Annotated in this window: 50 protein-coding genes, 4 tRNA genes and 1 rRNA gene (1 of these 55 only partly in view); 7 read left to right on the top strand and 48 right to left on the bottom strand. The window is 40.8% G+C overall.

The window, feature by feature from the left end; translation table 11 throughout:
• From P9Q65_RS01985 to glgA, 4 genes are all read right to left on the bottom strand, one after another.
• Nucleotides 1-125 (bottom strand): 23S ribosomal RNA (locus tag P9Q65_RS01985); the annotation flags it as partial.
• A 437-nt stretch (nucleotides 126-562) separates the two neighbouring features.
• Nucleotides 563-1,264, bottom strand: coding sequence for a CvpA family protein (locus P9Q65_RS01980; protein WP_304507413.1), 702 nt, complete (start codon nucleotides 1,262-1,264; stop codon nucleotides 563-565).
• 40 nt (nucleotides 1,265-1,304) lie between these two features.
• Nucleotides 1,305-2,687, bottom strand: coding sequence for a DUF5711 family protein (locus tag P9Q65_RS01975; protein WP_304507412.1), 1,383 nt, complete (start codon nucleotides 2,685-2,687; stop codon nucleotides 1,305-1,307).
• 258 nt (nucleotides 2,688-2,945) lie between these two features.
• Nucleotides 2,946-4,400 carry a glycogen synthase GlgA gene (gene glgA, locus P9Q65_RS01970; protein WP_304507411.1) on the bottom strand — a complete coding sequence of 485 codons (1,455 nt, stop codon included), beginning with the start codon at nucleotides 4,398-4,400 and terminating at the stop codon, nucleotides 2,946-2,948.
• A gap of 163 nt (nucleotides 4,401-4,563) precedes the next feature.
• Between glgA and pepF the strand changes: the two genes are divergently transcribed.
• A complete protein-coding gene (gene pepF, locus P9Q65_RS01965; RefSeq protein ID WP_304507410.1) occupies nucleotides 4,564-6,360 on the top strand; it encodes an oligoendopeptidase F in 1,797 nt (598 codons plus the stop codon).
• A 46-nt stretch (nucleotides 6,361-6,406) separates the two neighbouring features.
• Here the strand turns inward: pepF and P9Q65_RS01960 are convergent, their stop codons facing one another.
• Nucleotides 6,407-7,030 (bottom strand): undecaprenyl diphosphate synthase family protein, encoded by a 624-nt coding sequence (locus P9Q65_RS01960; RefSeq protein ID WP_304507409.1) that lies wholly within the window; start codon nucleotides 7,028-7,030, stop codon nucleotides 6,407-6,409.
• 370 nt (nucleotides 7,031-7,400) lie between these two features.
• Between P9Q65_RS01960 and P9Q65_RS01955 the strand changes: the two genes are divergently transcribed.
• The gene (locus P9Q65_RS01955) at nucleotides 7,401-7,970 is read left to right on the top strand and encodes a hypothetical protein (RefSeq protein ID WP_304507407.1); all 570 of its coding nucleotides are present in this window, start codon (nucleotides 7,401-7,403) and stop codon (nucleotides 7,968-7,970) included.
• Between the two features lie 238 nt (nucleotides 7,971-8,208).
• On the opposite strand, the gene P9Q65_RS13360 is transcribed toward P9Q65_RS01955, so the two are convergent.
• From P9Q65_RS13360 to P9Q65_RS01905, 11 genes are all read right to left on the bottom strand, one after another.
• Nucleotides 8,209-8,355 carry a 3'-5' exonuclease gene (locus tag P9Q65_RS13360; protein ID WP_442870828.1) on the bottom strand — a complete coding sequence of 49 codons (147 nt, stop codon included), beginning with the start codon at nucleotides 8,353-8,355 and terminating at the stop codon, nucleotides 8,209-8,211.
• Nucleotide 8,356: 1 nt separating this feature from the next.
• Nucleotides 8,357-9,115, bottom strand: coding sequence for a hypothetical protein (locus P9Q65_RS01950; RefSeq protein WP_304507405.1), 759 nt, complete (start codon nucleotides 9,113-9,115; stop codon nucleotides 8,357-8,359).
• On the bottom strand, nucleotides 9,102-11,321 hold the full coding sequence (locus P9Q65_RS01945; protein ID WP_304507404.1) for a hypothetical protein: 2,220 nt from the start codon (nucleotides 11,319-11,321) through the stop codon (nucleotides 9,102-9,104). Before P9Q65_RS01945 ends, P9Q65_RS01950 begins: the two co-directional genes overlap by 14 nt.
• Nucleotides 11,318-12,178, bottom strand: coding sequence for an ABC transporter ATP-binding protein (locus P9Q65_RS01940; RefSeq protein ID WP_330695130.1), 861 nt, complete (start codon nucleotides 12,176-12,178; stop codon nucleotides 11,318-11,320). The genes P9Q65_RS01945 and P9Q65_RS01940 overlap by 4 nt, the downstream gene beginning before the upstream one ends.
• A gap of 412 nt (nucleotides 12,179-12,590) precedes the next feature.
• On the bottom strand, nucleotides 12,591-14,033 hold the full coding sequence (locus P9Q65_RS01935; protein WP_304507402.1) for a sensor histidine kinase: 1,443 nt from the start codon (nucleotides 14,031-14,033) through the stop codon (nucleotides 12,591-12,593).
• Complete coding sequence (locus tag P9Q65_RS01930) at nucleotides 14,030-14,695, bottom strand: response regulator transcription factor (protein ID WP_304507401.1); 666 nt, start codon at nucleotides 14,693-14,695, stop codon at nucleotides 14,030-14,032. The genes P9Q65_RS01935 and P9Q65_RS01930 overlap by 4 nt, the downstream gene beginning before the upstream one ends.
• A gap of 81 nt (nucleotides 14,696-14,776) precedes the next feature.
• Nucleotides 14,777-14,956, bottom strand: coding sequence for a DNA-binding protein (locus P9Q65_RS01925; RefSeq protein WP_304507399.1), 180 nt, complete (start codon nucleotides 14,954-14,956; stop codon nucleotides 14,777-14,779).
• A 370-nt stretch (nucleotides 14,957-15,326) separates the two neighbouring features.
• A complete protein-coding gene (locus tag P9Q65_RS01920) occupies nucleotides 15,327-16,067 on the bottom strand; it encodes a carboxymuconolactone decarboxylase family protein (RefSeq protein WP_304507398.1) in 741 nt (246 codons plus the stop codon).
• A gap of 2 nt (nucleotides 16,068-16,069) precedes the next feature.
• A complete protein-coding gene (locus P9Q65_RS01915) occupies nucleotides 16,070-16,552 on the bottom strand; it encodes a flavodoxin (RefSeq protein ID WP_304507397.1) in 483 nt (160 codons plus the stop codon).
• Between the two features lies 1 nt (nucleotide 16,553).
• Nucleotides 16,554-17,282, bottom strand: coding sequence for a RibD family protein (locus P9Q65_RS01910; RefSeq protein WP_304507396.1), 729 nt, complete (start codon nucleotides 17,280-17,282; stop codon nucleotides 16,554-16,556).
• A gap of 12 nt (nucleotides 17,283-17,294) precedes the next feature.
• The gene (locus P9Q65_RS01905; protein ID WP_304507394.1) at nucleotides 17,295-18,467 is read right to left on the bottom strand and encodes an iron-containing alcohol dehydrogenase; all 1,173 of its coding nucleotides are present in this window, start codon (nucleotides 18,465-18,467) and stop codon (nucleotides 17,295-17,297) included.
• Nucleotides 18,468-18,589: 122 nt separating this feature from the next.
• Here P9Q65_RS01905 and P9Q65_RS01900 point away from each other — a divergent pair, with 122 nt between their 5' ends.
• The gene (locus P9Q65_RS01900; RefSeq protein ID WP_304507393.1) at nucleotides 18,590-19,024 is read left to right on the top strand and encodes a MerR family transcriptional regulator; all 435 of its coding nucleotides are present in this window, start codon (nucleotides 18,590-18,592) and stop codon (nucleotides 19,022-19,024) included.
• Between the two features lie 219 nt (nucleotides 19,025-19,243).
• Here the strand turns inward: P9Q65_RS01900 and P9Q65_RS01895 are convergent, their stop codons facing one another.
• From P9Q65_RS01895 to P9Q65_RS01870, 6 genes are all read right to left on the bottom strand, one after another.
• A complete protein-coding gene (locus P9Q65_RS01895; RefSeq protein ID WP_304507392.1) occupies nucleotides 19,244-20,101 on the bottom strand; it encodes a class I SAM-dependent methyltransferase in 858 nt (285 codons plus the stop codon).
• A gap of 350 nt (nucleotides 20,102-20,451) precedes the next feature.
• Nucleotides 20,452-20,664 (bottom strand): hypothetical protein, encoded by a 213-nt coding sequence (locus P9Q65_RS01890; protein ID WP_304507390.1) that lies wholly within the window; start codon nucleotides 20,662-20,664, stop codon nucleotides 20,452-20,454.
• Between the two features lie 36 nt (nucleotides 20,665-20,700).
• Entirely contained in the window at nucleotides 20,701-21,993 is a 1,293-nt protein-coding gene (locus tag P9Q65_RS01885) for a M56 family metallopeptidase (protein WP_304507389.1), read from the bottom strand.
• A 9-nt stretch (nucleotides 21,994-22,002) separates the two neighbouring features.
• Nucleotides 22,003-22,362, bottom strand: coding sequence for a BlaI/MecI/CopY family transcriptional regulator (locus P9Q65_RS01880; protein WP_304507387.1), 360 nt, complete (start codon nucleotides 22,360-22,362; stop codon nucleotides 22,003-22,005).
• Between the two features lie 518 nt (nucleotides 22,363-22,880).
• On the bottom strand, nucleotides 22,881-23,837 hold the full coding sequence (locus tag P9Q65_RS01875) for a nucleoside hydrolase (RefSeq protein ID WP_304507386.1): 957 nt from the start codon (nucleotides 23,835-23,837) through the stop codon (nucleotides 22,881-22,883).
• Nucleotides 23,834-24,469, bottom strand: coding sequence for a class I SAM-dependent methyltransferase (locus tag P9Q65_RS01870; RefSeq protein WP_304507385.1), 636 nt, complete (start codon nucleotides 24,467-24,469; stop codon nucleotides 23,834-23,836). The genes P9Q65_RS01875 and P9Q65_RS01870 overlap by 4 nt, the downstream gene beginning before the upstream one ends.
• An 86-nt stretch (nucleotides 24,470-24,555) precedes the next feature.
• Between P9Q65_RS01870 and yeiL the strand changes: the two genes are divergently transcribed.
• A complete protein-coding gene (yeiL, locus tag P9Q65_RS01865; RefSeq protein ID WP_304507383.1) occupies nucleotides 24,556-25,221 on the top strand; it encodes a transcriptional regulator YeiL in 666 nt (221 codons plus the stop codon).
• Between the two features lie 94 nt (nucleotides 25,222-25,315).
• Here yeiL and P9Q65_RS01860 read toward each other — a convergent pair whose 3' ends face one another.
• Both P9Q65_RS01860 and P9Q65_RS01855 read right to left on the bottom strand, forming a co-directional pair.
• The gene (locus tag P9Q65_RS01860; protein ID WP_304507382.1) at nucleotides 25,316-25,735 is read right to left on the bottom strand and encodes a nuclear transport factor 2 family protein; all 420 of its coding nucleotides are present in this window, start codon (nucleotides 25,733-25,735) and stop codon (nucleotides 25,316-25,318) included.
• Nucleotides 25,736-26,015: 280 nt separating this feature from the next.
• Nucleotides 26,016-26,144, bottom strand: coding sequence for a hypothetical protein (locus tag P9Q65_RS01855; protein WP_304507381.1), 129 nt, complete (start codon nucleotides 26,142-26,144; stop codon nucleotides 26,016-26,018).
• A gap of 478 nt (nucleotides 26,145-26,622) precedes the next feature.
• Between P9Q65_RS01855 and P9Q65_RS01850 the strand changes: the two genes are divergently transcribed.
• Nucleotides 26,623-27,618, top strand: coding sequence for a DUF6017 domain-containing protein (locus P9Q65_RS01850; protein WP_330695128.1), 996 nt, complete (start codon nucleotides 26,623-26,625; stop codon nucleotides 27,616-27,618).
• Between the two features lie 19 nt (nucleotides 27,619-27,637).
• On the opposite strand, the gene P9Q65_RS01845 is transcribed toward P9Q65_RS01850, so the two are convergent.
• The 11 genes from P9Q65_RS01845 to rph all read right to left on the bottom strand — a co-directional run bounded on the left by P9Q65_RS01845 (nucleotide 27,638) and on the right by rph (nucleotide 32,659).
• On the bottom strand, nucleotides 27,638-27,787 hold the full coding sequence (locus P9Q65_RS01845; RefSeq protein WP_304507417.1) for a hypothetical protein: 150 nt from the start codon (nucleotides 27,785-27,787) through the stop codon (nucleotides 27,638-27,640).
• Nucleotides 27,784-28,692, bottom strand: a complete 909-nt coding sequence (locus tag P9Q65_RS01840; RefSeq protein ID WP_304507380.1) for a DNA adenine methylase — start codon at nucleotides 28,690-28,692, stop codon at nucleotides 27,784-27,786. Before P9Q65_RS01840 ends, P9Q65_RS01845 begins: the two co-directional genes overlap by 4 nt.
• A gap of 64 nt (nucleotides 28,693-28,756) precedes the next feature.
• Nucleotides 28,757-29,347 (bottom strand): hypothetical protein, encoded by a 591-nt coding sequence (locus tag P9Q65_RS01835; RefSeq protein ID WP_304507379.1) that lies wholly within the window; start codon nucleotides 29,345-29,347, stop codon nucleotides 28,757-28,759.
• 2 nt (nucleotides 29,348-29,349) lie between these two features.
• Nucleotides 29,350-29,865: a hypothetical protein gene (locus P9Q65_RS01830; RefSeq protein ID WP_304507377.1), complete on the bottom strand. Its 516-nt coding sequence runs from the start codon at nucleotides 29,863-29,865 to the stop codon at nucleotides 29,350-29,352.
• Between the two features lie 284 nt (nucleotides 29,866-30,149).
• Nucleotides 30,150-30,231 (bottom strand) — tRNA-Leu (locus tag P9Q65_RS01825).
• Nucleotides 30,232-30,322: 91 nt separating this feature from the next.
• Nucleotides 30,323-30,396: transfer RNA gene (locus tag P9Q65_RS01820), tRNA-Arg, on the bottom strand.
• Nucleotides 30,397-30,407: 11 nt separating this feature from the next.
• Nucleotides 30,408-30,478: transfer RNA gene (locus P9Q65_RS01815), tRNA-Gly, on the bottom strand.
• 6 nt (nucleotides 30,479-30,484) lie between these two features.
• Nucleotides 30,485-30,558 (bottom strand) — tRNA-Arg (locus tag P9Q65_RS01810).
• A 230-nt stretch (nucleotides 30,559-30,788) separates the two neighbouring features.
• A complete protein-coding gene (locus tag P9Q65_RS01805) occupies nucleotides 30,789-31,313 on the bottom strand; it encodes a metallophosphoesterase (RefSeq protein ID WP_304507376.1) in 525 nt (174 codons plus the stop codon).
• A complete protein-coding gene (locus P9Q65_RS01800) occupies nucleotides 31,310-31,909 on the bottom strand; it encodes an XTP/dITP diphosphatase (protein ID WP_304507375.1) in 600 nt (199 codons plus the stop codon). Before P9Q65_RS01800 ends, P9Q65_RS01805 begins: the two co-directional genes overlap by 4 nt.
• An 18-nt stretch (nucleotides 31,910-31,927) precedes the next feature.
• Entirely contained in the window at nucleotides 31,928-32,659 is a 732-nt protein-coding gene (gene rph / locus P9Q65_RS01795; RefSeq protein WP_304507374.1) for a ribonuclease PH, read from the bottom strand.
• Between the two features lie 215 nt (nucleotides 32,660-32,874).
• Between rph and P9Q65_RS01790 the strand changes: the two genes are divergently transcribed.
• The gene (locus tag P9Q65_RS01790; protein WP_304507373.1) at nucleotides 32,875-33,327 is read left to right on the top strand and encodes a putative ABC transporter permease; all 453 of its coding nucleotides are present in this window, start codon (nucleotides 32,875-32,877) and stop codon (nucleotides 33,325-33,327) included.
• Nucleotides 33,328-33,476: 149 nt separating this feature from the next.
• Here the strand turns inward: P9Q65_RS01790 and P9Q65_RS01785 are convergent, their stop codons facing one another.
• The 7 genes from P9Q65_RS01785 to P9Q65_RS01755 form a co-directional block, all read right to left on the bottom strand.
• Nucleotides 33,477-35,585 carry an N-acetylmuramoyl-L-alanine amidase family protein gene (locus P9Q65_RS01785; RefSeq protein ID WP_304507371.1) on the bottom strand — a complete coding sequence of 703 codons (2,109 nt, stop codon included), beginning with the start codon at nucleotides 35,583-35,585 and terminating at the stop codon, nucleotides 33,477-33,479.
• Nucleotides 35,586-35,762: 177 nt separating this feature from the next.
• Entirely contained in the window at nucleotides 35,763-38,165 is a 2,403-nt protein-coding gene (locus P9Q65_RS01780) for a Lon protease family protein (RefSeq protein WP_304507370.1), read from the bottom strand.
• A 74-nt stretch (nucleotides 38,166-38,239) separates the two neighbouring features.
• Nucleotides 38,240-38,719: a ribosomal protein S18-alanine N-acetyltransferase gene (gene rimI, locus P9Q65_RS01775; protein ID WP_304507369.1), complete on the bottom strand. Its 480-nt coding sequence runs from the start codon at nucleotides 38,717-38,719 to the stop codon at nucleotides 38,240-38,242.
• Entirely contained in the window at nucleotides 38,712-39,428 is a 717-nt protein-coding gene (gene tsaB, locus P9Q65_RS01770) for a tRNA (adenosine(37)-N6)-threonylcarbamoyltransferase complex dimerization subunit type 1 TsaB (protein ID WP_304507368.1), read from the bottom strand. Before tsaB ends, rimI begins: the two co-directional genes overlap by 8 nt.
• A complete protein-coding gene (tsaE, locus tag P9Q65_RS01765; RefSeq protein WP_304507367.1) occupies nucleotides 39,425-39,862 on the bottom strand; it encodes a tRNA (adenosine(37)-N6)-threonylcarbamoyltransferase complex ATPase subunit type 1 TsaE in 438 nt (145 codons plus the stop codon). The genes tsaB and tsaE overlap by 4 nt, the downstream gene beginning before the upstream one ends.
• 17 nt (nucleotides 39,863-39,879) lie before the next feature.
• The gene (locus P9Q65_RS01760; protein ID WP_304507366.1) at nucleotides 39,880-41,910 is read right to left on the bottom strand and encodes a hypothetical protein; all 2,031 of its coding nucleotides are present in this window, start codon (nucleotides 41,908-41,910) and stop codon (nucleotides 39,880-39,882) included.
• Nucleotides 41,911-41,937: 27 nt separating this feature from the next.
• On the bottom strand, nucleotides 41,938-42,198 hold the full coding sequence (locus tag P9Q65_RS01755; protein ID WP_304507365.1) for a hypothetical protein: 261 nt from the start codon (nucleotides 42,196-42,198) through the stop codon (nucleotides 41,938-41,940).
• Nucleotides 42,199-42,520: 322 nt separating this feature from the next.
• On the opposite strand from P9Q65_RS01755, the gene P9Q65_RS01750 reads away from it, so the two are divergent.
• A complete protein-coding gene (locus tag P9Q65_RS01750) occupies nucleotides 42,521-43,525 on the top strand; it encodes a M23 family metallopeptidase (RefSeq protein ID WP_304507364.1) in 1,005 nt (334 codons plus the stop codon).
• Nucleotides 43,526-43,556: 31 nt separating this feature from the next.
• Here P9Q65_RS01750 and P9Q65_RS01745 read toward each other — a convergent pair whose 3' ends face one another.
• From P9Q65_RS01745 to nrdR, 6 genes are all read right to left on the bottom strand, one after another.
• Nucleotides 43,557-44,471 (bottom strand): DMT family transporter, encoded by a 915-nt coding sequence (locus P9Q65_RS01745; protein ID WP_304507363.1) that lies wholly within the window; start codon nucleotides 44,469-44,471, stop codon nucleotides 43,557-43,559.
• 19 nt (nucleotides 44,472-44,490) lie between these two features.
• Complete coding sequence (addA, locus tag P9Q65_RS01740) at nucleotides 44,491-48,159, bottom strand: helicase-exonuclease AddAB subunit AddA (protein WP_304507362.1); 3,669 nt, start codon at nucleotides 48,157-48,159, stop codon at nucleotides 44,491-44,493.
• Nucleotides 48,160-48,179: 20 nt separating this feature from the next.
• Nucleotides 48,180-48,764, bottom strand: coding sequence for a hypothetical protein (locus P9Q65_RS01735; RefSeq protein ID WP_304507361.1), 585 nt, complete (start codon nucleotides 48,762-48,764; stop codon nucleotides 48,180-48,182).
• A gap of 341 nt (nucleotides 48,765-49,105) precedes the next feature.
• Complete coding sequence (locus tag P9Q65_RS01730; protein WP_304507360.1) at nucleotides 49,106-49,321, bottom strand: chorion class high-cysteine HCB protein 13; 216 nt, start codon at nucleotides 49,319-49,321, stop codon at nucleotides 49,106-49,108.
• 139 nt (nucleotides 49,322-49,460) lie between these two features.
• Nucleotides 49,461-49,730 carry a hypothetical protein gene (locus P9Q65_RS01725; RefSeq protein ID WP_304507359.1) on the bottom strand — a complete coding sequence of 90 codons (270 nt, stop codon included), beginning with the start codon at nucleotides 49,728-49,730 and terminating at the stop codon, nucleotides 49,461-49,463.
• Between the two features lie 94 nt (nucleotides 49,731-49,824).
• Nucleotides 49,825-50,057, bottom strand: the final stretch of a protein-coding gene (gene nrdR / locus P9Q65_RS01720; protein WP_304507358.1) for a transcriptional regulator NrdR. Its footprint extends 235 nt past the window's final position; 233 of the gene's 468 nt are visible here — the last part of the coding sequence; its start codon lies beyond the right edge, outside the window; it ends in the stop codon at nucleotides 49,825-49,827.

Raw genomic sequence — 50,057 nt, 5'->3', positions numbered from 1 at the left:
TTCCCCATTCAGAAATCTCCGGATCGATGGCTATTTGCGCCTCCCCGAAGCTTATCGCAGCTTATCACGTCTTTCATCGGCTCCTAGTGCCAAGGCATTCTCCTTGTGCTCTTTCTTGCTTGACCAGTTCGTTAGATTTTTGTTTTGATGTACTAAGTACTGCAACCTAACATTTCGTAGAAATGTCAGAGCAATGCGATATCAAAACAAAAATCGGTTTTCATTACGAAGTAATGAAAAAACTTCCTTAATTGCTTTGACTCTCTTTTTCATCAAATCAATCATCTTAGCTTGTTCTTTGGAATGTTTCGTAGTAGCGATACTACGGTTTTTGTTAGCATCGTCTGCTAACTTTTACTACATTTATTTCTAAAGAAAATTTATTTTTTCTCGATTGACTCTATTTTTTCTTGTATTCAGTTTTCAAGGTACAGTATAACTTCTTATTTTTACGGCCTTTTTGCGACCGCCTAAACATACTATCATGTATAAACTTCTTTGTCAACAATTTTTTTCGTTTTTTTTCGCATGGTATCTAAAACCGTTAAAAGCGCTGGTTTTATCAAGCAAAAATTGTAAGAATTAAATACATCAAAATATTATTTTCATATAAAAATAATGCAACAACAGATTGGTTAAGTGCAGAAAACATCGGCTGCAGCTTTACATTACACTGTAAATAAGTCATTACAATGGCAATAAGCCAAACCCAAAAAACTCCTTTTGTCCCACCAACCAGCAAGCCACAAAAGCGATTGAAAAAATTCAGTATCGGAAGTTTACTAACAAGATTTAATGCTTTTAATACAACTTTTGCAACAATTAAAACAACGATAAAAACAAGAATTACGCTAACAACATTTATGCATACATTAGCCAAAAATCCAGCAATATAGTCCTTTAAGCCGTCTACATTCAATAAGTTATAGATCACAGGATTATTATTTTCCAATAGTGCATTCTTCATAAAATCCGGCAATTGTATGTTTTGAATAATCTCTGTTTGGGAATGCATCGCCGCATTATTCACCAGCGTATCTAACTGCATGGATTTCCCAATAGAACTGGCTAAAGATCCAAACATTGGTGTTTGCCGCAATAGCTTTCCCGCAACAGGTGTAAGAAATTTTACAGCTACCAACGCTGCCACCATGGGCAAAAAACTCAGTGCCTCCAATATAAATCCCTTACGGTACCCGTTAGCCGCACAAAATATAATCCAAAGTATTACCGCTCCATCCAAAATCAATGGCATTTGTTCCATAATTCACACCTTCTTCTTTCATAAAAAATCACCCTTGCTGTTATTCCGCCTCGTTTGTTTGGGTCTGCGGCTCATCTAAATCTGAAATTTGCCGTTCCGCCTCGGAGGGAGCCTCGTTATCTGTTGTCGTATCCCCCGTTTCAGCCATACCGCCCACAACCTCATGCTCTGTTTCCGTTTCCTCTGAAACTATAGTTCTTGCTGTGCGGTCTCCTTTCATTTCCGTAATCATGGCTTCATTTTTTGTTACAAGCATAACCTGCTCCAACCGTTCCATAGGCAAAATATCTCGTACATTAGAAGTTGCCCGATAACTCCAGTCCAACTTTCCATTATGCCTTAATCCGAAATACAATTTATCCACGCCAATAACAACACCCTGTTCTGATACCTGTAAATAATCTACATCGCCGTCGCCTTGGTAAGAAGCACTTTCCTTTCCACTGCTATCTATCCAGCAAATGGCGCCTTTTTCTCGACCATCCTTGTTTGCAATTGCGTCCCCCAATGCAAGAACTACATAGCTTTTATTTGATAAAGAGACTTGCAGCACCCTGTTTTCCAGAGGATAATTCCAAGTTTCCTGCCCTGCGGAAGAGATTCCGTACACAAAACTATCGGAAACAGCAGCAACCACTCCACTCTGCATATAACCAACAACGGGAATAATTTCACCACTTTTTTCAACCGCGGCAAACATGCTGTCTGTATAGTTCTCGCTGTCATCGGGATTTATGTAAAAAAACAAGACGCGCCCAATGGGTTCCACATCCGAAGTATCTAAATAACTTACCACAAAAGCTTTGTTATCATCTGAAACATCTGAGGATAGGGGAAATACCCCATCACTTTCCTCCACACGCCCTTTTAACAATGTTCCGCCTGCATTATATATCTGGATAGAATATGCATTATCCCCCTTGGAAATGACAGATAAATATCCGTTGGAGTTTAAAGCAAACTGCATCAGTTCTCCCTCTGTTTGCACCGAATACAGCATTCCATTTTCACCATAAACCCGAATCGTTTTTCCGCTCATGTCCCCTACCGCCACATAGTTTCCTTCTGAAACCATTTGAGGAATGGTCATATTAAACGTATCATTCCACTTACGATCACCCATTTCATTAAAATATTTCACACCATCCTTTGTGCAAAGTAAAAAGCTTTTTCCGAAAATTTGAAATGTAGTACGACTGCTCTCATCTATAGACATTTTTTTGCTGGTTTTCATAGTACTCTCCGGTTCCTCCTCTGAAGAATTCTTCTGAAATACATTGGAAAAGTACCCCTGAAGCTTCCCTGTCCCATGAAAAGTATCTATGTAAACATATCCTGCCGCCCCACCAACCAAAGTCAGCACGATCAGCAACATAATTAGTCCTTTGTCTTTTCCTTTCCGTTCCTTTTGGCTCTTTCCCATAGGCTGCTCCTTCCCATTGAACAATTTATATCATAAATTTCATCTTACTATATTTCACACTCTTTTTCAATTTTTGACTATAAAAACATGGCTCCTTTTCCGTCTTTTTCAGACAAAACATAAAAATTTATTTTTTCATATAATATAATCCGCTTTTTTACGCTTGTAAAGCATATAAAAAAGCCTCGCAAAAAGAAATCCACATTAAACATAAATTGTTTAACTTTTAATTCTTTCTACCAAGGCTTTGCTCTTGCCTTATTCTTTTGGTGTTGCTTCATCTTTCAGCATTTCATAAAGCTTAATATATTTTGAAGCCGAATTTGCCCACGAATAGTTGCTGTTCATGGCATTTCTTACAACATGGCTCCATTCTTCTTTCCCCTTGTTATAAACTTGAAGGGCCTGATCCAATGCCCAAAGAATACCGCCTCCATCATAGGATTCAAATAAGAAGCCGTTGCCTTCTTTTGTCTCGGGCTGATATTGAGAAATGGTATCCGCCAAACCTCCCGTTTTTCTTACAATAGGCACCGTACCGTAACGCAGACTGAACATCTGCCCTAAGCCGCAGGGTTCAAATCTGGAAGGCATCAAAAACATATCCGCTCCGGCATAAATCTGCTGTGCCAAAGTTTCATCAAAAAAAATGTTTAAGCTGGCTCTTCCCGGATACCGATTTGCCATTTCTCTGAAAAAATATTCAAACCTTGTTTCCCCTGTTCCAAGCAAAACAAACTGTACATCTCTTTGCATCATTTCATGAAAAACATGGGACAAAATATCAAGACCCTTCTGGTCAGCCAAACGAGTAATCATAGAAATAATGGGGATATCCCTTCGTTCAAGCCCCAAACGTTCTTGAAGCGCCCTTTTGTTTTCCTTTTTTCTTTCCAAATGGTTCTCATCATAATTACAAACAATGCAATTATCCGTTTCTGGATTGTTCGCCTTATAATCAATTCCATTGATGATTCCGCTCAAAACATCCTTGCGGCTGCGCAGAACCCCATCCATACCATAGCCGTATTCCCATGTTTGAATTTCTTTGGCATAGGTTTCACTTACCGTAGAAATCCTGTCAGCATAAGTCAATCCCATTTTTATATAGCTGACATTATTATAAAACTCCACATTTCCATTTTCATAGCAGTAATAAGGTGCACCCAAAATTTCCATGGTGCTCTTGTCAAAATTCCCTTGATATTGCAAATTATGAATGGTAAACAATGTTTTAATTCTTGAATAATAAATCATCTTGCTGTAAATCTCTTTCAAATATAAACAAATGGGTCCCGTCTGCCAATCGTTACAGTGCAAAACATCGGGATAAAAGTCCAGCATCGCCATCATATCCAAAACCGCTTTTCCAAAAAAAGCAAAGCGTTCATTGTCGTCACCATAGCCATATAGATTGCCACGACCAAAATAAAAATCATTTTCTATAAAATAAATGGGTACTTCTTGGGGCTTTACCAATATTTTTGCCCGCTGAATACGCCAAAATAAATGCACATCAAACTCTCCAAGATATTTCACGTCTTGCATCTCACTGTTTTTCACAGACATATGGCGAGGAATCACTACACGAACATCCACACCCTGCGCTTTTAAAGCTTTTGGCAGCGACCCCACAACATCACCCAAACCACCGCTTTTTATAAAGGGTGCCGCCTCAGAGGCAACGATCAATACCTTTAACCCATTTTTCATACTTTTCACCTCAGTTGCTATCATACTATGATTTCTTAAGGGTAGCAAGAAAATCTTCTCTTTTCCTTCATATCCCAACAAAAAAGTGGTATACTATCACAGAAAAAACATTTGTATAAATAAATAAAATTTCAATAAATTCTCTTTCAGAAAGGATGATATCATGAATCATGTTCTACCCGAAAGAAAAGAGGCAAATCCTGATTTTAAATGGCATATTGAGGATTATTATGCAAAGGATTCCCAATGGGAAGAAACCTTTGCCGCTCTGCAAAAGAAGCTGCCGGAAATGTCAGCCTTTGTCGGCCATCTGGCAGACTCAGCCCAGACTCTCCTAAATTGCTTAGTAAAAAACAGTGAATTTTCCCTCACCTTAGATCAACTTTTTACCTATGCAAATATGCGTCTGCATGAAGATAGTGCCAACGCCTTTTATCAAGGCATGTCATCTCGTGCTGAAATGCTGTTAATTCAGTATTCTGCAACAGTTTCTTTCATCTCTCCGGAAATCATCAGCATTCCGGAAGAAAAACTGGCAGGCTTTCGTAAGGAACTTTCCCAAGAATTTAAAATATATGATCACTATTTTGATTCTCTGCTGAGACAAAAGGATCATACCCTTTCCCCTGCTGAGGAAGAGCTTTTGGCAAAAGCCTCCGAATTGGGAGGCGCACCCCAGAACATTTTCACAATGCTCAATGATGCGGACATTCAATTCCCCATGATTACTGATGAAGAAGGTAACCAAAGGGAGTTGACCAAAGGCCGCTATGTTACCTTTTTGGAAAGCCCAAACCGAAGAGTCAGACAAGAAGCCTTTCAATCTTTGTATCGTGTTTATCTTGCCCAGAAAAATACCCTTGCGGCAACTTACAGCGCTTCTGTAAAAAGCGATGTGTTTTTTGCAAAAACAAGAAAATACACCTCCGCAATGGAAATGGCTTTAACCGATGATAATATTCCCTTATCGGTATATGATACCCTCATTGAAACGGTGCATAAAAACCTGCCCCTTCTTCATAGATATGTAGACATTCGCAAAAAAGAGTTGGGCGTAGATGAACTTCACATGTATGATCTTTATGTGCCTCTGGTGTCAGAAGCTGATGTGAAAATCCCTTATGAGGAAGCCCAAAAAACCGTTACGAAAGCACTCCATGTTTTAGGTGACGACTATATAAAAGCTCTGAAAATGGGAATGAACAGCGGTTGGATTGACGTGTACGAAAACAAGGGAAAACGGGGCGGCGCCTATTCTTGGGGTAGTTATGGGGTCCATCCTTTTGTTTTGCTAAACCATAATGATACCATTAACAGTATGTTTACCCTAGCCCACGAAATGGGTCACGCATTGCATAGTTATTTTACTTGGGAAAAACAGCCCTATCTTTACAGCGGCCATAAAATTTTTGTGGCAGAGGTTGCCTCAACCTGTAACGAAGCCTTGCTTATGGAACATCTTCTTCATGCAACGGAAGATAAAAAAATGCGGAAATATTTAATCAATTATTTCTTAGAGCAGTTCCGTGGCACTTTATTCCGTCAAACAATGTTTGCTGAATTTGAAAAAATCACCCATGAAATGGCAGAACAAGGAGAGCCTTTGACCTGGGAATGCATGAATGAAATCTATCGTGATTTAAACAAGCAATATTTTGGAGAGAATATCACCATTGATGAGGAAATTGATATTGAATGGGCAAGAATTCCCCATTTCTATAATGCTTTTTATGTATATCAATATGCAACCGGTTACAGTGCAGCCATTGCCCTTTCCCGTAAAATTCTTGATGAAGGCAAACCTGCCATAGACGCATACCTGGATTTTCTCTCTAAAGGAGATAGTGAATATTCTATTGACCTGTTAAAGGGTGCAGGGGTTGACCTTTCCACGGCTGATCCTATTCAAAAAGCCCTTACTTTATTTAAAGAGTTATTAGACGAATTCGAAACATTATAGTTTCTTCACATAAAAAAGCATCATCCTTGTTGGATGATGCTTTTTTTTAACCGCCTAGATTTATTTCCTGTTTACTATACCAACGAATTGCTTCGTCCAAATGTTCTTCTTTAAAATCCGGCCAGAAATCATCAATAAAATAAAAATCCGAGTAAACAGATTGTAACGGCAAAAATCCTGACAAACGCTTTCTGCCACCCCAGCGTATCACAAGATCCACACGAGAAACATCATTGGACTTTAACGGCCCCTTTAGTTCATTTTTCACATATCCTGTATCCCATTCCCAGCTATAGTTTACTAAAAAATTAATTCTGATACCGCCCTTGCCAAAAGTTTTCCTTGTTGTATAGGGTTTCAGTTCTTCGGGAAACATCTTGGAATTTGTGTTTCCCAAAACAAGCAACTCTGCATCTTGTTCAGAAAGAAGTTTCACAGCCTCTACGCAGGCATTTGTAAAAGAGCGCCTTTGCTCCGTGGGACGCTTGGTGTTATCCACCGTAAATCCATAATAAGTGATTTCCTGCACACCTATTTTCTTGCAAAGCTTGTACATTTCCAACCCGGGATTCAGCCCTCGATCGTATCCGTCTTTTTTCTCCAGACCGTTTTCCACCGCCCAGCGGCGGTTACCATCCGGTATTACGCCAATATGCTTTGGTATTCTCATGTTTTGTCTCCTTACATACTCAATTTTCCGTAAGCTATGAAATAAGTATACCACAACAGCGAAAAATAATAACATAATTTGGATTTTTTTTGTTTTAGCCCCATTCAGTTTTTATTTGAGGTTAAATTGCTCCAAAAAAATTTGCAAAAAATCCAGCAATTTAATAATACGTACGCCATCTACAAAAGAATGATGCACTTATACGAAAAAAGGAAGTATCTTTTTGAAATTTTGTATTATATAAATCATAACGCAAAAATGGAAGTTTGTTTGTTCTTTATAATTAAATTAAAAATCAAACAATTTAACCCATTTATATCCATAATATGGTATTATTTTAGTAAAATACGAAAGGATGGCGGTGGAGTATATGATTCAATCAATTAATGGTTTAAGTAACACAACAAATACATTTGATAAACTTCAGGAAGAGAATAAAAAGAAAACAGCAGAAAGCAACGAGCTTGCAGCAGCATTAACCGGTGTTGCAGAAACAGAAGATGTTTCAGAAAGCAACACGAAATCAACAACCAAGCCCCCTGTAATGGATGTAATAGAAATTAGTCCGGAAGGTCGTGCTGCTGTTGCAGCGCAAAAAGCACAATCAACAGAGAACCAAACCCTTGCACAATCAAATCAAACTTTAACTAATACAAAAGCAGTAGCAAAAACCACATCGGAAGGATCCGCTGAAGATTCCTCCGCAGTTGACCTGAGTGGTCTGACTGAGGAGCAAATCAACAAACTTGTAGATGAGGGAAAAATCACACAAGCAGATGCGAACATTGAATTGGCTAAACGGGAAGCGCAAAAAGTTGCAGAAGATGCCGCCAATGAAGCTGTACAAGAAGCAACAGCCTCTCCCCTAGAAACTTCTAACAAAAATTCCTCAGATGATCTATCTAAGACCGGCCTTGTAGCAGCGGCTGTACAAGAATAAATCAATAAAAAAGAGAGAAACAGCCATACTGTCATTTTACAATCAGTATGGCTGTTTCTCTTCATAAAATTCAAAAAGTTTTCCCACCGACATCAAAAACCTTTGCAATATCCATTGCCAGCTTTAAAGGACGGATTATACAATCCCTTTTCCAACCTGCTGATCGTCGCTTTTCGAACCTTGAAATACTGCATTTTCTACTTTTATGGCTTATACCAACAAAATTGCAGCTTATTGCCTAGGATAAGATAAATAGCATAAATCTTTTCGCTCTGGCCACCGCGACATATATATTGTTTTTTTCTTGTCCCATTTCTCTGCCTCCATTATTAACAGCTCGATAATGGGGAAAAGTTTCTTCTGTTATATCTATTATAAAAACCATTTCATATTGATGTTCCTGGCTTTACTTTATGGGTCTGCTGCGTCTTATCAGACTTGCAAGTCACACCCCAAATAATTAAAAATACGCCTATGGCTGCATACATGGTTTTTCCGATCCACACGGAAAACGGTACAGTGAAAGCGGGTTCTCCCCCTGCTCCCATTGGCAGGGACAATGGCATTTTCTGAAAAAAGCTGCTCCCGAATAAATCAAGGGCATTCGGCATTGGAAGATACCCAAGCAGAAAAACAAGCGGCATCAGCATATAAATAAAAGCGGGATGTATCTTGCCTATTATAACGCCGATACCGAGGAAAAACAGCATAGCAGGAATCAGTGTCAGCAGTACAGGCAGCAAAAAATGGCTGAAATCCGTATATCGAAAGTTTACCGCATAAAACCACAGGCTTACGCCAACAGAAACAACGGAGATACACACAAACCCTACCATTATTGCACAGCAGCGTAGCAACCCAAGCTGTTTCTGATCCATAGGGGTAGTCTCGGTAATGCGGCGTACCTCCTGTTCCTGTCTGGAGTATAGAAATGATACGAAAAACAGCAGGGTAATCAGTAAAATTGGCAGCATTCTTGAAAGATACATGCCAAAGCTCCATAAGGAAAACGGAGCCGTATTTGCCGTTCCCAGCACAATTTCACCTCCCATCACCTGATAACTGTATAAAAACGTGATAATAAGCAAGCCTACAAAAAACTTATTGCATAAATTACGTCGCAACTCATACTTAAATAGCTTCATCAATGTTCAATTCCTCCTCTTTTAAACCGCAAGCGTTCAGAAAATCGTGCCATGTGATAAAAGGCGGATGCTCTGTACCTCCGTTTTGATATAGTTCAGTCAGAACGGCATCCATTTTATCTTCACCAATGAGTTGAGCAGCTTTATAAACTTTCAGTGCCATCCCCGCATGGGTTCTGATGGTGGAAAACTCCACCTGTAAATCGGCAATGTACTTCTCCGGGAGTATGTTTGCATACTCAGGATGTCGTACATAAAAATTGCGGTTCATATTGCTCCATGCCTTTTCCCATTCTTTCACATGATTCTCTATGGCATACCCCTCTCCATACATCTCCTTTGCCATCCGATAGGCGGCATAAACGGACAGGCCTCCATTCGTCCAGTCAGAATTTTCAGCATCCATAACCATAGCGCCTTGCAACCACCACGTCTGAATAATTTCCGTAGAAATGCTATCAGCAATAGTTGCCCCACTATGGAAGTTGATAAATCCATCCTCACTAAAATGAGATTCGTCCATAATGTTCAAGTTACCGGAACTACCCCCACCGAACATATGCCCAGCCGTTTCTAAAATACTGAATGGTTCAACTTCCGTGTAACCCAAAGGGCCGAATTGATTTGTGCAATAGGTAATGGTATTCTCCAAAATTTGTTCAATTTCCAGCTTTTCCATCTTATTTTCATGCTTTTGGCTGTAATAAAAGTAGATTGGGGCTACGCTGCCAGACAATTCTTTTTTAACATAGTTCCCTGCAAACAGGCTGGCAGAGCCGCTTGGATCGTCAATACGCCATGTTTTTGTACCGTCTGTATTAACCTGAATGACCTGTGCCGTCTTGCCGGATGAAATCAGTTCAAGTTCTGACGGGAGGGTGATTTCTCCGGTAACTCCGGCACCTTCGTCTGACGCATTTATAACAGGCCGAAGGTGGATGCCGCCCAATTCCACATAATCCTTTTCAATCTTATGTCCGGATAAATGTCTGCGGGTTTCCGACCATATTTTAGGGTAGCCTTCATACCTGACTTCAAGCCTGATTTCTTCTTCGGAGGGTAAAGAAACCGCAATATCCTTCATATGCTCATGGTCGTTCTTCTTGTCCGTAAAAGATACTGCCTCCCCATTAGCGGTAATATGGTCAATGGTATAGCCCGGATTTATCTGCAAAATACACTCCTGGGGCTTACCGCTACTGTTTTTCAGTTGATATACCGCTGTGCTTTTCAGACGGGAACGGGAAGCTTCAATGTCCGTCTCAAGCTGTGTGGACACCAGTGTAAGATTGGAGTTTTCCTCAGCGTAAGGACTATCCATCGCCACAATTGTTTGTGTACCTCCAACCCCCGAACCGTAAATTTTTGCTGGGGAATGGTCGATATATGGTTCTGCATGATAAAGGTAAACACCAAAGCACAGGAAAGCGATGGATAGTTCCAGGAGGTAAGCCTTTCGGACATTATGTGTAAAAGAACCAAATAGCCCTTTCCGATAATTACGCACACACAGTAAGCCAAGAAACCATATTCCCGAAAGGATACTCAACCAGAAAAGGCGGTTATAGACTGCCGTACGAAAAATAATCCCATTGCTGAAATCATCGGATAATCCCGGTACAAGCGGATTAATCCACCGCAGGATATATTCGCTTTCTGCCCATGGACTCAAACTGAAAAAAGTAAATACAGCAAAAAGAACAAAACTTAGATCCACCCGGCGGATCATCTGATAAAATGCAGTTGTCGCTAAAATCGACAGCCAAAGGGAAGGCAGCATCAGGATAAAAAAACAATCCAGATATTCTAAAAAGTTAAATACCACGCCCATCCGATAGACGGTATAGGGTAGATAAAGAACAGAGGCTGCAACGGTTGTGACAAGTGCCGCTGCAAGCAGGGAAATCAGTTTTGCACCGCCCAACAGTAGTGGGGAAGTAATGCTTTCCGTTAAAGCATCGGTGTGGTACTTGTATACCCGATCAAATTCATACAGCGCAAGGAGCGCAAACAAAATCCCGCCGCCCAGTCCCCCTGCCAGAACAGGATTTGCCAGTACAAAACTGGCGGTAGTCGCCGTTACAGCCGTTTGATGAACGCTATATCCTATTAAGGGACAAAGTAGCGTAAGCACCATGACCAGCCATGTGGATTTCGACTGGAAGATACGGCTTGTTTCTACCTTTATGTAGGAAAAGAAGCTCATTGTTTATCTCCCTCCTTGCCAATCAGGTACATATAGGCATCCTCCAGTGTAGGTTCCACCACCTGCGCGCCAAACGGTAACTGCTTGGCAACAATGCGATAATGAACACCGTTTGCAGTATTTACCCGTGCAGTTACCTTAAATCCCTGTTCCTCCTGCTGATTTTCCAAAAGCCCCACGTGTCCCTGCGCTGACAAAATCAATTGTTCAGGCGTTCCGTCAAACAATATTTTACCGTGGTTAATTGCAATCAGACGGTTACACACAGATTGTACGTCCTCAATGATATGGGTGGAAAGCAGGACAATTTTATCCTGTGCATTTTTGGAAAACAGGTTGCGGAAGCTGATTCGTTCCTCCGGATCAAGACCAACCGTAGGCTCGTCAAAAATAAGCAATTCCGGGTTCCCCAAAAGCGCCTGTGCAATACCGACCCGCTGACGCTGGCCTCCGGACAGTGTTCGGATTCGCGCTTTCCGCTTATCCTTCAAATTGGTTTCCTGAATTACTCGTTCAATGTCTTTTTTGTTGTCCCTTATCCCTTTCAGCGCCGCCATGTAATCAAGAAACTGCCAAACAGTCAGCTCGTCATACAGTCCAAAACTCTGAGGAAGATAGCCAAGCTTGCTTTTTAATTTTTTCTCTTTGTGTACAAGAGGTTCGCCATCAAGAAGAATACTGCCCCCTGTGGGCAAAAGCCCAGCGGTTAGCAAATTCATAAAGGTGGATTTCCCCGCACCGTTCGGGCCTAACAGCCCGATTAAGTTGGGGCTTTTTATGTCAAGGGAAATATCCCGCAAAGCAATTTTCCCAGTTGGATAGGTCATGTTGAGATTTTGTACCGATATGTTCATCATGTAAGTTCCTTTCTTTTTTATAAGTTATCAAGTTGTTTCCGTCTGTTGAACTGTTATTTACTTACCTTTTTGCGTATCATGAGCCGGTCGTTCCAGTACCTGTACCTTGCCGCACTTGAGCTTTACACAATAGTTCATCTGACCGCTTACGGATTGGTCATATTGGCAGATGCCCAACAGCGACAACTGGCAGGATAAAAAAGAGTAGTGTGCTTTTACTTTTTTTTCGTGTAATGGATAACCATGGACGTTTGCTAAAACTCATTCAGACCTTATCCTCCTTGATAAAAGTAAATTTGTTGTTACTCCTGTATTGTATCCGTCCAATATTTCACCAGTTTGTCATAGCAAAAATTATTTTGGGGCAAAAAAATACCCTCTGCCTGTTTTAGCAAAGGGTATCCATTGAAAACTAAAAAGAAATTGTAAACCTCATTCCTTTTTTAAAAGGAACAAAAGAATACTGAAAATGATAAGCAGTTAAAATTTGTGCTGTGATATATAGGCCCAAACCGCTCCCGCCGCTGTTTCTTGCCCTTGAGAAATCCGGGCGGTAAAAGGGTTCAAAGATATGCTCTAAATCCTTTGCTGCAAGAGGGGTACATTCATTTTCGATAATGAGCTTTCCCTTTTGGGTATATACCCGAATTTGTCCTCCGACAGCAGTGTAGCCTACCGCATTGGACAGGACGTTGGAAACAGCTTTGGAAAACGCCTCCGGCGGTATCTTAACGATAAGTGCTTCAGGCACATTTACTTCCATAAGCAACCCCTTGGTCTTGGCAATCAGCAAATAAGGGTCGATCACCTGTATCAACTGCTTACCGAGCGGCACATCCTGCACTTCTTCATCCCCGGCAGAAAAATTCAGCTTTGAAGTATCCAGAATATTCCCGATCATATCGCTTAGCTTCTCGATCAACTCTTTGCATTTTGGTAAGTAAGTATCATGATCCTTGAATTTGCCGACGCCCAGCATCATATTATCCAGCATAAAGCCGACTGCCGTAACGGGTGTTTTCAGTTCATGGGAAGCAGCCCGCATAAAATCCACTTTTGACTTTTCTACCTCGCTGACATGATCGATTTCTTTCTGTAAGCTGTCAATCGTAGAGAGAAGGCTTTTATAAAGAAAATTAACATTTTCCGCAAGCTTTCCGATTTCATCCTCACTGTTCACCTGGCAAACAGCCTTTCTGTCCAGCTGCTCCATTTGCTCCGTTGTTTTGGAAATATGAGTAATGGGGCTTGTCAGCCTTTTGGAACAAAACAGAGCGAATAACACAGAGACAATAAGGCAGAGCAGCAGCGTAAAAGGGAGCAGCTCCAGCACGACACTTTTCGCTTCGCTGACAGGTTGAAGGGTTATCATGGTTTCTAAGCTACAGGACTGCCCCGATGGACTGGTGAAGGTTTCTTCTGTTCGAATAAACTCCGCAGATGGATATAAAATAACATTTTTTATTCCATTCTCAATCTCAATGGTGTTGGGAGGAAGTCCTCCCGACTTGCCATCAAAAGAGGAAGCCTGAAATGAAAAACGAGCATTATCACTACTCGCAATATCCTGAATGTACACTGATCCATATACAAGGGATTCCCCGTTGTAATTAAGCTTTGCAAACACTTGGTTCTGCTGCGCGTATTTTTCGGTTTCTTCTTTTACCTGCCCGGCGTCCATGCTTTGCAGCCTTTGCACCATTTCGTGATGGTTTTCTTTCATGGCGCTTTCTTTTTGATTGACATAAACAATCGGCATCAAAGCATAAATCAGAGCATGACCGATCAAGGTGATAACCACCATGAGAAACAGCGTATATAAAAAGGTTTTAGGAAATAATTTTATTCTATTCATTCTGATCCCTCAAGCTTATATCCAATTCCCTTGATTGTTTTGATGCAATCAATTCCCAGCTTGTTTCTCAACCTGCTGATATACAGATCAATGGTACGGTCGGATTCGGGCGATTCCAACCCCCATAATTCATCCAATATCTGATTTCGTGTCAAAACCAACCCTTGATTATCTATCAGAAATTTAAGTAATCGCAATTCTTTTTGAGGCAAATCAATAGGTTCGTTACCCTTGTAGGCAGTGTAGGCATAAAAGTTAACCGCAAGGTCTTTCCACTCCCAGCTACGCACATCTTTACCTTTTCCAGCCCTGCGAAGTAATGCTGTAATGCGTTTTCCCAATAACACAATGGAGCAAGGTTTGGTAATATAATCGTCAGCCAATCCGTCAAAGCTGGCAATTTGTGTTTGCTCGTCCTTAATTGCCGTCAGCATCAAAACCGGGACATCACTACTTTGACGAATTTCTCTAAGAACTTCCATACCGTTTAATTTGGGAAGCATAATATCTAAAACAATAGCATCTATTGGAAAACTTTCAAATAAATCCAGCGCCTGTTGCCCGTCAAAAGCCGCGTGAACCTGATGCCCCGCACCTTTCAAGTACTCACAGATACTATCATTTGTATCCGGGTCATCTTCGACGATTAAAAGTCTTGCCACGTTTTCACTTCCTTTCATCAGAGAAATATAATAAGTTTAACGCCTGAATGTGTCATCAATTTATCATGTGTGATATTATCTTCACTTTTTGTTTTCTTTCAGCCTGCCGTCTGCTGGTTTTGGTGTATCCTTAGGAATCGCCCATGCACGACCAAAACGAACCGTGCCGTCAATTCTGTTTTCTTCGCAGAGCTTTTGTATTCTCCGCTTGGAGATCCCCCATTTATCAGACGCCTGCTGCACAGATATATAATCAAGCATTTGTATTCCTCCATCATGTATGTTGATTAAAGTATATACGCAAAAACGAATAAAATCAATAATCCTTTTCACTGAACATGTTCGTGATGATCGTCATTATTGGTTCGTTCTTAATCATCTATCCATGCAGTAAAATTGGGATGGGTCACGACAAGATACATGATGTCCATTGAAAAGGTAACGCTTCATTTTTATCCTGTTCAGATTTTACATTCAACTGGCGGGGTTTCCCTATATCCCCAACACTTCCTGGTCAATCCTTGCATAAGGGTGGTGTTAATTTCGATCAATGGATTTTTAGGGAATATGCTCCTGTTTAATAAAATAGATCCAGCTGCAAACAAAGGCTGGATCTACAAGAAAGCAGGATTTAATATTCATTTAGTTTAAAATACTCCTCATCGTTTACCGCTTCCAGCCATTCGTTTGATGCGCCCTCTGCGGGAACCTCAACAGCCAGATGTGCAAACCAGCTGTCCTTTGCAGCACCATGCCAGTGTTTGACATTCGGTGGGATATTCACTACATCACCGGGATGCAGTGCTTGCGCAGGCTTATTCCATTCCTGATACCAGCCGCTTCCTTTGGTAACCAACAGAATTTGACCGCCCTTGTAGTGGATATGCCAGTTATTGCGGCAGCTTGGTTCAAAGGTAACATGACCGATTGGAACTCGCTCTGTGGTCAGCATACATAGATGGGCATTCCCAATGAAATATTTTGCAAAGGCCTCCGGCAGCGGATCGCCAAGAGGAAACAGCGTGTCGATTCCAATACTCTTGTTTTCCTCCACCCAGATTTCCTTTGCCATGTTAAACGCCGCCCATGCTTTTGGCCAGCCTACATAAAAAGCTGCATGAGTGATAATTTCAACGATTTCTGTTTTGGTAACGCCGTTTCTTTTGGCTTCGTTCAAATGGAATTTAAGGGAACTATCCAGAATTCCGCAGGCCATTAATGCCGTAACAGTGACAATACTTCTGTCCCGGAGTGCCAGTTGAGCGCTTCTCGACCATACCTCACCGAACAACACATCATCATTTAACTGTGCAAATTTTGGAGCAAATTTGCCCAGCGCATCATGCCCCGCAGTTACCTCTTTTGGGTTCATGATTATACCTCCTCATGCATGGACTCTATCCATTTATCTATTTCGGCATTTGAAGTGATCAGCCGATTTTCATCAAAGCGTACATTCAGCCCCTTTTGTACATTAGCATTAACACAGGCTTTTGACACATCCTGAAAGGTATGCCCCAACCAGCCTGCGTTGGTAGCAAAGGGATAAACGGTCTTTCTTTCAAGAGACAACTGGGACAGCGTGGTTGCCACTGCAGGTGCATAGGTATACCACCAAACAGGTGACCCCAAAATAACCGTGTCGTAATCTTTCATATTTACATCCAGTGGAAAAATTTCCGGATGGAATCCACTATTCACCTCTCGCTGGGCCTGGTTTACTACATCGTCATAGCTCCCCTCATAAGGCATTACTGTTTTGATTTCCACTAAATCGCTGTCAATTTTTTCAGCTATCATTTTCGCAATTTTGCGGGTGTTTCCTGTATAAGAATAGTATAAAATTAAAGTTTTCATATCAACTCTCCTTTTTAACAAGATATCGCAGCCAAATGCTGCCGCCATTCATAATCTGAATGTTTTGCAGGTCAAATGAAACAGGTGCATTGGTGGTCAGTCCCTCTTTTTGCACAAAGAGGGTGGGAGTTTGTGTGGATCCATCCGCTACGGAAGCAATCACCACGCTTAATTCGTCGCACATTCCTGCCTGTAAAAACGACCAATTCATCACTCCGCCGCCACCCAGCATCAGCGTTTCGATGCCAAACAAGGTTTTCAGCTTGTGGAGAACAAGTCCATAATCCAGAGTGTTCTCACCGGCGATGATGTATGGAATATTCAAGATGCGCAAAAACGCTTTGTAGGCGTTAGACGCTTTCTCCGTCAATACCTCAATCACATGGGCGGCAGTGTCAATGTAGGTTAAGGTGTTTTTATCCCAACCCAGCTTGCCGTTGGGGTCGATGGAAATATAGTACATTCCGGCATTTGTGTTTACGATATAGTCACCTTCTGGCACTTTTGGTGCGTTTTCGTCCAGTTGAGGCTTGTGGTACAAGGTGAAATTATCGTCGGTAGTCACACGACCGGACAGCCAGCCTTGATGCTTATAGAAAGGTTCTTTCCCGAATGAAATGTTATAGAACGCATCCCCTGCGGCAGAGCCTTCGGGTGTGCTCATATAATTGCCCATGATTTTCCCATCTAAAGAAGTCATCATGTGGCAGAAAATATATGGTCTTTCCATGTGGTTTCTCCTTTACTGATAAGATTTTTCAAAAATAGCAACACAGGCATCGTCAGAAAGCGGCACACGGTCGCAACCAAACAAACCTCCCATGGTAGTACGTGCATTCTGCGCAAGGATGCTAAATTCAGTGGGCAAAATGCCGTACTCCGACATCTTTAAGTCTGATACACCGCAGTCTTTCTGAAGCTGATCCAATGCAAGAATGAAATCCATCGGCTCCTTAGCTTCTTCCATGCCCAAAGCCTGTGCCATACGGACAAATCTGTCATCACAGGCATGATTTTCAATAAAGAAAGTAAAATACGCTTTAGAAATCATGATAAGGCCAGCACCGTGGGGCAGGTCATGATGGAATGCACTCATGGCGTGTTCCAGCGAATGTTCACTGGTACAGGCGCTGATGGTCATTACCACACCGGAAAGTGTATTTGCGAAAGCAACACCCTCACGAGCTTCCATGTCGCCCCCGTCCTTAACAGCACGGACAAGATACTTGCCAATATTTTCAATGGCGGTCAGGGCATACATATCACTCATGAGATTAGCTGCTGCGGAGATGTAACACTCCACACTGTGGAACAGAGCGTCAAAGCCTTGATAAGCGGTAAACTTTGCGGGAACAGATTTCATCAAAGCGGGGTCAACCACTGCTAAAACCGGAAACAGCGAATCATAACCACCAAAACCCATTTTCTCATTGGTTTCTTCGTTAGAAACCACGCCCCACTGATCTACCTCAGAACCGGTACCGGCAGTTGTGGTGATAGCGATTATGGGCAGAGGTGCATTTTTCAGCACCTTACCTTTACCGGTACCACCGTTCATGTAATTCCACAGATCACCGTCGTTGCTTGCCATGGCTGCAATGGCCTTGGACGCATCCATAACGCTACCGCCACCAAGGGCAACTACAAAATCACAGCCCTCTTTGCGGGCAACAGCAGCACCCTCCATCACTGTAGATTTGAGGGGATTTGCCATGATTCGGTCAAAGAGAACTGTTTCTACACCGGCAGTCTTCAACTCAGCTTCCGCTGTAGCTAGTGCACCGTTCTCCCTTGTGGATCTGCCATTAGAAATAACCAGGAATGCTTTTTTACCGGGCATGGTCTGACCATGAAGATTATTAATTTGACCCTCCCCAAAAAGAATACGGGTAGGGACATACATTTGAAAACTCATATTTTAACCTCCTAATTTTGTTGACGAACAGAAATGTCATTCGTATAATGTACTTATAGTTCAATTAAAGGATACAACTTAAAGTCCACTTTAAGTCAAGCCTTTTTAGGAGGATTTTGAAAATGTTTTATACCATTGGCGAAATGGCAAAGAAACTGAACGTGGCAGCTTCCACGCTGCGATATTATGATAAGGAAGGGCTGCTGCCTTTTGTGGAGCGTTCTGGTGGTGGAATTCGAATGTTTAAGGATGAAGACATGGAATGGCTAACCATCATTGAGTGTCTGAAGCAAACTGGAATGCCTATTCGTGATATTAAAACTTTTATTGATTGGTGCATGGCAGGTGATGCTACGATTGACCAGAGGCTAGATCTAATCGATCGACAACGAAAGTCTGTAGAACAGCAGCTGGCTCGGATGCAAAACACGCTACGTGTATTGGAGTACAAGCATTGGTACTATGAAACTGCTAAAAAAGCAGGTACCTGCGCCGTTCATGATACTTTGTCGAAAGAACAAATTCCCAAACAGTTCCGCAATTGGATACATGGCTAATCTATTGCCCATGCTCTCAACTAATTTGGCAAAAAAAATAAAGCCGCCCGGTATTATCTTCCGTGGCGGCTTTTGCTATCCGTTTACATTCCTATGACGCTCCAGAATATCCTTGCAAAAGGACGTTGAATAGGTTTTTATTTCAATATAGAAATGTCATTAAAAAGATGAACCAAACTTTATTTGATATATCTATCCATAGTCACCTTTGAAAAAAAACTATACTTTGCGAACTATAATACCAAATGTATCTGAATGTTCGGTCAATGATTCTCCTTTTAAATTATGATAGACTTTTTCAATTTTAAATCCATTTTTCGTAAGCATCTCTGTAATCTCTGTCAAACTAAATAATCGATGATAAATTCTTATAACCTTTGTGATACCCTCTTCATCAATAATGGTATATTGCAACCCCTCTGTCTTTGGTTCTTCATACAAATAGGTATTAAGTATTTCTATATACGGTTTAGGACTCCAGAATCCTCCTTGGCTTATAGAAACATTCGTTAAAGTTGCGGTTTCTTTTTTTTCCGTAACTACATCCAATATAAAAATCCCGTTATCTCTTAAGGATCTATGTATTTTTGAAAGCAATAGCTCTTGCTCCTTTGGGCTAAGTGCACAAAAATCATAAAAAATCAGTGTTGCTATATCAAAAGATTTCTCGAAGTTAATATCAAGATAATTCTTTTTAATGAAAAAAGTTTTCTCATACTCCGGTTTTATATTTTCATTTGCATAGTTAATAGACCTTTCAGAAATGTCTATTCCTGTAATTGTTGCTCCAGTTTTAGCAAACTCCTTCACATAAAGTCCTGGTCCACAACCCAAGTCTAATACATCTTTCCCTTCCTTCATATCCGTTAACTTAATTATAAAACTTGTTTCTGAATCAATAGTTTCTTTCGTCTTACTGGCAGCCTCAATATCGGGATTCAAATGAAAATTCAGCATCTGCTCTGAAATATATTCGTCCTCCCAAAATTTATCAGTTCCCTTTTTAAAGATATCTGGTTGCTGAATTGAATTTTTTAGTACCGAAAGGTTAATTTTGTTATTATCTATAATTTTCAATATTAATTCTCCTTTATTTTAATATTTCGTTTTATTTTAGGTAAAGTTATAAATTCAGAATAAACAGTATTTATTCTGTGTTTGTTTTCAAAAGGAAAAACTAAAAAAACTTTTAAAAACAAAAAAACGCCTCAGAAATTCTGAGACGCTAAATAATCACTCAGAATAGTTAAAACAACGTATCACAAATAAACCATCAAAGACTAGTGGCTTCAAATAACTTATTTGGATTAAAATGTTGTTTTAAATATTCGTTTCCAATTCATTCAATTGTTACAATGAACCGGATAAATCAACTCCTTTTACTTTACCTAGGCAGAATCATATCATATTAACAACCTTTTGTAAAGTTAACTCTCTTTAAATTTCTTTGTATTGTAAGCCATAGCCTTTATACCACAAAAAATATAACACAATTTTGATGGTTTTACATTTCTAATGTCGTCCAGAGCATCCTTGCACTCTTGATTTGGTAACTTCCAAAACCATTTATCACCAACCTTTTCAGATAGCACACCAAGATTTCTTTTCGCTGTCATCAGTGTTCTAAGGGATATCTCCATGTAAAAGTTTCTCCCTGCTACTGTTTTTTTGTTTAGCTATTCTATAGTAATAACACCGTCTTCAATTTCCGTCACTTTAAAATCCGTTTGAGGAACTATGAGCACTTCTTCCTTGTTTGGATCAACCTTGAGTGAAACCTGATCTCCATTTTGTATATTAGTTAAAATCTGTTCATGTTCTTGGATGGTTTTATCCGCAGTTTGCTGCGATAAACTACCGTTCTGAACTTCTTCCTGAATCATGATTTTGTATTTTTTTAACCAATCTTGATAATCATTGTAACTAATTTGATTAATGGTTAAGGTTAAGCCATTCTGCAAATCTGATTCGGTTGTAGAAGCTATATATTGGGTTGCAGTTTCCTTTGCCGTGTCTGCCGCACTGGCGGATGTGGCAAACACGGTTGCTGTACCAGCCACAAGTATAGTGGCCATTGTTATACTTAACATAGTGACTTTTTTTATTTTCATAATACACATAATCCTTTCTTCAATAACGTTTTTGCTGAAGTTGCTACACATAGGAGATAATCTGCTTTTTTTCTCCTCCATGCTGATAAGCATCATAGCATAGGCAGATTTCATTGTTTCACCGAATTTCTGCAGCACAGTTTCATCGCAGGAAAGCTCGATATCACGATTTGCCAGCGCATACATAACCCATACCAACGGATTAAACCAATACACACACAAAACCAATGCCAGTAGCAGCTTCGTCAGATTGTCAAATCGCCGAATATGCACAAACTCGTGCATAAAAATATATTTCAGCTTAGTTTCGTCCATATAATCCATTGTTTTAGGCAGAAGCACCACGGGGTGGAATATCCCATAAGTCAGCGGCGCTTTGATTCTGTCGCTTTGCATGATTTGAACCTTACGCCTCATAGGCTGTTCCCACAACCACTGATACACAGCGCGATTCTCTACAGGCAGAGATGCTTGGAATTCTTTGCAGCATTTGATATAGGTTACAATAAAAAATAATGAACAGGCACATACGCCCGTGAGCCAAATAAGCATTATGGGTGAAATGCTTACTCTCGTCGCACCATTCTCAACGGTATGCATTGTACCCAAAAGAACATTATTTGTCATCATTGCAGCATCGGGTATCATCATCTCTGAAAATGTCTGTTTCAACAGGTTGATACCTGTAAAAAAGCTAAGATGAGACGGGATAGAAAACGGGATGCACAGGCGGCAGATCACAACGCCCCACAGAACAAGAAATGTCTTTTTAGGCAGCCTGTAAAGGGCAAGAGCGCGGATAATAATAACTGCAACAATGAGAACCGTCCCGGAAAGACTCATTTGGAAAATATCCATACGGTCACCTCATTTCAATTGATCAACAAGCTGCTTTAGTCTTTCGATTTCCTCTGCGGACAGTTTCTTCCTGTTTAAAAGAGAAGCAAAAAGTAAATCGACTGAGCCATCAAATACTTTGTTTACCAGTTCCTTGGTTTCCTGCTCCTGCACCTGCTCTTGTGCAATTAATGCATGGCACAAAAAATTAGGTTCTCTACGTTCAATTGCACCTTTACTAATGCACCTTTTGATAAGTGTATAAGTGGTATTCATATTCCAGCCAACCTGCTCTTTGAGGATAACAGAAATTTTCTTTGCAGTCATATCGCCTTCCTTCCAAAGGACACTCATAATTTTTAATTCAGAATCAAACAGTTTGATTTCCATACAATAGCCTCCTCGCTACTATAGTAATTTTGTCGACACGTTTACACTACCACAGTCGTGTGAAATTGTCAACACTACTTGAGTAGTTTATATCTTACCATAAAGAAAACCAACACAAATAAAGATGCAAGATTATCTCAAATCACGCAAATAATGATCACCCCATTCGTTTTTTCTGTAGATATGGGGGAAGAGGGGGCTGAACAACCGCAGGGTTTGCAGTTCGCTTTTCATGCGTTTCATTTTGATTTTGAGCGCAAAAAAAGCAGCTGTGTTTTTCAGTTGCGAAGAACACAGCCGCTTCAAAATTGCCCTGTAAGGTTTTGGCTTTATTAAATTGTTTGCCTGACTGATTTCAGCTTAAAATGAAAAACGAGGGTCTTGAATTTTTTATTCAAAGCCCTCGCAAGGTCGCATAAACACCGGCTTTTTTAGCCCTACATCTATTTTGACCTAATCCTCTGCTGTGGATGACAGAACTTGAATGGGGCAACCCCAAGCCCACGTCTCCACGGTTGTCAACCAGAAATCTTTAGGAGTCTCTTGATTGCAGCGTTAAATTCCAAAATAAACTTTTCCACAGAAACATCTACACAAAGACCTATATTCTTTGTTCCCTGATTCATAGCAACTAAATCCAAAACACATCGTCCTTCATTTGGACCTTCTTCCAAAACCTTCAAGCAACAAGGAAATATTGTCACAAACTCCGGCCGAAGTGCAATGGCAGCAGCCAGCGGATCATGTAGCGCACACCCATTCATCTCTGGATGTACTTCCTCATGGAACGCAATATAGTAATCTGTCATATCGGCAAGAAATTTTCCCCATGCCGTTTTTGTTTTCCGCCACTCACTTGTTTCGTTTCTGGTAAGCAAAGTCCGCAGGGTAATATCAAGGCCTACTAATGTACAGTGTAATCCACTCGAAAACACAATATTGGCTGCTTTTATATCTTGATAGATATTCGTCTCAGCGCAGTGTGTCATGTTTCCCTCTACGCAAACCGCTCCTCCCATTATTATAATTTTTATACCACAATTTACAATATCGGGATACTTTTTCACTGCAGCTGCCAGATTCGTAAGTGGCCCCTCCGTGACTATCGTTAGCTCCTCTCCATATCTAGTTGCTGTATCATACAGAAATTTAGCAACATCCATATCGGTTTTAATTTCTTCTTCATCTACAGGAAGAAATGTATTCCCCAATCCATCCATCCCATGCACTTTCATACTTAATGGTCTGACTTCAAAGCGCTCCTTGCTCAACGGATGCCCAGCTCCGCATATAACGGGAATGTCTCCCCTACGGAATAATGAAAGAATTTTTCTTGTATTTACCACTGCCTGTCTGGCCTGCACATTCCCATAAGAACAGATAACTCCCAGCAATTCAATCTGAGGTGTGCCCAGAACATAGGCTATCGCTAAAGCATCATCAATACCGGTATCCACATCTAATATCATTTTCATATTATCCTTCTCCCAATATAACAAAACCCATTGGAACGATGTCCATTCATAGTTGTAAACGTCAGGTTCTCATACATTTCCTGTTTAAAATCCGACAGAAGTTCCTTTATCCAAACTTCGTCATGATGCCTGCAAACTGCTCCGTCCGGAAGCTGAAACACTCCATAATTATCATATTTTTCCTGGAATTTTTGATATCGTGTTAAATTGCGTTCGTCGGTGTTTAATAAAAAATCATTCACATAAAGAATGCCATTTGGTTTCAGTACACGTTTGATATCAGAAATAAGGGCTTCCTGTTCAGCATTTTCCCGTATACAGGTAAGGACAGCGAATAAAATTACTGCATCAACACTTTCCGCAGGCAAATCAATAGGACCGCTTTCCTTAACACGTAAGTCAAGATAGGGAAACTGAGTTTGTCCACGTATGATCATACCTTTTGAAAAATCAATACCAATCAGGTTATGGAATCCCATTTGATAGAGCTCGTCCAAAGTACGCCCATATCCGCAGCCTACATCCAGAATCCTGGATGAACTGTTCACATATTTACAAAATGCATCGGCCTGAAACGGTGTTGTAAATTGCTTCTGATCAGAGACATCGTCCCAGTATTTTTTCTGCTCCATACTTTCATCCTCCTTTGTACTTTCAGTATACGAAATTTTTTGGTATGATGGTATGAGATTTCTCATATGTTTGGAGCGTGATTTTTATGAAAGAGATTCAAAAACTAAATCAGCAGGAAAACTACCAACCCCCTTTCCCTTTATCAGATTTCTTTAATTTTGATATTAGGCCATATGTGACGGTTGTTCAGTTTGAACCTGATGAAACAATTTTACAAGAGGGGGAAAAAGTCAATACTCTTTACTATTTAATTAGCGGACGGGCAAAATTATTTTTATCCCATGAAAATGGACGTATTTCGTTGATTAACTTTATGAATGCGCCATGCTTTATTGGAGAAATAGAGCTGTTAGAAGCACAAAAGCTTACCAATGGTATAAAAGCCATTACAACTTGCATCTGCTTTGCTATTAATGCCAGTGCTTGTAAAGGTCAACTGTTGAATGATAATAAATTCCTACGCTACCTCTGTGTTAGCTTAAGTAAAAAAGCCATTGGAAACACGTCCAATTATGCCAAAAATCAATCATATACACTTGAAGTTCGCCTTGCCACATTCATATTGACCACTTCTAATAATCGCTTATACCGAGAAAAGCATACAGAAGTTGCAGAATTTCTAGGGGTGACTTATAGACATCTATTATATGTAATTGCAGAATTTGTAAAAAAAGGGATTTTGAAGAAAACAGCGCAAGGCTATTATATTGAGAATGTTGATAGGTTGCGAGAGGTGGCAGACAAAAAATAAAGATGTATTCATAAAAAGCAAAAATACATTTGATTAATTTAGTTGTAGGTTCTGATTATGCTGCATTCCGCTTTGCCAACAAAGCGGGATATATTTAAAACCACATTGTTTCTTCATCTCTTAATTGTGGACGCAAACCATCTTGATATGGGTCATAGTTATTAATATTGCATCCAAATTCTTGCAAGAAGCAAATTTTACCATACTTTGTCCATTTAATAATGGAAACGCCATCAAAGGCTTCAACCTTTCCATCATTCATGGTATTCTTAAAATACCACTCAACAATTGTTTGGTTTCCTTTATGAAAGTACTGCTTAATGTCCCACACTAGTACATTTCCACGGGTATTCCATTCAGTAAACCACTGCTTAATTTTTTCAACGCCTTTATATTGGGGCCCCCAACTTTCAATGTAAACTGCGTCATTTGAAAAAATTTCTGCAATTCCTAAATCCTGCTTTTTTAACCACATATCAAACCAAAGGCTAATAATTTTCTCTTTATTTTCCATGTTAGCCCTCCTTTCATTCAAGCCATCTTATAGAAATACCAGACTGATTTCGTCCCCCCTGCTTTTTTCTTAAAAAGCAAGGTGCATCTATTTTGGCCTAATCTTTTACGCGCCCTGTGTTAGAATCTTGTCCGGCTAATAGCGTCTTTTCTTGATAAACAACTAATCTATATTCTGGAACTAAACTTTGTGTAGGTGGATCAACCTCTTTCCACCCATCCGTATGAAAAAATATATTAATCGTATCTTGATCATCAATAGTTTTAAGTAATGTATCATCTTATGCAGATAGCACTTCAATCTTACAGGATTTAGCTGCTTCGTCCTGAGGTGTTGATGGTGACTCAGCATTAGGCTTCACGGCACTACACCCTGAAACAATTAGAACCATACTAATTGTTAGTACCAAAATCTTTTCCACCAAGCCCCTCCAAAGTTCATCTATTATTTATACATTGATTATAAATAACCTGTATTTTTCTTAGTTATATCACTACTAAAACTAAAAGTCATGTATAAGTTCAAATCCTCATACATGACTTTCTTGTGGTGCGAGTGCTGTTACAGCATTTGCCCGCAAAGCCGCATGAACACTGGGTTTGTGGCAGTCGATAAACAACATTTACATCAAAAAAGCTCCGCAAAGGTGTTAAAATTATTATAGCACCGCAAAAACTAAAAAGCAATTACGCGCTTGCGCCGTGGATTTTTCTATAAAATCTGCGGCGTTTTTTTATGCCCTTATGTCACGCAATAGGGGCAAATAAAGCCTTGTATCATGCGGCTTTTTTGGTGCGGTTTTGACTTGGCAAGGTGTTTATACCTTTTCCCCTCAAAACGGCGTTCTATCGCGTGACAAATCCACAGAGAAAGGAGCTGATAAAGCTATGGCAGTTTTCCGGGTAGAGCGCAACAAAGGCTATACCGTAATGAGCAACCACCACCTACGCAACAAAGAACTGACACTAAAGGCAAAAGGGCTTTTGTCGCAAATGCTGTCCTTGCCGGAGGATTGGGACTATACCCTTGCGGGGCTGTCCCTTATCAACCGGGAGAAAATCGACGCTATCCGTGAAGCGGTGCGGGAACTGGAACGCGCCGGATATATCAACCGTTCACGGGAGCGCGACGAGAAAGGACGCTTGCAGGGCGCGGACTATGTGATTTACGAACAGCCACAGCCGCCTAACTTGGATTTACCTACATTGGAAAATCCAATATTGGATAATCCAACGCAGGAAAAACCAATGTTGGAAAACCCTACGTTGGAAAATCCAATGCAATTAAATAAAGAGATACAAAGAACTGACTTACCAAAAAAAGATTTATCTATTACGGATTTATCAATTACCCATTCCATTCCTATCCATTCCCTAAATCCCTTGCCTTTGGACGAGGACGCAGCGGCTACGCCGCCGGAAAGGAACAGAAAGGAAGCGTCAACACAAAGCGCAGTAGAGATATACCGTGAAATCATCAAGGACAATATCGAGTATGAACACCTTGCAGCGGACAACACCATTGACCGCGACCGTTTGGACGAAATCGTGGAAATCATGCTTGAAACCATTTGCACCGCAAGAAAGACGCTGCGTATCGCCGGGGACGACTACCCCGCCGAGCTTGTCAAAGCAAAGTTTATGAAACTTGACAACTCACATATCCGCATCGCTTTCCAGAAGTTTGCAGCGGTTCCGCTTCAGGAGGTCGAGCTGCTGGTTGATTTCATTGTTTTTCTGCATAAAAATAGCAGAGTCCATGTAACCTTTCGTCCTAAGACGATTCAGTACCAGACTCTGCTTGGTGAGTTCCGCTATTTCCTTATTATATTTTCTTCCGCTGTGATTAACGGCATTAGATTTTTGAACATTTTACCCTTTTGACTATCCGCATAAAGAATATCTAAGGTATCTTGTAGGTCGTAATATTGGTTTGAGCGCCGCAATCCAAATACAGGTCATCGTGAACATTGCCCACCACAAACTGATAGGCACCACCGCTTTCTTCCTCAAGCAAGGCTTTTGCCCAGCGGATTTTTTCAAGTCCAGTCATTCTTCGTATTCACCTCCGAAATCAAATAGGTTTAATTGAAACGTATCCTTTTCCCGATCCTTGGGATCGTAGTTGGTAATGATGACCTCCGGGTACTCACAGCCGCCCTCGTACCGCTGCGCCAGATTGCTCAGACGTGTAACTGGGGTGATGGTGTAATTCCGATACAGCTCCCGGATGAATTCACAGTCATTGTAGCTGACCATCCACTTGCCCCTGCTGCTCGCCAGTGCATCCCGGAGCCGCTGGTGATCGGTTTTCAGGAATTCCACCGCATAGTGACCCTCGGTCATGTAATACGGCGGATCGCAATAAAAAAAGGCATCGTCCCGGTCATACTGCCGGATCAATGCCTCAAAGTCCTTATTTTCCACCACGGTATCCGTAAGCCGCCTTGATGCCTCCCATATAACGGCGAACACCTTGCGGATGTCAAAGGGTTGGCAGCCATAGGAAGTGCAACCACTGCCGTAGCTGTAGCGGATGAGCTTAAAAAAAGCCGCTGCTCGCCACACATCGCTTGGCTCTGCCTGCTCCATAAGAATGGCTTTGATTTCCTCAAACTCAGGCGAGGAGAGATTCTGCTGCGCCAGTTCCAATTCCTCTTTTAGGTATTCGGAATCGAATTCATCTTTTTCAAAGAAGCGGCGCAGCACACCAAATTCATGCCGGGAGTTAAGGGGCAGGAAGCCCAGCTGCTTCAAAAATGCCAGAGTTCTGTTTTTTACGCAGTAGAACAGGTTGGTCAGGTTGCCGTTAAAGTCGTTATAGACCTCCATACCCTTACAGTCCGGAGGCCTGCCGAACAACACCCAACCCCCACCGCCGAAGATTTCGATGTATCTGCCGAAGTCCTTGGGGAAGAGCCGGTAAATGATATTGCGGAGGGCTTTTTTGCCGCCCACCCAGCTGATAAAGCTATTGATATTCCATTACCTCCCTCTGAAAAGAAAAAAGAGCCGATAATCACTACATTTTCAGTGACATCGACTCATCTGGATTATGATATTCGTATTCGCCGGTTTTTTCATTGTACAGATAGCCCTCATCGGTCAGATCCACATCGTGAACCTCGGCCGCAAGCTCCAGCGCTTCCTTGGAGCCTCCCGGAGGGATATCGCAGAACATTTCCTCGCCGTTTTCATATTCCTTTTTTCCGGTGTTGTATCCAAAGTCCTCGTCTGCCCACAGGTATTCAAAGGAGAGATCAGGGTCCTGCTCGGCAAGTGTGCGGATCACCGGATCGGCACGGCTCCATGCGGTCTGGAACTCGATATGCTCACCACCAAAATCCTGCGGGGTATATGCGCCATCGTAGCCGTAGCTGTTCCACTTGGTTCCCCAATTAGAAATCGACCAGTCGTACCAGTTGTCTTTACCATATTTCTCACGTTCAGCCATACCGAGATTTCCACGAAAGATATGTGCAGGCATCGGAATAACCTTGTTGAAGTCGATGCTTCCAAGACCGATTTCATCATTTTTGATGGCCTCAAACATAGCCCTGACCTGTTCCGGATCGCCGGATACCCTTAAAATATTGGTTATATGATTTGGCATTATTATATTCCTCCCATCGTTATGCCGAAGCCGAAGGACTGGCTGCTTTTCAGCTCATCCTCCGGCTTGATGAAAAAGCGGTCGCTGCTATCCCAAAAGCTGACATACAGCTCACCGTCATCCACCTTGATTTCTCTTTGCTCCAGCCCCTCGCCCCAGCCATCAAAAAACTGCCCGGAGAGCCATTCGGTAAGTTCCGCAAGCTCAGAGGGAGAAATAGTCCCGCAGGTTTGCACATCGGTCACGCCCCACAGCTCACCGTTCCATTCTTCAACGGTCGGGTTAATGCTGTACACCTTTTGGCTGAGATCGTCATCGAGGTAAACGGCGAGGCCACGTTCGCCCTCGCTGGGGAGCTTTTCTTTCTGAATGAGGGCAAGGATTTTCTCCTCATATTCTAAAATCTCACCGGCGGATAAATCCTCCCGATAATCGTCAAGATCGCCCCATTCGTTTTTTCGGTAGATATGAGGGAAGAGGGGGCTGAATAACCGTAGGGTCTGCAGTTCATTTTTCATGGTGCATCCATCCTTTCTTTTTAATTTCGGGCAATAAAAAAACGGCTGTGTTTTTCAGTTACGAAGAACACAGCCGCCTCAAAATGGCCCTGTAGGGTATTGGCTTTATTTAATTGTCTGCCGGACTGATTCCGGTCAAAAACAAGAAACACCCTGCTTTCTTGTTAAAAAGCAGGGTGCATCTATGAAAAACGAGGGTCTTGAATTTTTCATTCAAAACCCTCGTCAGGCCGCATAAACACTGGCTTTTTCAGACCTGTATCTATTTTGACCTAATCTTCTGCTGCGGATGACAGGACTTGAACCTGCACGGGGTACCCCACTGGAACCTAAATCCAGCGCGTCTGCCAATTTCGCCACATCCGCATGATAGAATTTATTTTAAACTGCCCCCAAACCATTGTCAAGGGATAATTTACTTTCCTTATTAAAAAAGGCTCACCCACGAGCCGATCGCTGAACCAGGAGGGATTCGAACCCCCGACCCACGGCTTAGAAGGCCGTTGCTCTCTCCAGCTGAGCTACTGATTCGCACAAAAAAAAGCGGGTGATGAGAATCGAACTCACGTGTTCAGCTTGGAAGGCTGACGTTCTACCATTGAACTACACCCGCAGAATCTGAACCAGGAGGGATTCGAACCCCCGACCCACGGCTTAGAAGGCCGTTGCTCTATCCAACTGAGCTACTGATTCAAGCGATTACGCAAAAATTATTATGCCACAACTTTTCCATTACGTCAACACTTTTTTTAAAAAAATTACAAATTCATTTTATTTTTCCGCGCTTGTCTGTATAAAACCGGGGAAAACACTGCATCTTCAGTCAAATATCATGCCCTATCTAACATACCTCAGATACAGCAAACCCCTTTTTCGGTAAAATAACATTTTTTAAACAAAAACTAACTTTCAAGCATAAATCTCTAATTGTTTAAAAATGTTTTTCTGCGTCTTATTTCCCCTCTATCCGTGTATTCCATGATAGCCCCTTCTATTTTTCCATTTTCAACAGTCATAATACCAAAGGTAGGGATAAATCCATCTCTTGGCAAGGTAATGCTTCCCGGATTAAATAAATAAATCCGACCAGAGGCATCATTTAAGGCTACATGGGTATGTCCAAAAAGGACTGCATCTGCCCCTTGCTCCTCTCCCCAATAGGCTATCGTATTCAGGTTATAGTGAACCCGTTGCTTATGTCCATGGGTCAATAAAAAACGCTTTCCTTGTGCAACAACCATTTTATGGGAAGGCGTGTCCCCTCCAAAATCATTGTTTCCTTTCACATAATGGAACGGTAGGTTAGGAAATAATGACTGAAGACATTTCGCATCTTCATCATAATCTCCTAAGTGAAATACCATATCAACTTGCTGTTCCAGTCTTTCTAAAACCGTCTTTGCAGTATCAATCCGTCCATGACTATCGCTTAATACTAAAATTTTCATTTATCTAATTCCTTTTTCAGCATTGCCTTCATTTTCCGTAATGCCTTTCCTCTATGGCTGATGGCATTTTTCTCCTCCGGCGAAAGTTCCGCCATATATTTACCCTTTTCCGGAACAAAGAAAATAGGATCATAGCCAAAGCCGTTTTCTCCTTTTACTTCCCAACCGATCATGCCCTCTACAGTATCATAACTAACCAATCTTCTTCCATCGGGAAAAGCTGCTGCAATACAGCTAACAAATCTAGCTGTTCTTTTTTCTTGGGCAACATCACCCAGTTTTTCAAAAATCGCCTGAAATCTCAGGGGATAAGGGGTATCCTCTCCCATAAATCTGGCAGAATATATCCCGGGGGCCTTGTCCATATAATCGATCTCCAATCCGGAATCGTCGGATAAGGTTATTTTTTGGCTTATCTCCATAATTTGAACAGCTTTTTTCATGGCATTTTCTTCAAAAGTGTTACCATCCTCTACCACATCAAGGGTAATGCCTGCGTCCTCCATAGACACAACCTTCACATCCATATCCGCCAAAATCGCGTTAATTTCTTTAATTTTCCCCTTGTTCTTTGTTGCAAATATAATTGTTTCCATTCCAATTTCTCCCCAATCTTACTTCAATTCTAAGCCATCCAAAGCTGTTTTCTGTATCTCCATTAAATCCATTATACCTTTTTTACCAAGTTGGAGCATTTCCTCCAGTTGTTCTTGAGAAAATGTTCCATGTTCCCCTGTTCCCTGGAGCTCAATAAATCCGGCTCCATCACTCATTATGATGTTCATATCCACCTCAGCGGCAGAATCCTCTTCATAGCAAAGATCTAAAAGACCATTTCCATCCACAATACCAACGCTTACCGCCGTAATATAATGGTGCATGGGCATTTTTTCTAAAATTCCCTGTTCCATCAGCCTTTGGCAAGCCAATGCCAACGCAATAAATCCACCTGTGATGGATGCCGTTCTCGTTCCCCCGTCTGCCTGAATTACATCACAGTCTACTGTAATACTTCTTTCCCCCAACTCACGCATGTCAACAGCACCTCTCAGTGCTCTGCCAATTAACCGTTGAATTTCCGTAGCTCTGGGATTCAGCTTTAATTTATTAATATCACGTCGGTTCCTTGTTTGCGTAGCACGGGGAAGCATAGCATACTCTGCCGTAACCCAGCCCTCACCGCTGCCTTTTTTGAAAGAAGGAACGCTTTCCTCTACCGTCGCATTACAAAGAACCTTTGTATTTCCCCATTCTATGAAAACAGACCCTTCTGCATAACGTGTATAATCTTTCGTTATTTTAATTGGTCTTAATTCGTCTTTTTCCCTACCGTCAAATCTCGTCATTTTTTCCTTTTTCCTCCTTGTTTGCATTGTATTTTTTATTATATCCCCTCTTCTACTTTTTGAACAGGGTATTTTCAACCTTTCGTAGAAACACATCTCATATCTCACCATTTTATATTTATACCATTTTCGATAAATCAAAAATTACCAAATATAAAACCAAATAATTTTTTTAAAAAATATAATACTAATTTATGATTGAAAGGAGGATTTCCATGGATGCATTTCTTCGCAAAATTGCGATTTTTTTGATTGGCGGGCTTGCCTATTTTGGCCTTGAAATAATTTACCGTGGCTACTCCCATTGGACCATGTTTTTAACAGGTGGCGCTGCGTTATTATGCCTGTTCACTTTATTTACCGCTTGTATTCCTTTGCCTTTTTGGGCTCGATGCATTGCAGGGGGACTGATTGTTACCGCCATAGAATTTGTTGTAGGTATCATTGTAAATAAATGGCTAAACTGGAACGTATGGGATTATTCAAGCTTGCCATTCAATTTATTCGGACAGGTTTCCTTATCGTTTAGCCTTATCTGGCTAATGCTTTGTGTCCCTATAGGATTTCTATGCCGTCTGGTGCATCAAAGCATATCAAACAAACCTTTGATAAACTTTATATATTTTTTAAAAAGCAAAGAATCTTCACACAAAAAAATACACCCATGACATATGAATTAAAATTGAATAACATTTTCTCATAAAAACAAGTTCTCTTCTCAATATTTTAATCCTTTTTAACTCATACGCATCCTCAATTCTTAAACAGCAAAAAAGGCACGACAAAGTAAACACTTTGTAATGCCTTTTTTTAGAATCTATCGTATACGATATTCGTCCATCATCTCAATAATTGCATCCGCCATAGCTTCTGCTACAGCATCCTGATTTTCCGTTGAAGAAATTTTCAAGGCATCTCCCGGGTTAGAAAGGAAACACGTTTCAACTAAAATCGTAGGTACCGTCGTTGCGTTCAAAATTAATAAATCCGTTCTTTGCTTCACGCCACGGTTCGTTGTCTGTAACGACTCAATCAGGCTGCTTTGCAGAATTTCCGCTGCTTTGCGGCTGGTCAGCATATTGCTGTTATCATTGCTATGTACTTGGTACAACGTCTCTGTCCCATTGGCAGTGGTATTGTTTGTTGCTGCATTGAAATGAATGGAAACCATTAAATCCGCAATTTCATTTGCCGTTTTTGCTCTGAGATTATTATCAGGCCTAGTATCACTGTCTCTGGTCATATATACTTTTATATCAGAATCCTCCAAATATTTTTGAACCTTCAATGCCATTATAAGATTCATATTTTTCTCAACCAACCCATTTCCGTTGGTACCGGGGTCATTTCCGCCATGACCTGCATCCAAAAGTAAAACCTTATCATAAACATCTTTTGGATTCTTCACATGAATTTCATAGCCATCCCTCGTTTCCTCCACCACATATTCACTATAGCGATTTTGAGTAAATCGAATGACTGTTTTATTATTTGATGTAGAAATTGAAATGTTATCTATGACATCATTCCCAATCTTTAACGTACCATATCCATAGGCACTTTCATAATCTCCAGGCAAAGTAAGTTCATAGTACCCTTCCGTATGTCTGTCATTTTTTTTAATATCATCAACGTCCAGAGATTTCATATCATCTAAGGTTAAAACGTTGGAATCAATATCATAAGAAAGATTTTCAAGGGTAGATTTCCTTACTTCCAGGGTAAATTCGCCATCTTCTTCCTCCCATTCAAAATCTGTCAACTGCCCCACCTCAAGGACAATGCGGAACGTATCGGCATCAAACATCCCTGTTCTGGCCGCCGTAACATAGGAAAGGTCTTTTGTACTCAACTCATTTTGTACTTTTGTTTCAACATTTGGAATATCTATCACAATTCTTTGGGGATTTGATAATGTAAATACATTGGCACCTAGTGTTCCATCAGCTCCCACTACCAATTTATCCACACTGTTTCGATTGGTAAGGGAAATCTCATCCACTACCGTACGCTGAAAACTAACAAGAATCTTTTTCTTATCAGAACTTTGTGTTATGGTGTAATCCTTTTTGCCGGCTAAATCAAGCACAACACGGGTAATAGGTATACCGTTTTCGTTATGCTGGGCAGAACGGATTGCCGTTACAATACTGCTGTTTGTTGTAGTAATTTTATCCCCTAAACCACAGGTGGCGTTTTGAATATCGATGACTATCTTGGAATCATCCACATAAACCTCATCATAGCTATAGATTGCACTGTCCGCCTCAATGGAGAACGCCTGTGTATCTGTAGCGCTGGATGGTACTGCAACACGGAAAACCTTCACAGCTTGCGTGGTTGGAGTTGTAGGCACCGTAGGTGTTGTAGGTGTTGTTGGCGTTGTTGGCGTTGTTGGCGTTGTTGGCGTTGTTGGCGTTGTTGGCGTTGTTGGCGTTGTAGTTCCACCTTCACCGATATTCACCGTTCTGGCAGTATCATCCCAAGTAATATTTAAATTCAAAGCCTTAGCCAACGCCCGTACCGGAAGCATCGTTCGATCATTGATTATCATGGCCGGTACGTCCATAGCAAATTCTTCTCCATTTTTAATACCCTTTTTGCTTCCCAATGTAAATGCCACCGTATAATCATCATTCATTACAAAAGCCTGCTTCGTCGGCTCATTCCATAAAACCTCACATCCCAATTTCTGGGCAATCAAACGCATGGGAAGCATGGTTCTGCCGTCGATAATAACCGGAGGCATATCTTCGGGTACCAATTCGCTTCCGTCAATATTTATTTTAACCTCTGCTGCATCATATGCATGGTTTTTTCCATCATAGAATAAATTCATACTTACATTTTTTGCGTATGCAACGCTTGTCATAGCCATTCCTATGGCAACTGCCGCAAGCAGTAACCGCCTACCCCTAGATTTCATATTAACCCCCCAAAATGTATTCGAATAAAAAGGACAAGTGCCCTTAAATTTTCTCAGTAATCCATATTCAGTATATCAAATTTTGTCGTAATTGAAAGGGAAATGTTCCAATTGAAATATATTTTTAATAAATTGAAAAACTCCTTCGCTTTTAAAAAATGCGAAGGAGTTTCTTATCTACTCTTTTTCTTTACTATTTGCCAGACGGTCAAATCTTCTTAATTTTTTCATGGCCAAACCATGGATACTATTTTCAGGATAATCTCCATTTTGATCTTTGTTGCCTGCCGGAATCCCCATTAAAAGTTCAATTCCTTCTTCGATGTGGCGAATGGGGTAAATATGGAATTCTCCGTTTTTCACCGATTCCACCACCTCATCTTTTAAAACCAAATCTTTTATATTAGCCGCAGGAATAATAACCCCTTGGGTTCCTGTCAGCCCACGCTTTCTACAAAGGTCATAAAAGCCCTCTATTTTATGGGTAACTCCCCCAATAGCCTGAATCTCACCCTTTTGATTTACAGAGCCTGTAACCGCCAAATCTTGGCGAATAGGAGCCTCCGAAAGGGATGAAAGGATACAGTAAAGTTCCGTACTGGAAGCACTGTCTCCATCAATCCCATTATAATTTTGTTCAAAGCAAATCCTGCACGAAAGAGACAACGGAAATTCTTGCGCATAGGTTTGCCCTAAAAATCCGTTAATAATCTGAACCCCTTTGTCATGAGTCTGACCACTTAAACGGGCTTCCTTTTCAATATTAATAATCCCCGACTTTCCTACATAAGTGGTAGCAGTAATACGGCTGGGGTTCCCAAATGCGTAACTGCCCATATCCAATACTGCCAAACCATTGATTTGCGCCACTTGGCTTCCTTGGGTATCAATCATAATCACATTTTCATCCAGCATCTCACCAAGCTTTTCTTCGTAAAGCTTCAATCTCTGTTCCTTTTCATAAATAGTCTTTTGGATGTGAGTCGCTGTGACCAATTTAGCATCCTCCTGTTTTGCCCAAGTTACGGCCTCACAAAGAATTTCTGCCATTTGATTAAAGCGTGTGGATAACTTATTTTGCCGCTCCACCAATCTTGATGAATACTCCACAATTGCACAAACAGCACTGGAATCGAAATCAATGGTTTTTTCCTGCTCTACGAATCTTTTTACAAATCTTGCCAGTTTCCACATATTCTCATTATTACGAGGCATTTCATAATCAAAATCAGCTTTAATTTTAAAGAATTTGTCGAACTCCTCATCGTATTCGCTTAACAGTTCATAATAATAATTACTACCAATCATAATCACCTTAATATCCGCGGGAATAGGCTCAGGCTTTAACGTGGGTGCTACCGTGGTTCCTAACTGGTCTCTGCTGCTGTCCATGTTAATTTCCTTGGTTTTTATCACCCGGCGCAAAGCCTCCCAAGCTTGGGGCATAGAAAGAATATCCTGTGCCTGCACAATAAAATAACCACCGATGGCTTTATGCAGTAAACCACCTTTGATCTTCATAAAATCTGTAGTTAAATTGCCAAACTCACTGTCATATTCCACCTCGCCGATTAAATTGGAATAGGTAGGATTAAAGGACACTACCACAGGCGCCCCTTCGCTCTTAGAATGATCTACAATTAAGTTTACTTTATATTTAAGCGTCACATCCTCTGCCGGTTTCTTCCCCAGCATAGGCAATAATGAGGACAGCCCCTCATCGCTTTCGTCTTCATCTTCATAAAACTGACCAAGGTTTTCTAAAACATCTTCCCGTACTTCGTTGATATACTCAATCACTCGTTTGTAATCCTGATATTTTTCCTGAATTCCGCTTATATGATGCCCAATGGCAAACATACCAACTTTATATTCAAGCTGCTCCAGCTCTTTTTTTGAAGCTTTATCCAGCTCTCTGATATCACGCATAATTGTGCCGGCTTTTTCCTGCACAACTTGAGAATTTTTCTCAATTTCATTTTTAATGGCCTCATCTAGCGCATCATATTCCTCTTCACCAATGGCATTTCCATTTACAATAGGCATAAAATATATCCCTGAATTGGTGGTCTTTACCTGAAAGTTATATTCCCCTGCCATTTTGCTCATTTCGTCCATCAACTCACTACGTTTTTCATCAAAAGAACGCAGTAAATCGTTTTTTTGCTTTTCATAATCCTCAGCACGAAATACCTTCTGAATTTCTGTTTTTAAAAGCTGAACAAGCTCGGACATATCCTCTTTAAATTGTCGACCCATGCCCTTTTCAAAACGCAATGCCAAGGGACTCCTTGGGTTTTGAAAGTTATATACATAACACCAATCTCTGGGAACAGGCTCTGTCGATGCCAATTTTTCCGTACTGGTTCTGGCATAAGTTGTTTTTCCGGTTCCCGAAGGTCCCGCCATATAAATATTATATCCTTTCATTTTTACCATCAAACCAAAATCAAAAGCACGCACAGCCCGCTCTTGACCGATAATTCCTTCCAAAGGCGAAATTTCGCCTGTTGTTTGAAACGAAAAATTTTCAGGGAAACAGCCGTTTTTCAGCTGTGAATATTTTAATTCCTGTGCCATCTTTCCTCTCCTCCTTTTAAAAATGCCGGCATATGGCGTTCATTTTTTAGATGCACCTTTTTGCCGACACCTTCTTATCCTTTATTACAATGTTCTTCATAATCCTCATAGATAGGATAATATTTCCACATGATTACGGCATCTTCGTGAGTATCAGCATAATAATTCTTCCGAATGCCCTCTGCACGAAAACCGTACTTGTAATACAATCGCTGGGCAGGCTCGTTGTTGATACGAACCTCTAGGGTAATCCCTATCATTTCTCTTTCTAAGGCCACTCTTTCCAGGTTTTCCATCAACAGATCCCCAATACCCTGTCTGCGATATTCCTGTAAAACCCCAACATTGGTAATATGCCCTTCAGTGATCACATGCCACATTCCCGCATAACCAACTACCTTTTCTCCATCCATGGCAACAAAATAAATTGCCATGGCATTCTCTTTTACTTCTCGTTCAAAATCCTTCCGGGTCCAAGGGATTGAAAACGTTGCTTCCTCCACCGCCAGAACTCCATCAATATGCTCTTCTTGCATCGGTACAATTTTAATCATTTTGTTTCCCCTCTCCCTGCAAGCGCGCTTCCCGTTCCCGCTCTGCCTGAGATTTTCTCAAGTAGACCAGTTCAAAAGCATTGCTGGCAACAGCCTTGCCTTCCCTCGCAAAAATCATCGCCAAAGCTGCAACCGAAGCTGCTCTTTGTAAAGAGCAGTGGGCAGGAGCAAAGATAAACTCAGAAGAAAGGGACAACTTCTCCCGGTGAACCGGTACACCGTCTCCCAAAAAAATAACCTTTTGTCCATAACCTTCCGCCATTCCCATCACTTCATCAATGCTTATCGCCATCATTTCCGTCAAACGGCATAATCTTCCGTTTTCCCAACGGTAAAAGGCAGTATAAACCTGACTGCGCCTTGCATCCATAATCGGACAAATAATTTTATCTGTTTCAAACACATTATATGCCAAAGCATCCAATGTGGGAACGGGAACAATCTCCTTCTTAAGGGCCAAAGCCAGCCCTTTTGCCGTTGCTGCACCAATACGCAGGCCCGTAAAGGAACCGGGGCCGTTCGTGCAGGCAATATAGTCAACCAATCCAAGCTTTGTTTCTGATTTTTCGCAAATTTCAGCGATCATGGGCATGATTGTTTGGCTATGGGTCAATTTATAATTCAAGGTAAACTCTGCGATCAGCTTGTCCCCTTCAACAATGGCCGCACCGGCAGTTTGCCCTGTTGTATCAATGGCTAATATTTTCATTTATCCTCCCCCTGACAAACAGTAATACGGCGGTAATCGTCGCCCTTGGCAAAATCCTTTTCTATGGTAATATAAACGGCATCCTTTGGCATTAAATCAGGAAATAACGCTGCCCATTCCACCAAGGAAACCCCTTCTCCATAGAAATAATCCTCATAGCCTGTATCATCCAATTCCTCTTCGCAGGAAATACGGTAAACATCAAAATGATAAAGGGGAATTCTTCCCACATATTCGTTTATGATGGTAAAGGTGGGGCTTGTTATATGCTCCGTAATACCCAAGCCCCTTGCAAACCCCTTAGTAAAAACAGTTTTTCCTACACCCAGATCCCCATCTAAGCAGTATACTTGGGCAGGCATGGCGTCCTGCCCCATTTTTTCACCAATGGCTTCTGTTTCTTGGGGAGAAAAGGTTTCCCAAACTTTTTTCATACATTTCAACCTCATTTTCAATACATATAAATTGCTGTCACACCGGAATCCACCATGCGTGTGGTTTTTCCATCATAATAATATAACTCTCCAACTTCCTTCTGAATGTCATAATTCTTTATATAAGCAAGCTTTCCGTTTTCTTTGTATTGGAAACTGAAAACATCCTGGTCAATTTCTTGTTTCTCTTTTCCATCAAACTTGATTAGCGTCCCATTGCCTGTTGTGGTATCAAGATCCGCCAAATAATACATTTCTTCACTATCTTCTGAAAAATAGACCCCTGCTGCACTCTGGGCTAACTCTTGCGTTTCTTTCCCATTATAAAGCCCTAAGCTGCCTAAGCCGCCGTTATAATTGTAATAGTACACCAAATCTTCACTATTTCCCAAAAAGCCCATGGATTCCACGCCCTTTTGTACTTCCACAGCATCACCTTTGCCGCCAAGTTTTTCTACCATCAGCACATTATCACCGGTGTTCTCATCCTGAACAAAGTAAGCGGCAACCTTGCCGTCGTTGGAAACCTGAGCTGAAGTAGGTATCACATTCTTTTTCTGTAAAGTATACACATTGCCGGTCTTATCTGCAATAAATACTTGTTTTTCACCATACATTAAATCTGAATAATAGGAATACAAAGCCTCATCAAAAGAATGGATTTCGGATAATTTCACCGGCTTTGGCGCTTCCATGGAATATCCGATAAGGAATCCACTTTTTCCTTCCAAAGATGCAGCGGAAATTACATTTTCCCGAACCTTTGTCTTTCCGGCAGACGTTAATACATAGCAATCCTGGAAAATGGGATCCATGCCCTTCTCATCATTCATTTTGTTTCGCATTTCTTCAATTTCAGCCTGACGTTTTTCGTCATATGCGGAAAGATCCGTAATGTCATCCTCAATTAACTGGTCAAAAGAAGTATCTTCCGCTCTCATGGCACAATAAAAAACATCCTGATTGTTAGGCATTAACTCCGCATAAGTAACCTGCTCGGCAACCAATTGAGGTTCTTCTCCCGGAACGAATTGGAAAAGCTGATAAGCGTCTGCCTGCTGCTCTAAATAATAAGTAATGTTTGTTTTTTCCGCTATAAAATCCAAAACAACAGAATCGGATAGCTTTACAGGCGCTTCCTCCCCAATCACATAAGCATAAAAGGATGCTGCATCGTTATTACTCTTTTTGTATAAAACATAAGAACTGTCTTCACTTAGGTCATATGCCCCGTTTTGTTGCAAAATATCGTTGGCAATCAATTGACTTTGTTCATCTTTGTATAGATATAAATCTATTTTATCGCCATTTTTAACCAAATAAACACACTCTGTTCCATTCTCGCTGCTAACATAGTGAAATACATTTTCTGCAATCAAAATAGATGCCGCATCTTTATTTTTGATATCTTTATAATATAAACTGCCAACACCGTCTTCATTAATTCCCACGATATAGTATAATTCCTCATTATCTTCTGAAGCACTTGCACCCCATGCAGAATAGTAATAATTATATTCGCCGCCATCACTAATGCTGTCATTTACTAGGTAGGGGTCATTTTTTAAGTCAAACACATATAAACCGTTATCCTTTGCATACGTTACAGCAATGTCCGCCGTCTTCCAAAGACCTCCTCCTGTAGTATGCCAGCAGAAAGCCAAAAAACCTGCAAAAGCAAGCAATCCCAAAAGAACTTTCCACCAAACGGCACCACCTTTGGTTTGGTTAGCCTCTTCTTTTTCCACATCTACAATAGAATTATCCACATTGTCCACAGGTTCATCCACAATGTGAGGACAGTCATCTTCTAAATTTCCACAGGTTTCCACAGGCTTCATTTCTGCTTCCACAGAGTTATTCACAGGTTCTTCCTGTGTATCCACAGATTCATCCACATTTTTAAAAATATTTTCCTCTGATTCTTTCTTTATCACCATTTTGTCTACAGATTCTTCGGATTCATCCACACCACTTTCCACATTTTCTATTTCTTTGTCCACAGAAGTATCTGGCCACTCCTGCTCTTCCTTTCTCTTATCCTCCAATGTAATAGCCTCCTTAAAATAATTTTTTTAAAAATAACGCTCCTTGACAATCAACCCAGCCCTAATCCCCACTTTTGTCCATCTAAAAACGCCCTTTTTCCTTTTCCCCAAAAGAGGCATCAGACTTTGTTCCTGCCTTTTTTCTAACTTATATTTTTTCGTTAGTTTCTTTTGTTTTCTTTTTTTAAATAACCGCTCTCTTAGTAACGAAAAAGCTCCCTTTCCCGCCTTTAAAAACATAAATCCAGTTTTTCCGTATTGTATCATTTTTTTGGGTTCCAGATTCATAAAATCAGCCCCTTCCTCCGTAATAAATGATAGATAACCCTCTTATATTACAGTTTTTTCAATTTCATGAAAACGGACAAGTAACACTTAATTCATGCATTTTTCCCTAGTAAAAAAAATTAAAAAAAATATCCTTTTTTGCATCTTCAAAAATGCTCTGTTGACCTTTCACATCATACCATATTTTGTTACCCATATAAAGCAAATCAATAATTATTAACTAATTATTAACTAATTTGAATATTTAATGAAATAATTATTTACAATTGCCATATTTTACACTATAATATCAACATATTAACTTATAAGAAAGGATAATTCGATGGAACCCAACGAAAATTTATCTTTAAATACGGAACCGACAAAACACTTTTTATCTCTCCATATTTCCCATAACGGGGCTCACAAAGCATTTCATTTGAAAAAAAAGCAAACATTGGCAATCTGTATTGCTGCCTGCGTGTGCATTGGCGGCTCTGCCATTACCATAGGTTCATACTTCAACGCCAAAAATAAACTGCTTGCATCCCAGCAGGAATTGCAAGAAGTAGAGCGCACGAACCGAAAATTAGAACAAAATTCAAAAGCTTTGCAAAGCGAAAATAATAATTATAACGAAAACATTGAGGATTTGCAAAATAAAGCCGCTGAATTAGAACAAAAAATCAACGAATTGGAAGATGTAAAAAATAACCTGAATGACCAACTGAATAACCTTAGCACAAATGACAGTGCTTCTGCAGAAATATACAACGCCGTTGCCAGTTGTTTTGAGGAAACAAAACCCGAAACAGCAAATTTCACCCCTATTGTAACCACTTCTTTCAATAAGGTTACCTCCCTGGCGGTACAGCTGGATCGTATTGATTGTCACTTGAATGAAGCAGGAACATCTTTTAACGAAGTAGCAAGCAATGTTACCGAAACTTTATCTGCATATAGTGATATCCCCAGTGGACTGCCTGTCAAGGGATATATTTCCTCCGGCTTTAATCCCAACGGGCTTTCTTCCATCAGTGACGGCAGAGTGCATAATGGGTTGGACATCTCCACTCGCAGCAAAATTCTTCCTATCACTGCAACTGCTGCAGGCACAGTGACTGAAGCAGACTATCGTGACGATTATGGCTATTATGTATTAATCAGCCATGGAAATGGCTTTGTTACACGTTATGCCCATAATACAGAAAATTTGGTATCTGTGGGAGATGTAGTCAAAAAGGGCGATGTTATTGCAACAACCGGTTCTACCGGGCAAGCAACGGGAATCCACTGCCACTATGAAGTAATATTAAACGGAGTTTTCCAAGACCCTATGGATTTTTAATAAACCAAAAGGATGGCCTAAGCCATCCTTTTTATTGTTCTTCCCTTGTTTCCAGTGTTTCTTCAATTTCTACTGCCTCCGGCATTTTTCCCATATTCATAAGCACAACAGCCCCCACAACCAATAAAATGCCTCCAATTTTTGAAACGGTAATGCTTTCCTTGAAAACAACAATCCCCAAAATCGCTGCAACCACAGGTTCAATGGTGGCCGTCACCGAGGCCTTGCTGGCAGGTAATTTGCTTAACCCCTTTGTATAACATAAATATGGCACAACCGTAGTCATTACAGCAAAAACAATATTGAGCGGCCATTGTCCCTTCTCTGTGATTTTCTGTACAACGTGAATGGGATTTACACAAAATGACATAAACACGGAAGCAAGTAAAAAAGTGTAAAATGAAATCGTCAGGGAATTGTATTCTCTGCGCAAGGCAAAAGTACCAAAAATACTATAGAGGGCATAACCAATTGCAGATCCCATCCCTGCCAAAAGCCCTAAGGGCGTTATCATAATCCTTCCCCCAAAAACTCCCGTCACCAAAGCGCATCCACACAATGTCATAAGCAAAACAACACCCTTACGCTTTGTCATCTTTTCTTTAAATAAAATAATGGATAACAGCATAACAATGGTAGGTGCCGTATATAGCAACACAGCAGCAACACCGATGCTGATCATATTAATTGCTTTTAAATAGCACCAGCTGAAAAAGGTAAAACTAAGTATCCCTGTACCCACAAAATAAAAGAGATCTCCTTTCTTTTTTAGGCGAAAGCTCTTTTTATCTTTCACAAAAAGGAGTACAAACAAGAAAATGGCACTCACTATCCCTTTAATAAACAGCATTTCCATTTCTGTAAATCCAAACTTGGTAATTGCCTTTGTAAATATGCCAATTAATCCCCAGCATACACCGGCAATAATAATCCATAAATAAGCCATAGCGAAATCACCTCTTAACCTATAATAAAATCTCCCGCCCCATAGCAAAAGAATAAAGATAAATCTCTGTCACCGTCTTGCCCAAAGCCTGCTCTAAAGCCCGCTTATATAGCTGTAATTGGGTTTTATAGCGATTACGCAATACCTCCTCATGATAAACTCTGTCACTTTTATAATCCAGAAGGATAACATTCTCCCCCTCTGTAAAATAACAGTCAATGATACCGTTTAATAATACCGTGTCCTCTACATTTTTATAGGCTTCGTCCAAAAAAAGCTCATTTGCAGAAACAAGCATAGCAAAAGAACGCTCCTTTTCCACTACTTCTCCCTTTCTTATACGTTCTGCCAATGGGGAGGCAAAGAAATTTAACAATTCGTCCTTTCTTAGTGCCGTAGCTTCCTTTTCAGAAAGCTTCCCTTTATCAATCATTTCCTCTATTAATTCATTAAATTTTTCTTCATCATATATCATACGAAAATCCGCACTTTCCATCACTGCGTGCATTGCCGTACCGATTTCTGCCGCTGTCAAAGGACGCTCTTCTTTTACGTCTTGAGGAAGCTTAAAGTCTATCTCAGGATAAATTTTCTCTCCCGTAATTTCTTCCATATTCCTTCTCTTTACTTCGGAAATGGACAGCTTCGAGGGAAGCTCCGTTGCTGCCATATGGGGATACTGCCAATTTAACAAAGAAAAAATCACATCTTTTTTCCCACTAAAATCTTCATCCATATTCCAATCTGCAAACTGATTTTCCTGTTCCTGAGCCTCTTCTTTTTCTTCCACCGCCCGCAAAAGAATGTCTCCTCTTCTTTTTAATAGAAATGTCCAAAAAGATGGTTCATGGGGAAATAATTCTAAATCCCTGGGACGTTCAAATTGCTCACTGATCCATTTTGCACTGGGATGACGCATCAGGGCAGGCATAATCCAGTCCAAATAGCTTTTAGCCCGCCTTAAACGAAATATAGGTAAACGGTCTTCTTTGCCCTCAGCCATACCTGCCCATTTCCCTACGGATTTTTCTAAATCCTTTATCGTCCCCGTTAAAATCAGCTTTTCCTTTGCTCTGGTTAAAGCAACATAAAGGACCCTCAGCTCCTCCGACAAATTTTCCAGACGAATCACCTCAGCCAGAGCCGTCTTTGATAAAGTACGATATACTGCTCTGCGTTCTAAATTCTTATAGTCCATCCCAAAGCCCCACTCTTGATGGGTTAGCACTGCCGCCCTTACATCCATTTCATTAAATTGCTTTCCCGTATCTGCCACAAAAACAACGGGGAATTCCAGCCCCTTACTCTTATGAATGGTCAGCACTCTAATCAAGTTTGCCCCTTCACCCTGCAATTTCGCTGATGCAGACTCTGCCTCCGTTGTTTTCATATCCTCCACATAACGAATGAAGAAAAAAAGTCCTTTAAGGCTCCCCTTTTCAAATTGCTCCGCCTTCTCCAGCAGCAACCTAAGGTTTGCCTGGCGTAACCCGCCTCCTGGTGTCATGCCCACATAATCATAATAACCGCTTTCGTCATAGAGATAGCGTAACAATTCATGAAGGGTCAACTCCTTCACCCGGTTTCGCCATTTTGTCAAATCCTTGAGAAAGTCTTGGAGCTTTTCCTTTAATTTCTCATCTTCTCCTTGACTCAAATATCCTTCTATACAATCAAAAAACAATCCGTTACCACCAATCAATCGCATTTGCATTAATTCATCGGCAGTAAGACCGTACAGAGGGGAATGAAGCAAAGAAAGTAATGGGATATCCTGCCTTGGGTTATCCAAAAGTCTCAAAAGATTCAAAATCGTGTCCACCTCGGGTACATCATAATAACCCTCTGCGGTCTCTGCATAGTAAGGAAGCCCTGCTTGTCCAAAAACATCATCCAGAACTCCACCCCAATTCTTCATACTGCGCATTAAGATTGCAATGTCTCCATACTCCAGAGGGCGATAATCTCCGCTTTCCTTATCCACTACACAATACCCCTCTGCCATCATCTCTTTGATTCTGTCAGAAATTGCCATAGCTTCCAGCTGACGGCGGCTTAAATCCTCCAGTTCCTCCATGTTTTCTTCTAAAACACTCTGGCTTTCTATTAAAATGACTTCATTCTCTCCCCCATGACGTTCTTGGGTATCCGAAAAAACAGCTCCCGGATATAACGCAACTTCATCATTGTAATCTATATCACCAAATTCCAAAGACATAAGCTGGCGGAACAAAAAATTAATCCCATCCAATACATTTTTACGGCTTCTAAAGTTTTTGGCAAGTATAATTTTCCGACATTTTCCCCCCTCATTTGTAGAGTATGTCTGATATTTTTCGTTAAATAGTTGGGGCATCGCCAATCGAAACCGATAAATGCTCTGCTTTACATCCCCAACCATAAAACGATTATTTTTCCCCTTGCTCTCACCGGAAACTGCGGCCAATATCATTTCCTGAACCATATTACTATCCTGATATTCGTCAATCATAATTTCATCATAACGTTTTTGTACTTCTTCAGCAGCAGCAGTAGGAATAACATGATGCACGGAACTTCCTTTTTCCACTAAAATTTGCAAGCAAAAGTGCTCATAATCATGAAAATCAATCATGAGCTTCTCTTTTTTTGCTTCAAGAAAGCGAGAAATAAAACCACGAACCAACTCTGCCAAACCCTTTGCCACAGGGTATAGAGAGCGAAGCAGCTCACTTTGCATCTCCTGGCTAAAGCAAAAATATGTGTCTCCAAGCTTATTTCGTACATCCTTTGCCTCATTGCGCAAGGCTTTAATTTCCTCAGCCAGCTCTTTTTCCTCTCCACGGTAAGCAGGCAATCTTGAAAACTCCGTTTGGATAAACGCCATATGCCACTGGGCATATCCCAATGACAAAGCTTCCTCCAGTTCCTCCATAGCTTGGGCTTCCCTCTCTAGGCATTCCAGATAGGCTTCAAAACCCGAAGTGGAAGACGCAAGTCTCATGGCTTTTTCCAGTAGATATTTGGCAAAGGTTACATTTCCTCTGATTCCCTCCCGTATCAAGTCAATCCACATGCAAGAATCCACCGTTTCACTATCATCCAGCGCAAACTGCTCTGCCATTTTTTCTAATAGACCTACGGGGTCAGGATACCCTTGAGCAAAATGATACAGCTGTAATACTAAGTCCTTCAGCCTTGTGTCCCTTGTCTCTTCTGCGAAGGTTTCCAACAACCGAAAAAATCCTGTCTCTTGGTTTTGATAAAGCTCCTCAAAGTAATCCTCCAAGACCTCTTGCTGTAACAGCTTGATCTCGCCGGGATCTCCCGTTCTTACAGCAGGATCTATATCTAAAAGATGATAATACTCACGGATGATTTGCAAACAAAAGGAGTGTATGGTTTTTATATCTGCACGAGCAAGGAGTGTTAGCTGATTTTGCAAATGCAAGTTTTGGGGTTCCTGCTCCAACTTCTTTGCAATGGCTGCCCCAATTCTTTGGCTCATTTCCGATGCTGCCGCTTTCGTGAAGGTTACAACCAATAATCTATCAATATCCACGGGAGGATCATCCGTTGTGATTCGTCTGATAATACGCTCCACCAATACCGCGGTTTTTCCGCTGCCGGCAGCCGCCGAAACCAAAAGATCACAGTTTCTTGTTTCAATTGCCTGTAATTGCTCTTTCGTCCATCTGCTTTCCCCCATGGATATTCATCCTTCCAAATTTATTGCCCCATGGCTCGTTCCATACGAACATGAAAAGGAACGTATCCGGTAAACGACCCCATAAAGCTACTATAGGAATTATACCAGAAGTTTCCGATGAAAGCGAATGAAAATGCAGAAAGTACCTTATCACCAAAAATATACCTTGCCGTTGTTTTTATGAATAGGTCTTGAAAACCTGCTTGATAAAGAAATGCACATCTTTGCAGAATATCAGCCATTTCTTTCTCATTTTCCGTTAATTCATATACCTGAAACAAATTATCTTTCATATCATCCCATGATAATTCTTTTTTTCGCCTTCTCACCATCCGTATTGTATGGTGAATTCCCGCCAGCTTAAAAAAGCGAGTCATTGCCGTTTCATCCAAACGGTCAAGATTACTTTTAAAATAATTGCACTCCATGGCTGTTTCCAAAAATATTTCATACCCATCAGCGGCAGTACTCTCTGTGCATTGTACATAAAAAGCACTGTAAAATTGATTTTCTAATTTATATGCTCTATCTAAAAAATAAATTTTGCAATATTCAATTAACACTCTACAGCGTTCATCTTTTTTTAAATTCTGTTCTAACACCATGAAAACTCCCTTCAACAAATACTATTTCTTTTATTGTAAAGGATCAGTGCCTATCATGCCTTATTTTTTGTCCGCAAAAAAAGAAAGGCTTCCCCAAAAATCGGGAAAGCCTAAAGGTGCAGACATCATCTACACCTTTAAAAGTGCCCTTTTCGTCAAACTCCTTTCGTGAGCATAACGAAAAAGCCGAAGTGTTTCCTCATATAATGTGATCAATCATTTATCATTGCTTTAGCCAATTAAAATGAAGAAACCCCTCTTTCGTTACAATCTTGCCGCTACAAAAACATAACTAACTGCTTTTAGCCTTTTACAGTAAAAGCTCTTTTTCGCACTCTGAATTAGCAAGCGCCGCAGTTGTTAAGTTGGTTGCCACAGCCACAGCCGCCAATGCCACCGCCACAGCAGCACAACAAAATCAAAATCCATAAGCAAGAATCGTTGCCGCAGCCGCCACAGCCGCCGCCACAGCCACCAAAGCCGTTTCCACAGCAGCACAACAAAATCAAAATCCATAAACAAGAATCATTGCCACATCCACAACCAAATCCATTCATACTAAAATACCTCCTTAAGTAAATATGTTTTGCTTACATTTTTATCCTATGAGATATTTTGTAAAATATTGCCTGTCTATGTTTATTCTTTTTTCTTTCTTAATCATACAAAACTCGGGAAACAGGGAAACAAGCTTAATTAGGGCATGATTAAGTCATTCACGTTTACCTCAACGGTAAAACCACCCATTTCATCGGCAAGGCTTACCAAAAGCAGCTTTTCGTGGTCTAAAAAATACAACACATGGGTCATATTCCCCTGTTCCCCAAATAAAATTAGTTCATCTTTTGTTTTTTTGCCGCAAAAAGAAATTTCCACTCCTGCTGTTTTATATTTTTCGCCAACCAACTTGGCCGCTTTTTCTCCCATTACTGTCCAGCCAACTAACGCCTTCACCTTTTTTTCCATCTTAAGCCTCCCATCATAATTTTGCAAAAAAGTTCCCTCTGAGCATATCGCCCAAAGGGATTTCATCTTTTATGTCAAATCAATTGAAAAAGCATTATAAAATACCACGCTTTTCACTGAGCATTTTTTGAAGCTCATCTATAAATGTATTGATATCTTTAAACTGACGATATACGGATGCGAAACGAACATATGCAACTTCATCCAATTCCTTTAAGCGATCCATAACCATGTTACCAATCACTTTGCTCTCCACTTCTCTTTCCCCGCCGCCAATGAGAGTATTCTCCACATCGTCAACCAATTCTTCAATTTGCCTTGCTGTAA

Source organism: Anaerotignum sp. (assembly GCF_030625865.1).
Taxonomy (GTDB): domain Bacteria; phylum Bacillota; class Clostridia; order Lachnospirales; family Anaerotignaceae; genus Chakrabartyella.
This window is presented reverse-complemented; position numbering and strand designations above follow the sequence as displayed.

What these genes read in the sequence shown, in the direction of transcription:
- P9Q65_RS01980 (WP_304507413.1), bottom strand. Translation starts at nt 1,264, where the DNA reads ATGGAACAAATGCCATTGATTTTGGATGGAGCGGTAATACTTTGGATT.
- P9Q65_RS01975 (WP_304507412.1), bottom strand. Translation starts at nt 2,687, where the DNA reads ATGGGAAAGAGCCAAAAGGAACGGAAAGGAAAAGACAAAGGACTAATT.
- glgA (WP_304507411.1), bottom strand. Translation starts at nt 4,400, where the DNA reads ATGAAAAATGGGTTAAAGGTATTGATCGTTGCCTCTGAGGCGGCACCC.
- pepF (WP_304507410.1), top strand. Translation starts at nt 4,564, where the DNA reads ATGAATCATGTTCTACCCGAAAGAAAAGAGGCAAATCCTGATTTTAAA.
- P9Q65_RS01960 (WP_304507409.1), bottom strand. Translation starts at nt 7,030, where the DNA reads ATGAGAATACCAAAGCATATTGGCGTAATACCGGATGGTAACCGCCGC.
- P9Q65_RS01955 (WP_304507407.1), top strand. Translation starts at nt 7,401, where the DNA reads ATGATTCAATCAATTAATGGTTTAAGTAACACAACAAATACATTTGAT.
- P9Q65_RS13360 (WP_442870828.1), bottom strand. Translation starts at nt 8,355, where the DNA reads ATGGTTTTTATAATAGATATAACAGAAGAAACTTTTCCCCATTATCGA.
- P9Q65_RS01950 (WP_304507405.1), bottom strand. Translation starts at nt 9,115, where the DNA reads ATGAAGCTATTTAAGTATGAGTTGCGACGTAATTTATGCAATAAGTTT.
- P9Q65_RS01945 (WP_304507404.1), bottom strand. Translation starts at nt 11,321, where the DNA reads ATGAGCTTCTTTTCCTACATAAAGGTAGAAACAAGCCGTATCTTCCAG.
- P9Q65_RS01940 (WP_330695130.1), bottom strand. Translation starts at nt 12,178, where the DNA reads ATGATGAACATATCGGTACAAAATCTCAACATGACCTATCCAACTGGG.
- P9Q65_RS01935 (WP_304507402.1), bottom strand. Translation starts at nt 14,033, where the DNA reads ATGAATAGAATAAAATTATTTCCTAAAACCTTTTTATATACGCTGTTT.
- P9Q65_RS01925 (WP_304507399.1), bottom strand. Translation starts at nt 14,956, where the DNA reads ATGCTTGATTATATATCTGTGCAGCAGGCGTCTGATAAATGGGGGATC.
- P9Q65_RS01920 (WP_304507398.1), bottom strand. Translation starts at nt 16,067, where the DNA reads ATGAACCCAAAAGAGGTAACTGCGGGGCATGATGCGCTGGGCAAATTT.
- P9Q65_RS01915 (WP_304507397.1), bottom strand. Translation starts at nt 16,552, where the DNA reads ATGAAAACTTTAATTTTATACTATTCTTATACAGGAAACACCCGCAAA.
- P9Q65_RS01910 (WP_304507396.1), bottom strand. Translation starts at nt 17,282, where the DNA reads ATGGAAAGACCATATATTTTCTGCCACATGATGACTTCTTTAGATGGG.
- P9Q65_RS01905 (WP_304507394.1), bottom strand. Translation starts at nt 18,467, where the DNA reads ATGAGTTTTCAAATGTATGTCCCTACCCGTATTCTTTTTGGGGAGGGT.
- P9Q65_RS01900 (WP_304507393.1), top strand. Translation starts at nt 18,590, where the DNA reads ATGTTTTATACCATTGGCGAAATGGCAAAGAAACTGAACGTGGCAGCT.
- P9Q65_RS01890 (WP_304507390.1), bottom strand. Translation starts at nt 20,664, where the DNA reads ATGGAGATATCCCTTAGAACACTGATGACAGCGAAAAGAAATCTTGGT.
- P9Q65_RS01885 (WP_304507389.1), bottom strand. Translation starts at nt 21,993, where the DNA reads ATGGATATTTTCCAAATGAGTCTTTCCGGGACGGTTCTCATTGTTGCA.
- P9Q65_RS01880 (WP_304507387.1), bottom strand. Translation starts at nt 22,362, where the DNA reads ATGGAAATCAAACTGTTTGATTCTGAATTAAAAATTATGAGTGTCCTT.
- P9Q65_RS01875 (WP_304507386.1), bottom strand. Translation starts at nt 23,837, where the DNA reads ATGAAAATGATATTAGATGTGGATACCGGTATTGATGATGCTTTAGCG.
- P9Q65_RS01870 (WP_304507385.1), bottom strand. Translation starts at nt 24,469, where the DNA reads ATGGAGCAGAAAAAATACTGGGACGATGTCTCTGATCAGAAGCAATTT.
- yeiL (WP_304507383.1), top strand. Translation starts at nt 24,556, where the DNA reads ATGAAAGAGATTCAAAAACTAAATCAGCAGGAAAACTACCAACCCCCT.
- P9Q65_RS01860 (WP_304507382.1), bottom strand. Translation starts at nt 25,735, where the DNA reads ATGGAAAATAAAGAGAAAATTATTAGCCTTTGGTTTGATATGTGGTTA.
- P9Q65_RS01850 (WP_330695128.1), top strand. Translation starts at nt 26,623, where the DNA reads ATGGCAGTTTTCCGGGTAGAGCGCAACAAAGGCTATACCGTAATGAGC.
- P9Q65_RS01845 (WP_304507417.1), bottom strand. Translation starts at nt 27,787, where the DNA reads ATGACTGGACTTGAAAAAATCCGCTGGGCAAAAGCCTTGCTTGAGGAA.
- P9Q65_RS01835 (WP_304507379.1), bottom strand. Translation starts at nt 29,347, where the DNA reads ATGCCAAATCATATAACCAATATTTTAAGGGTATCCGGCGATCCGGAA.
- P9Q65_RS01830 (WP_304507377.1), bottom strand. Translation starts at nt 29,865, where the DNA reads ATGAAAAATGAACTGCAGACCCTACGGTTATTCAGCCCCCTCTTCCCT.
- P9Q65_RS01805 (WP_304507376.1), bottom strand. Translation starts at nt 31,313, where the DNA reads ATGAAAATTTTAGTATTAAGCGATAGTCATGGACGGATTGATACTGCA.
- P9Q65_RS01800 (WP_304507375.1), bottom strand. Translation starts at nt 31,909, where the DNA reads ATGGAAACAATTATATTTGCAACAAAGAACAAGGGGAAAATTAAAGAA.
- rph (WP_304507374.1), bottom strand. Translation starts at nt 32,659, where the DNA reads ATGACGAGATTTGACGGTAGGGAAAAAGACGAATTAAGACCAATTAAA.
- P9Q65_RS01790 (WP_304507373.1), top strand. Translation starts at nt 32,875, where the DNA reads ATGGATGCATTTCTTCGCAAAATTGCGATTTTTTTGATTGGCGGGCTT.
- P9Q65_RS01785 (WP_304507371.1), bottom strand. Translation starts at nt 35,585, where the DNA reads ATGAAATCTAGGGGTAGGCGGTTACTGCTTGCGGCAGTTGCCATAGGA.
- P9Q65_RS01780 (WP_304507370.1), bottom strand. Translation starts at nt 38,165, where the DNA reads ATGGCACAGGAATTAAAATATTCACAGCTGAAAAACGGCTGTTTCCCT.
- rimI (WP_304507369.1), bottom strand. Translation starts at nt 38,719, where the DNA reads ATGATTAAAATTGTACCGATGCAAGAAGAGCATATTGATGGAGTTCTG.
- tsaB (WP_304507368.1), bottom strand. Translation starts at nt 39,428, where the DNA reads ATGAAAATATTAGCCATTGATACAACAGGGCAAACTGCCGGTGCGGCC.
- tsaE (WP_304507367.1), bottom strand. Translation starts at nt 39,862, where the DNA reads ATGAAAAAAGTTTGGGAAACCTTTTCTCCCCAAGAAACAGAAGCCATT.
- P9Q65_RS01755 (WP_304507365.1), bottom strand. Translation starts at nt 42,198, where the DNA reads ATGAATCTGGAACCCAAAAAAATGATACAATACGGAAAAACTGGATTT.
- P9Q65_RS01750 (WP_304507364.1), top strand. Translation starts at nt 42,521, where the DNA reads ATGGAACCCAACGAAAATTTATCTTTAAATACGGAACCGACAAAACAC.
- P9Q65_RS01745 (WP_304507363.1), bottom strand. Translation starts at nt 44,471, where the DNA reads ATGGCTTATTTATGGATTATTATTGCCGGTGTATGCTGGGGATTAATT.
- addA (WP_304507362.1), bottom strand. Translation starts at nt 48,159, where the DNA reads ATGGGGGAAAGCAGATGGACGAAAGAGCAATTACAGGCAATTGAAACA.
- P9Q65_RS01735 (WP_304507361.1), bottom strand. Translation starts at nt 48,764, where the DNA reads ATGGTGTTAGAACAGAATTTAAAAAAAGATGAACGCTGTAGAGTGTTA.
- P9Q65_RS01730 (WP_304507360.1), bottom strand. Translation starts at nt 49,321, where the DNA reads ATGAATGGATTTGGTTGTGGATGTGGCAATGATTCTTGTTTATGGATT.
- P9Q65_RS01725 (WP_304507359.1), bottom strand. Translation starts at nt 49,730, where the DNA reads ATGGAAAAAAAGGTGAAGGCGTTAGTTGGCTGGACAGTAATGGGAGAA.